The sequence below is a fragment of the Streptomyces sp. NPDC059443 genome (genome assembly GCF_042750105.1).
In the GTDB taxonomy this organism is placed as follows: Bacteria; Actinomycetota; Actinomycetes; order Streptomycetales; family Streptomycetaceae; genus Streptomyces.
Genome location: NZ_JBHYVM010000001.1, coordinates 1 through 57,671 on the forward strand (window position 1 = coordinate 1; position 57,671 = coordinate 57,671).

Below are 57,671 nucleotides of genomic sequence, written 5' to 3' on the forward strand. Positions count from 1 at the left end.
GCGGATACGGGATGTCGAAGCCGGTCACCCGCAGCACCGGCGCCTCCAGGTAGTGGAAGCACCGCTCGGTGACGCGGGCGGCGATCTCCGCGCCCGGCCCGCCGAAGCCGCCGGACTCGTGGACCACGACCGCGCGCCCGGTCCGGCGTACGGAGGCCACGACGGTCTCCTCGTCGAACGGGACCAGCGAGCGCAGGTCCACGACCTCCAGGTCCCAGCCCTCCTCGCGCGCCGCCTCGGCCGCCTCCAGGCAGACCGGCAGCGAAGGCCCGTAGGTGATCAGCGTCGCGCTCGTGCCGGTCCGCCGGACGAGCGCCTTGCCGATGCCCGGCACCGCCGAGGGGGCGTCCGGCGACCACTCGGCCTTCGACCAGTAGAGCCGCTTCGGCTCCAGGAAGATCACCGGGTCGTCGCTGGCTATCGAGGCGCGCAGCAGCCCGTACGCGTCCTCGACCGTCGCCGGGGTCACGACCGTGAGCCCGGGGGTCGCCACGTAGTACGCCTCGGAGGAGTCGCTGTGGTGCTCGACTCCGCCGATCCCGCCGCCGTACGGCACCCGGATGGTGATCGGGAGCGGCATCGCGCCGCGGGTGCGGTTGCGCATCTTGGCGACGTGGGAGATCAGCTGCTCGAAGGCCGGGTAGGCGAACGCGTCGAACTGCATCTCCACCACGGGCCGCAGCCCGTACATGGCCATGCCGACCGCCGCGCCGAGTATCCCGGCCTCGGCGAGCGGGGTGTCCGTGCAGCGGTCCTCGCCGAACTCCTTCGCGAGCCCGTCCGTGATCCGGAAGACGCCGCCGAGCGCCCCGACGTCCTCGCCCATGACGTGGACCGTCGGGTCCTCGGCCATCGCGTCGCGCATCGCCCGGTTCAGGGCCTGCGCCATGGTGGCCGGCTTCGTGGTCGTCGGCTTCGCCGCCACCGTGGTCATGACGGGTCCTCCTCTTCCGGCTCGGCCGCGTCCAGCTCGGCGCGCAGCATGGCGGCCTGTTCGCGCAGCCGGCCGGTCTGCTCCGCGTAGACGTTTTCGAACAGGTCCATCGGGTCCAGCACCGGCTCCGCGTTCATCGCGTCCCGCAGCTCCGCCGCCATCGCCTCGGCCGCGTCCTTGGCGGCCTGGATGCCGGCCTCGTCCAGCAGCCCGCGCGCGGTCAGCTCGCGCTCCAGCAGCTGGACCGGGTCGTGGGCCTTCCAGGCCTCGACCTCGGCGTCGCCCCGGTAGCGGGTGGCGTCGTCGGCGTTGGTGTGGGCCTCTATTCGGTACGTGACGGCCTCGATCATGGTGGGTCCGCCACCCGACCGGGCCCGCCGGACCGCCTCGGACAGCACCTCGTGCATGGCGGCGATGTCGTTGCCGTCGACGAGGCGGCCGGGCATCCCGTACCCCACGGCCTTGTGGGCCAGGGTCGGGGCGGCGCTCTGCTTGGCGAGCGGGACCGATATCGCGAAGCCGTTGTTCTGGACGAGGAAGACGACCGGCGCCTGCCAGACGGCGGCGAAGTTCATGGCCTCGTGGAAATCGCCCTCGCTGGTGCCGCCGTCGCCGACCATGGCGAGGGCGACCACGTCGTCGCCGCGCAGCCGGGCGGCGTGAGCCAGGCCGACCGCGTGCGGCAGCTGGGTGGCGAGCGGGGTCGACAGCGGGGCTATCCGGCGCTCGCGCGGGTCGTACCCGGTGTGCCAGTCGCCCCGCAGGAGGGTCAGCGCCTGCACGGGGTCCAGTCCGCGGGCCACGGCCGCGAGGGTGTCGCGGTAGCTCGGGAAGAGCCAGTCCTGGTCCTCCAGGACGAGGGCCGCGGCGATCTCGCACGCCTCCTGTCCGACGGTGGACGGATACACGGCCAGTCGGCCCTGCCGGGTGAGGGCGGTGGCCTGGGCGTTGTAGCGGCGGCCGCGCACCAGCTCGGCGTAGCACCGGCGCATCAGCTCGGGGTCGAGCCGGTCGGCGGCCGGTGTGCCCAGCACCCGGTACGGCTCGGGGTCCGGGAGCAGCGGGGCGGCATCCGTACGGGGCCTCCAGGCGGGCGGCTGGGTGGAGCGGTGGGACGCACCGGCACCGGGCAGCTCTTGGACCGTCATGGCGGTGTACACCTCCTCGTGGGAAGCGGGCAGAGAAAGCCCCGGGTGTGAGGCCCCTCACCTACCGATTGTTCGGTTGTCTGCGCAATTTGGCTACAGGCGGCTCCAGGCTGTGGACAAAGTGGCGACGACGCCCTGGTATGGGTGCAGGACGTCCAGGAGAGGCAGGCAACGGGCGATGGCGGATGAACAAATGGCCGGAGCGGGTTCGGGGACGGGCGCCGGACCGGTACCCCCGGTAAGCCCCCCTGGGGGGCCGCAGGTCCCACCCCGTCCCCTGGACCCGATCGACCGTTCGATCGTGCGGTTGCTGCAAGCGGACGGCCGCGCCTCGATACGTTCCGTGGCGGAGCAGGTCCACGTCTCCCGGGCCAATGCCTACGCCCGCATCAACCGGCTCATCGACGACGGGGTGATCCGGGGCTTCACCGCCCGCGTCAACCACGAGAGGGCCGGCCAGGGCGCCTCCGCCTACATCACCCTGAAGATCGTCCAGAACTCCTGGCGCACGGTCCGCGAGCAGCTCCGCGAGCTCCCGGGCGCCGCCCACATCGCCCTGGTCAGCGGCGATTTCGACGTCCTGCTGCTGGTCCACACCCCGGACAACCGCACCCTGCGCGAGCTGGTCCTGACCCGCCTCCAGTCCATCCCGGAGGTCCTGTCCACCCGCACCCTGCTGGTCTTCGAGGAATCGGACCTCCTGGACCCGAACGCACCCCCCGGCACCCCGACGATCACCGAGGACTAGGCCGCATGGCAACGCCCCACGAGCCCCCGCCCGGCCTCCACCCGACCGGCCTCGTCCCCATTGCGCCGGCACGGCGTCGTCTCGGCCCGGGGCTCCGCCGGGAAACGGGCCCTGCGCCCGGAAGCTCTACCGTCCGTAGGGGTCAGCGCTGGGTGCGCAGGCCGTCCAGGGCCATGCTGACCACGGCGTCCGCGAGCTGGTCGGGGGTGGTGCCCGGGTGCGGGCGGTACCACTCGACCAGGGAGTTGACCATGCCGAAGAGGAGCCGGGTGGCCAGGCGGATGTCCACGTCGGCCCGCAGGTCGCCTTCGGCGGCGGCGGCCTTGAGCAGGTCCGCGACCTGGTGGTCGAACTCGCGGCGGCGCTCCAGCGCCCAGCGCTCGGTGCGGGTGTTGCCGCGGACGCGCAGCAGCAGCGTCACGTAGGGGAGTTCCGCGACGAGGACCTCGACCGTGCGGCGCGTGACGTATTCGACCCGCTCGACCGCGCGGCCCCGTACCGCCCCGGACTCCCCCAGGACCGCGAAGAGTTCGTCCAGAGCCCGGCTGACGGCGCGGTGGAGGAGCTCCTCCTTGCCCGCGACGTGGTGGTAGATCGAGGACTTCGAGATGCCCGCGGCCTTGGAGAGGTGCTCCATCGAGGTGCCGTCGTAGCCCCGCTCGATGAAGACCTGGACGGCGACCGAGAGGAGCGTCTCGGGTGTGTACGTGTCCCGTTTGGCCGTCGTCATTCCGTCTCCCCCTCGTCGTAGGCGTCCGTCTCGTCCGCGCCCTCGTCCGCGCCCTCGTCGTCGTCCCCCGCCGCGTAGCCCAGCTTGTACAGCGCCAGCGAAGGCGCGTACCGCCCGCCCGGGCAGCGCTCGTCGAGGTGGTGCAGCAGGTCGTAGGCCCAGTCGCGGCCGAGCCGGTCGTGCCATTCGGCGGGGCCCATCGGGTAGTTGACCCCGAGCCGCATCGCCGTGTCGATGTCCTCGGCACCGGCCACCCCGCGCGCCACGGCGTCGGCGGTGAGGTCGATCAGCATGGCGACGGTACGGGCGACGATCATGCCGGGGACGTCGCCGATGACGGAGACCTTCTTGCCCAGCTTCTGGAACAGGCCGATGGCCTCGGAGAGGGTCCGCTCGCTGGTGTCCTCGCTGGCGGAGAGCGCGATCCGGGTGGCGTCGCGGTAGTCGAAGGCGAGGTCGAAGTAGACGACGTCCGCGAACTCGACCGAGGTCTTGCCGTCGGCGAGCACGAGCTGGCCCTCGCCCGGGAGCTGGATGTACGGGCCCCCGTGCTCCGTGGCGGTGACCGCGATCCCGGCCTCCTCGACGAGGTCGGCCAGGGCGGCCGCGGGCCCGAGGTCGCCGACGAAGGTGACCTTCGCGGGCGCCTCCTCGGGGCCGGCGGTGTGCGGGGCCGGGGCGGTGGCCTCCGGGCCGTACGGGTACCAGCCGTGGCCGGACTTGCGGCCGAGGCGGCCCGACTGGACCAGGCGGCGCTGCGCGAGCGAGGGGGTGAACTTGGGGCTGCGGAAGAAGGACTCCCACACGGAGCGGGTGACGGCCTCGTTGACGTCCTGGCCGATCAGGTCGGTCAGCGCGAAGGGGCCCATCTTGAAGCCGCCGCTCTCGCGGAGCACGGCGTCGATGGTGGCCGGGTCGGCGCCCTGCTCCTCGTACACCGCGAAGGCCTCGGCGTAGAAGGGGCGGGCGATCCGGTTGACGATGAAGCCCGGGGTGTCGGCGCAGCGGACCGGGGTCTTGCCCCAGCCGAGAACGGTGCCGTACGCGCGGTCGGCGGCGGCCGGGTCGGTGGCGAATCCGGAGACCACCTCGACCAGCGGGAGCAGCGGGGCCGGGTTGAAGAAGTGCAGGCCGAGGAAGCGGCCGGGGTGCGCGAGGCCGGCGGCGAGCTCGGTGACGGAGAGGGAGGAGGTGTTGGTGGCCAGCAGCGCGTCCGGCGAAACCACCTCTTCGAGCGCCGCGAACAGCGCGCGCTTGACGGCGACGTCCTCGACGACCGCCTCGATGACGAGAGCGGCCTCAAAGAGCCCGGACAGCCCGGCCGCCGAATCGATTCGGCCGATCGCGTCCTCGGCCTCGGCCCGATCCAGCCTGCCCTTGGCGGCCATCCGCTCGACGCGGTCCTGCACGAAACCGACGGCGTCGGCGGCGAGCGAGGCGTTGATGTCGTAGATCAGCACGCGGTGACCTGCGAGAAGGGCGACCTGGGCGATGCCCTGTCCCATGGTGCCGGCGCCGACGACCGCCACTGTGCGGGACCGCTCGATTGCTGTCATGACCAGATCCTCCCGCACGGGCTTTTCCACAGGCCTGCCGGGCCCTCTTGTCCCGACCGATCGTTCGGTTACTCTAACTCCAGTCTGCTCTTCTTCATCCCTTCTTGCCCGACCCGATCGCCTGATCCCGCCCGGCTCAACGAGGAGTTGGTCCCTGATGGCCGCCGAGCTCACCGTCCCCCAGCTGTCCGACAAGCACCGGCCGACCCTGGACCAGGCGCTGGCCACCATCCGCAGCCGCGCCTACTGGTCCCCGCATCCCGAGCACCCCAAGGCGTACGGGGAGACCGCCCCCGCCGACGGCCTCGCCGCCTTCGAGGCGCTGCGCGGCACCCGGATCGACCTCGGGCAGCCCGGCACCGACGGCTGGACGGGCTCCGAGGTGTCCCCGTACGGCCCGGAGCTGGGCGTCGAGTACCCGCACGTGGACCCGGACGTCCTGCTGCCCGCGATGCGCGCCGGCATGGGCGCCTGGCGGGACGCGGGCCCCGAGGCGCGCGCCCTGGTCTGCATCGAGATCCTGTCGCGGATCTCGGCCCGGACGCACGAGTTCGCGCACGCCGTCATGCACACCAGCGGCCAGGCCTTCATGATGGCCTTCCAGGCGGGCGGCCCGCACGCGCAGGACCGCGGCCTGGAGGCCGTGGCCTATGCGTACGAGGAGCAGACCCGGGTCCCCGGCCAGGCCGACTGGTCCAAGCCGCAGGGCAAGAAGGACCCCCTGGAGCTGGGGAAGACCTTCACGGCCGTCCCGCGCGGCATCTCCCTGATGATCGGCTGCAACACCTTCCCCACCTGGAACGGATACCCGGGGCTCTTCGCCTCCCTCGCCACGGGCAACCCGGTCCTGGTCAAGCCGCACCCGCGCGCCGTGCTCCCGCTGGCGCTCACCGTCCAGGTGGCCCGCGAGGTCCTGGCACGGGCCGGTTTCGACCCGAACCTGGTGGCGCTGGCGGTGGAGCGGCCGGGCGAGGGCATCGCCAAGACCCTCGCCCTGCGCCCCGAGATCAAGGTCATCGACTACACGGGGTCCACGGAGTTCGGCGACTGGCTGGAGGCCAACGCCCGCCAGGCGCAGGTCTACACCGAGAAGGCGGGCGTCAACACCGTCGTCCTCGACTCCACCGACGACTACAAGGGCATGCTGTCCAATCTGGCCTTCTCCCTGTCCCTGTACAGCGGGCAGATGTGCACCACCCCGCAGAACCTGCTGATCCCGCGCGAGGGCATCGGCACGGACGCCGGCCACAAGACGTACGACGAGGTCGTCTCCGACCTCGCGGGCGCGGTCGGCGGCCTGCTCGGCGACGACACGCGGGCCAACGCCCTGCTCGGCGCGCTGGTCAACCCGGACGTCAAGGCCCGCCTGGAGGCGGCAGCCGGGCTCGGCGAGGTCGCGCTGGCCTCGCGCGAGGTGGTCAACCCGGAGTTCCCGGACGCGGTGGTCCGCACCCCGGTGATGGTGAAGCTGGACTCGGCCAAGCAGGACCCGCAGGCCCCGTACCTCTCGGAGTGCTTCGGCCCGGTCTCCTTCGCGGTGGCGGTCGACTCCACGGCGGACGCGCTCGACCTGCTGCGGCGCACGGTCCGCGAGAAGGGCGCGATGACGGTCGGGGCGTACACCACGTCCGCGGACACCGAGCGGGCCATCGAAGAGGTCTGCCTGGAAGAATCGGCGCAGCTCTCGCTCAACCTCACGGGCGGGGTCTATGTGAACCAGACCTCGGCCTTCTCGGACTTCCACGGTTCGGGCGGCAACCCGGCGGCGAACGCCGCGCTGTGCGACGGGGCCTTCGTGTCCAACCGCTTCCGCGTGGTGGAGGTCCGCCGCCAGGCCTGAGGGTGACCGACAAGCGGGCCCGGCCGTGGTGGCGGCGGGCCCGCTTGACCCTCGACCTGGTGGAGGTCCCAGAGTCGTCGGTGTGGAGAGCGACATGCGTGGCATCGGCGAGATGGGCCGGTCCAGCGGGCTGGGCGTGAGCGCCCTGCGGTTCTACGACCGCGCGGGCGTCCTGGTGCCCGCCTGGGTGGATCCGGTGACCGGGTACCGCTGGTACGCGCCCGAGCAGTTGGACGAGGCCCGGCTGCTGGCCCGGCTGAGGCGGTCGGGGATGCCCCTGGCGGACATCCGGCTGGTCCTGGCCGCCTGGTCCGGCGGGGACACCGGCCTGGTGCCCCGGCTGCTGGACGGGCACCTGCGCCGGCTCGAACAGGGGCTGGCCGACGCCCGCGAAGAGTTCTCCACGGTACGAGCGCTACTCGGACACAAGGAGACCTCCATGACCACCATGAGCACCGCCACCACCCGGCTGACCGTGCCGGGCGCCGAGATCGCGGCCGCGCTGGACGCCGTGCGCTTCGCCGCCGGAACCGACCCCGAGCTGCCCGTCCTCGGCGGGATCCACTTCGACATCGAGGGCGAGGCCCTCCACGTGGTGGCCACGGACCGCTACCGCATGGCCGTCGCCCGCGCCTCCACCACCGGCCACGGCGGCGACCGGATCCAGGTGACCGTGCCCACCCCGCTCGTGGACGCGATGCGCGCCCTGCTGAGCGAGGGCGCCCCGGCCCTCCTCACCGTCGACGGGGACAAGGTGGAGCTGGAAACCCAGGGCCGCCAGGTCGCCGGCCGGAGCCTCGGCGAGGACTTCCCCGACTACCGCCGCCTCACCCGGCTGCCCGAGGGCCGCCGCCTCACCCTGGACGTACCGGCGCTGCGCGACGCCCTGCGCCGCGCCCTCGCCGAGCAGGACACCGACGTGTGCGTCCTCGTCCTGACGGACGAGGTGACCGTCGGCGACGAGGACCGCGCCGACGACCGCGCTGGCGACCGGGCCGGGGACCGGGTGGGGGTCAACCCCGCGTTCCTGCTCGACGCGCTCGCCGCCGGCGACGAACTGCTGCTGGAGTACGTGGGCCCCAAGGCCCCCCTCGTCCTCCTGCGCCCCGACACCGAGGACGCCTTCTCGCTCCTGATGCCGGTCGCGCTGGACGCCTGAGTCCTACGGGGCCTCGTGCGGGTCCGCATCGGGCCCCGGCCCAGGGCCGCCCCAGTGGAAGAGGGTCATGGCCACGCTGGTGGCCAGGTTGTAGCTGGAGACCTGCGGACGCATCGGCAGGGACACCAGGTGATCGGCGCGGGTGCGGAGCTCGGGCGAGATCCCGTGGCGTTCGGAGCCGAAGGCGAGCAGGGCGTCGTCCGGGAGGGTGAGGGCACGGATGTCCTCGCCCTCCGGGTCGAGCGCGTACAGCGGTCCGGGCGGCAGGGAGTCGATGTCCACCCGATCGACGGTGGTGGCGTAGTGCAGCCCCGCCCCGGCGCGGACCACGTTGGGGTGCCAGGGGTCGAGGTCGCCACGGGTGACGACGCCGGTGGCGCCGAAGCCGGCGGCCAGCCGGACGACCGCGCCCACGTTGCCGAGGTTGCGGGGGTTGTCCAGCACGACCACCGGGGCCGTCCTGGGCATCGCGTCGAGCCGCGCCCGCCCCTCGCCCCGGTCGGGCCGGACCGCCAGGGCCGCCACCCCGGTGGGATGGACCCGGCCCAGCAGCCCCTTGAGCGGAGCCCGGAGCACCAGCCGGGCCACCTCGTCCTCGACGTCCGGAGCCAGCTCGTGCGCGAGGCCCCGTACGGCGTCCGGATCGTCGGCGACGGCGACCAGCACGTCCGCCCCGAAGCGCAGGGCGTGCTTCAGCGCGTGGAACCCGTCGAGGAGCACGAGGTCCTCCCGCGCGGCGGCCTCCCGCCACTGCCGTTCGGTGCCGTCGGAAGTCTCGTGCTGCTCACTCATGCCACCGAGCCTACGGTCCGCTGCCCGGCGTCAGGTTCCGTCCCCGGGTCCACCTCCGACCCCGACCCCGGACCCGGACCCGGAATCGGCAGACCGCGGGCCGGCCAGCGCGCGGCGACCCGTGCGCAGACCCGCGCGCCGAGCCAGACCAAGAACGCCGTCGGCAGGAACACCGCGTCGGCGGCGATCATCGCCATCGAGAAGAACGGCAGGCCCAGCAGCACCGCGATCCCCGCGTGCTCCAGCATCATCAGGACCAGCAGGACGTTCTTGATCCGCCGGTTGAACAGCGTGAACGGGAAGGCCACCTGGACCGCGACCGTGCCGTACGTCAGCAGCATCACCAGCGTGCCGCTGCTCGCCAGGAGGCCGGACACCTCGGGCCACGGGGTGAAGTAGTCCAGGCGCAGCGGGTAGTACAGCGCCGTGCCGTCCTGCCAGCGCGAGCCCTGGATCTTGTACCAGCCCGCCGTGGCGTAGATCAGGCAGACCTCCGCCGTGATCACCAGCATCCCCGCGTTGTGCAGCAGGTTCGCCAGCACGTCCAGGACCGCCCGGCCCTCGCCCTGCGGCTCGTAGCGGTCGACCATCCACCACAGTGCCGCGACCACCCACAGCGCCGCGAAGGCCGACAGCCAGACCGGGCCGAAGCGGCCGGTCACGACCCCGTACGCGAACACCGCGCCGAGCACGGCCCACAGCACCGGCCCCGCCCGCCCGGCCGACGCCGTACCGAGGCGGCGGGCGCGGGCGGCGTCGAGCGACCACACCTGGGCGCAGCGGGTCAGGACGAGGTAGATCGCCATCAGGTGGATGACGTTGTCCCCGCCGTCGCCCATGAAGACGCTGCGGTTCTGCAGCGAGAGCACCCCGATCATGAACACCACGGAGGTCGCCCGCGTCCGCCAGCCCAGCATCAGCAGCGCGCTCGCCAGCACGGACACGGCGTAGACGATCTCGAACCAGAGCGTCGAGTCCGACCACATCAGCACCGTGAAGGCGTGGTTCCAGGCGATCAGCCGCTCCGCCAGCTCCCAGCTCCAGGGCCCGTCCGGTCCGTACAGCTCGTGCCGGTTCGGGAACTCGCGCAGCAGGAAGAACAGCCAGGTGGCGGAGAAGCCGATGCGGACCACGGCGCTCTGGTACGGGCCCAGCGACTGCCCGCTGACCTTGGCCAGCGCCCGGCCGGCGGCGGCGCGGGCGCCCCGGAGGCCGCTCGGACCACCCGGACCGCCCGGACCGCTCGGACCACCCGGACCGCTCGCGGCGCGGACTCCGTCGCTCACACCGTCCACCACGGCAGCTCCCGGTAGGACGTCTCGGTGTCGGTCTTCTCGTCGGACCACTTCGGCGCGGCCACCGCCTTCGTCGCCCCCCGCAGCTGGATCCGTACGATCCGGCCCTCGGCGAGGTGCGCGGCCTTGCCCGTGGAGGTGTCCGCGTCCGTCCTGACCTTCAGCCGCTCCAGGGCGATCCGCCGCAGGTACTGCTCCGCGAGGTCGCCGCGCTCGCCGTTCGACTTGTTGTCGTCGTCGTGGGAGGCCGTGAAGAAGTCCCAGGCGCGCCGGACCTCGTTCTGCTCGGTGTGGCTCGGCAGCAGGCTGTGCCGGATGGCCTCGCCGTCCTCGCTGGACAGCCCGCGCCAGTTGCTGGTCACCAGGTCGCCCTCCGCGGTCCGGACCTCCACGCGCACCTCGACCCCGATGTTCTGCTGGAGGGGGTTGGGCGCGAAGAGCTTCCAGTTCTGCTCGAACTCGGGATAGATCCAGTCGTCGACCATCCGCGCGTGCTGCTTGCTCAGCGTGTTGGACGGGGCCACGTGCAGGAAGACCAGCCCCAGGTGCCAGCAGACGCCGATCGCCACGACCTTCAGGGCCAGGGCCGTGACGACCCGGTACGGGGCGGACAGACCGGCGATTCCGGGCGCCCTGGACGGGGGCGGGACGTCGTCTGCCGGGGGCTCGTGCCCGTTCGAATCCATCCCGCCCCGATCATCCGGCGTCCACAGGGTTGACCACAGAGGTTGACACCCTACGGGCCGTCGTCCCACCATTGAAGAGCATGAACCGAACGATCGGTCGGTCGGTCGGGACGAGGCGGAAAAAGACTCTCTGACAGGGGGCCGTGATGGTGGCAGTGACCCCGGAAGCGGGGCGGGAAGCGGGCATCGGCGTGACGGACGACCTCGGCACGCAGCTCGCGGCGGCATTCGACGCGGCCGTCGCGGCCGACGAGCGCGTGGAGCCGCGCGACTGGATGCCCGACGAATACCGTGCCTCCCTGGTCCGCCAAATGGCCCAGCACGCCCACTCCGAGATCATCGGCATGCAGCCCGAGGCGAACTGGATCACCCGCGCGCCCTCCCTGCGCCGCAAGGCGATCCTGATGGCGAAGGTCCAGGACGAGGCCGGCCACGGCCTGTACCTGTACAGCGCCGCCGAGACCCTCGGCACCAGCCGCGACGAGCTGCTCGACAAGCTCCACGCCGGCAAGCAGAAGTACTCCTCGATCTTCAATTACCCCACGCTGACCTGGGCCGACGTCGGCGCGATCGGCTGGCTCGTGGACGGCGCGGCGATCACCAACCAGGTCCCGATCTGCCGCTGCTCCTACGGGCCGTACGCGCGGGCCATGGTCCGGATCTGCAAGGAGGAGTCCTTCCACCAGCGGCAGGGCTTCGAACTGCTCATGGCCCTCTCCAAGGGCACCGAGGCGCAGCACGCGATGGCGCAGGACGCCGTCGACCGGTGGTGGTGGCCCTCGCTGATGATGTTCGGCCCGCCGGACGGGGAGTCCGCGCACTCGGCGCAGTCGATGGCCTGGCGGATCAAGCGCCACTCCAACGACGAACTGCGCCAGCGCTTCGTGGACATAGCCGTCCCCCAGGCCGAGGCGCTGGGCCTGACCCTGCCCGACCCGGACCTGAAGTGGAACGAGGAGCGCGGGCACCACGACTTCGGCGCGATCGACTGGGCCGAGTTCTGGGACGTGCTCAAGGGCAACGGCCCGTGCAACGAGGAGCGGATCGGTCAGCGCCGCGCGGCGCACAAGGAAGGCGCCTGGGTGCGCGACGCGGCCGCGGCGTACGCACAGAAGCATTCAGCGGCGAACGGATCCACCGCAAGCACCGGAAGCGAGGCTCGGGTATGACGCAGAACTGGCCCCTGTGGGAGGTGTTCGTCCGCTCGCGGCGCGGCCTCTCGCACACGCACGCGGGCAGCCTTCACGCCCCCGACGCGGAGATGGCCCTGCGCAACGCCCGCGATCTCTACACCCGGCGCGGCGAGGGCATCTCGATCTGGGTGGTGCCCTCCACGGAGATCACCGCCTCCTCCCCGGACGAGCGGGACCCGTTCTTCGCCCCGTCCGCCGACAAGCCGTACCGCCACCCCACCTTCTACGAGATCCCCGAGGGGGTGCACCACCTGTGACCAGCACCGATGTGGTCCAAATGGCCACCCTCTGCCTCGGTGACGACGCGCTGATCCTCTCCCACCGCCTCGGCGAGTGGGCGGGCCACGCCCCGGTCCTGGAGGAGGAGGTCGCGCTCGCCAACATCGCCCTCGACCTCCTCGGCCAGGCGCGCGTCCTGCTGTCGATGGCCGGAGACGAGGACGAGCTGGCGTACCTGCGCGAGGAGCGGTCCTTCCGCAACCTCCAGCTGGTGGAGCAGCCCAACGGCGACTTCGCCCACACCATCGCGCGCCAGCTCTACTTCTCGCTCTACCAGCACGAGCTCTACGGGGAACTGGAGCGCGGCGAAGGCCCGTTCGCGCCGCTCGCCGCCAAGGCGGTCAAGGAGACGGCGTACCACGTCGACCACGCCGAGCAGTGGACGCTGCGGCTCGGCGACGGCACCGAGGAGAGCCGGGCCCGGATGCGGGCCGGGCTGGACGGGCTGTGGAAGTACACCGGCGAGATGTTCCAGCCCGTGCCCGGGCTGGAGGGGACCGACGGGACCGACAGGCCCAACGGCATCGACGCCATCGACTGGGCCGCCCTGGAAGGCCGTTGGCTGGCCGCGCTGGGCGACGTACTGGAGCGGGCCGGGCTGGCGCTGCCGGAGGGGCCCCGCAGCGGGGCCTGGGCCGCCGGAGCGGGACGTCAGGGACTGCACACCGAGTCGTTCGGGCGGCTGCTCGCCGAAATGCAGCACCTGCACCGCAGCCACCCGGGGGCGTCGTGGTGACCGGCACCGGCATGGAGCAGACCCGGCTGGAGGTGGAGCTGGCCGAGCTGGCCGGCTCCGTCCCCGACCCCGAGCTGCCCGTGCTCACCCTCGCCGAGCTCGGTGTGATGCGCGGGGTGCGGATGCGCGAGGACGGCCATGTCGAGGTCACCCTCACCCCCACCTACACCGGCTGCCCGGCCATCGAGGCCATGTCCGCGGACATCGAGCGGGTCCTGACCGACCACGGGATACCGGGCGTCACCGTGCGGACCGTGCTGGCCCCCGCCTGGTCCACCGACGACATCAGCGCCGAAGGCCGCCGCAAACTGGCCGAGTTCGGCATCGCCCCGCCGCGGCCGCACGCCGCGGGCGGACCGGTTCCGCTCACCCTGTCGGTCCGCTGCCCCCACTGCGGATCGCCCGACACCGAGCTGCTCAGCCGGTTCTCCTCCACCGCGTGCAAGGCGCTGCGTCGCTGCGTCGCCTGCCGTGAACCGTTCGACCACTTCAAGGAGCTGTAGATGGCCGCGTCCCCGCCGTCGCCCACCCCGGGGTCCGCGAGCCCGGCGCGCCCCGCGCGCCACGGCGCGTTCCACACCTTGACGGTGGCGGCGGTCGACCGGCTCACCGAGGACTCCGTGGCCCTGACCCTGGCCGTGCCGCCCGAGCTGAGCGACGAGTACCGGCACGCCCCCGGCCAGCACCTCACCCTGCGCCGCGGCCCCCTCGACGGCTCCGGCCGGGCGGAGGTCCGCCGTACGTACTCGATCTGCTCCCCCGCCCCGGCGGCCGACGGGCCGGGCCCCTCGGCGCTGCGGGTCGGGGTGCGCCTGGTGGAGGGCGGGGAGTTCTCCTCGTTCGCGCACAAGGAGATCGCCGCCGGAGACGCCCTGGACGTGATGGTCCCGGCCGGCCGGTTCATCCTGGATCCGGCCGCGGCGCCGCCCGCCGCGCACTACGCGGCGATCGTCGGCGGCAGCGGGATCACCCCGGTGCTGTCGATCGCCGCCACCCTGCTCGCGGCCCGGCCCGATGCCCGGTTCTGCCTGGTGCGCAGCGACCGCAGCGCCGCCTCGACGATGTTCCTGGAGGAGGTGGCCGACCTCAAGGACCGCTATCCCGACCGGTTCCAGCTGGTCACCGTGCTCTCTCGGGAGGAGCAGGACGCCGGGCTGCCTTCGGGCCGGCTCGGCGAGGAGCGGCTGACGGCACTGCTGCCCGCGCTGCTCCCGGTCGCCGAGGTGACGGGCTGGTTCCTGTGCGGACCGTACGGGCTGGTGACCGGCGCGGAGCAGGCACTGGCCGCGCTCGGCGTGGAGCGGACCCGGGTCCACGAGGAGATCTTCCACGTCGAGGACACCGCCCCGCCGGCGCCCGTGGCCTCGGCCGCCGCCACCCACGGCCGGGTCACGGCGCGGCTCGACGGCCGCTCGGGCACCTGGCCGGTCCGGGAGGGCGAGTCCCTGCTCGACGCGGTGCTGCGGGCCCGCGCGGATGCCCCGTACGCCTGCAAGGGCGGGGTGTGCGGCACCTGCCGGGCGTTCCTGGTGACCGGCGAGGTGCGGATGGACCGCAATTTCGCGCTGGAGGAGACGGAGACGGAGGCCGGGTTCGTGCTGGCCTGCCAGTCGCACCCGGTGTCGGAGGAAGTGGAGATCGACTTCGACCGCTGAGCGGCCGACCGCGCATGCCTGTCCAATTTCAGGAACGTGTTCTATCTTGGCGCACCGTCAGACAGAGCACGTTCCGGGCACGCGGGAGGACAGGCAGTGGACTTCACCTTCACCGAGGAACAGCAGGCCGCCGTCGAGGCGGCCAAGGCCGTATTCGCGGACGTCGCCCCCGACAGCGTGCCCAGCCCCGCCCTCACCCCGCGGGCCGTCGCCGAGGAGTTCGACCGCCCGCTCTGGGCCAAGCTCGCCGCCTCCGACCTACTGAGCCTGGTCCTCGCCGAGGAGCACGGCGGCGCCGGACTCGACGCCATCGCCCTGTGCCTGGTGCTGCGCGAGGCCGCGAAGGTACTGGCCCGGGTGCCGCTCCTGGAGCACTGCGCCACCGCCATGGCCGTCCAGGCCCACGGCGGCCCCGAACTGGCCGCCGCCCTGCTGCCAGGCGCCGGGGACGGCACGCTCGTCCTCACCGCCGCCGCGCACGGCCGCAGCGGCCACGACCCGGCGGAACTGGCCGTCACCGCGCGCCGCGAAGGCGGCACGTGGACCCTGGAGGGCCTCCAGACGGCCGTCCCGTGGGCGCACAGCGCCGACTGGATCGCCGTACCGGCCCACACCGGGGAGGGCGGGGCCGTCCTCGCCTTCGTCCCCCGGGGTGCCGAAGGCCTGACCCTCGCGGAGCAGTACTCCACCAGCGGGGAGCGGCTCGCCGAGGTCACCCTCGACGGCGTACGGGTGCCGGCCACGCACCTCGTCGAAGCGGCCGGCGCCTGGGACCACCTGCGGCAGCTGCTCGCCACCGGGACCTGCGCGCTCGCGCTAGGCCTCGGCGAGGGCGTCCTCACCATGACCAGCCAGTACACCAGCAAGCGCGAGCAGTTCGGCTTCCCCGTGGCCACCTTCCAGGCGGTCGCCGTCCAGGCCGCCGACCGCTACATCGACCTGCGCGCCATGGAGGTCACCCTCTGGCAGGCCGCCTGGCGGCTCGACGCCTCGACGGGCGGAGCGGGCGGCCCGCTGCCGAGCGCCGGGGACGTGGCGGTGGCCAAGATCTGGGCCTCCGAGGGCGTACGACGCGTCGTGCAGACCGCGCAGCACCTGCACGGCGGCTTCGGCGCCGACACCGACTACCCGCTGCACCGCTACCACGCCTGGGCCAAGCAGCTGGAGCTCCAGCTGGGCCCGGCCGCCGCCCACGAGGAGGCGCTGGGCGACCTGCTGGCCGCCCACCCCCTCGCCTGAGCGGCCCGCCCGACCCGCTCGTCAGACGACGAAGCCCGGGGCGCCCGCGTCGGTGACGACCGGGCGGCCCGCGGCCTCCCAGTCCTGCATGCCGCCGTCCACGTTCACGGCGTCGATGTCCTGGCCCCGCAGGTACTGGGCCACCTGGGCGGAGCGCCCGCCGACCCGGCACATCACGTAGACCGGACGGTCGTCCTCGATCTTCTCGGTCAGCTCACCGATGCGCGCCACGAACTCGCTCATCGGGATGTGCAGCGCACCCTCGGCGTGACCGGCCGCCCATTCGTCGTTCTCGCGAACGTCGAGGACAAGGGCTTCGGAGGGCAGTGCGGAAGCGGCCACCGAAGGAAGCGGTCCGGAGTTCATAACTGTCGCCTTCTCTCGTCACGGATAGGTGAACCAACCTATCCGACGGGCCTTGCGCGGTGTCCCTACTGCCCTGAGGACAGCCCCGCGACCAGCTCGGCCAGCTCCGCCTCGCGCTTCGCGACATCGCCGAGCAGCTGCTCGGCGATCTCCTCCAGCAGCCGGTCCGGGTCCTCGGGAGCCATCCGGAGCATCGACCCGATCGCACCGTCCTCCAGCTCCTTGGCGACCAGCGACAGGAGCTCCTTGCGCCGCGAGAGCCACTCCAGGCGCTCGTACAGCTCCTCGCTCTCGCTCAGCCGCGCCGCGGCCGGCGCCGGGCCGGCCGCCCACTCCTGCGCGAGCTCGCGCAGCAACTGCTCCTCGCCGCGTCCGTAGGCCGCGTTCACCCGCACGATGAACTCCTCGCGCCGCGCGCGCTCGGCCTCGTCCCGGGCCAGGTCCGGATGCGCCTTGCGGACCAGCTCGCGGTAGAGCCGGCGCACCTCCTCCGACGGGCGTACCCGCTCCGGGGGCCGCACCGCGCGGTCGGTGAGCATCGCGGAAGCGTCGTCGGACAGCCCGTCCGAGTCCAGCCAGTCGTGGAACAGCTCGTCCACCCCGGGCATCGGCATCACCAGCGAGCGGGCGTCGCGCGCACGGCGCAGGTCTTCCGCGTCCCCGGTGCTCGCCGCTTTCGCCTCGGCGATCAGCGCGTCCAGCTCGTCGAGCCGCGAGTACATCGGGCCGAGCTTCTGGTGGTGCAGGCGGGAGAAGTTCTCCACCTCCACCCGGAAGGTCTCCACCGCGATCTCGAACTCGATCAGCGCCTGCTCGGCGGCCCGCACGGCACGCTCCAGGCGCGCCTCGGGGCGCGCGTCGGCACCGGGGCCGGGGCCGGGCTGGGGCTCGGACGCTTCGGGGACTGTCTGCTCGCTCACCCGGCCAGCCTAAGGCCCGGCCGCCCGGGTGTTTCACGTGAAACATCGCTCTGACGGGTCAGACGCCCATCTCCGCCGCGATCCGCCCGGACCGCACCGCCGCCACCAGGACCTCGTGGTCGGCCTCGCTCCGGTCGGCGTAGGTCACGGCGAAGGCTGCCATCGCCTCGTCCAGCTCGTCGTTCTTCCCGCAGTACCCGGCCAGCAGCCGCGGATCCGCGCTGTGCGCGTGGGCCCGCGCCAGCAGGGCCCCGGTCATCCGCCCGTAGTCGTCGATCTGGTCGACGGCCAGCGCCGCCGGGTCCACGCTGCCCTTGCGGTTGCGGAACTGGCGGACCTGGAAGGGCCGCCCCTCCACCGTCGTCCAGCCCAGCAGGATGTCCGAGACCACCTGCATCTGCTTCTGGCCGGCCACCACCCGGCGGCCCTCGTGCTCCTCCGGAGGCGAGACGAAGCCGAGACCGGGCAGGTGCGGCAGCAGCGCCGAGGGCCGGGCCTCCTTCACCTGGAGGACCAGCGCATCGCCGCGGTGGTCCAGCAGCAGCACCACGTAGGAGCGGGTTCCGACGCTGCCGGTCCCCACCACGCGGAAGGCCACGTCGTGGATCGCGTACCGGGCCAGCAGCGGCCGACGGTCCCCCTGAAGCGTCTCCAGGTACGGGCCCAGCGCGGCCGCCACGGCCGCCGCCTCCCCGTCCCCGACCCTGCGCAGCACCGGCAGCGCGTCCACGAAGGCCCGGCCACCGTCAGGCGTGACCTCGGTGGACTTCGCGGCGAACCGGGCGGAGGTGTTGTTGCGGGCCTTCTCCGAGACCCGCTCCAGCGTGCCCAGCAGGTCCCGGGCGTCGGTGTGCGAGACCAGTTCCTCGTCCGCGATGGCGTTCCACGCGTCCAGGGACGGCAGCTTGGCCAGCAGCCGCATCGTGCGGCGGTAGGCGCCGACCGAGTCCAGCGCGGCCGCCCGGCAGGTGTCCTCGTCCGCGCCGGCCACCCGGCCGGCCAGCACCAGCGAGGTGGCCAGCCGCTTGAGGTCCCACTCCCACGGGCCGAAGACGGTCTCGTCGAAGTCGTTGAGGTCGATGACGAGCCGGCCGCGCGCGTCCCCGTACAGGCCGAAGTTGGCCGCGTGGGCGTCTCCGCAGATCTGCGCGCCGATCCCGGTGACCGGGCCGCCGGAGAGGTCGTGCGCCATCAGTCCGGCCGACCCGCGCAGGAAGGCGAAGGGGTTGGCGGCCATCCGCCCGACCCGGATCGGCGCCAGTTCGGCGACCCGGCCGACATTGGACTCCTCCACCGCCCGCACCGCGTCGGGGCGGTCGCCCGGAGCCTCGAAGTGCGCGTGCGCCGACCGGGGTACGCGCGTGCGCAGCGCCTTGCCGGCCTCCCTCGGCGAACCGGCGGCCCGTCCCACGGCGAACCGCGGCGCGAAGCCCCCGACCACCGGTATCCGATCCTTCGACTCCGGTTCCACCACGCGCTGTTCCGGTACCGCCGTCATGCCGCCCGCCCCCTGATCACCATTGGTTCGGGCCCGACCGTATCTAGAGCCCGGCGTCCCTGGCCAGCAGGGCCGCCTGGACCCGGTTCTCGCACTCCAGCTTCGCCAGGATCCGGCTCACGTACGTCTTCACCGTCGCCTCGCTCATGTGGAGCCGCCGGCCCGCGTCCGCGTTCGATAGCCCCTCGCCCAGCAGGGCCAGTACCCCGCGCTCGCGCTCGCTCAGCCCGGCCACCTTGCGCCGCGCCTGCTCGGTGCGGCCCGCGGACTGCCCGGACGCCAGTTGGTCCACCACGTGCCGGGTCGCCGCCGGGGACAGGTAGGCGTCCCCGGCCGCCGCCGCGCGGACCGCGCCGATCAGCTCGCCCGGTGCCGAGTCCTTCAGCAGGAACCCGGCGCCGCCCCCGCTCAGCGCGCGCAGCACGTTCTCCTTCTCCCCGAAGGTGGTCAGGATCAGCGCCCGTACCTCCGGCGCCGAACGCCCCAGTTCGGCGAGGGCCGTCAGCCCGTCCATCACGGGCATCTGGATGTCCAGCAGCATCACGTCCGGCGCGTGCGCGCGGGCGAGTTCGACGGCTTCCCGGCCGTTCGCAGCCTCCGCGACCACCTCGATGTCGGCCGCCGACGTCAGGATCATCCGGATCCCGGCCCGGATCAGCGGCTCGTCATCGGCGATCACCACGCGGATCACCCTGGCCGTCACCCCTGTCACCCGTGCTCCTACGACTTGGTCCGGTACGCCTGCTTCTCGACGAGCTTGCCGTCCTTGAAGCAGAAACGGAAAACACTGGTGGTGGTCAGTTCGGTGTCCTCGTCCTCCACCAGGGCCAGACACGTGGACCCTTCCGGGCGGGGCGGTCCCTTCCGGTCCAGCCCCTGGGTCAGGATGCTGTCCCCGCTGGGCAACCGCGAACGCACCGCGCTCTCCGGCTCACCCACCCGGATGCCGTCGTAGTCGGACCGGCTGATCGTCGCATCGCCCACCGAGCCCGCGAAGAGCGCCACCACGGCCCCGAGCACGATCAGCAGCACCACCAGGGCCGCGACCGCGATCCCGCAGCCCAGCGCCGCACCTCCGAACCGGCTGCGTCCGCGCATCAGTTCCCGGTCGACGGCCGCCCAGTCCATCGGCGCCCCGCCGCGGACCAACATGTGCGCCCGCAGCTGCTGGCCGAAGTCGTCGGCCATCTCGCCCGACCCGGCCGCTTCCGTCCCGGTCTCCTGGGCCCCGGCCGGCTCCGTCCCGTACGGGAGCACCCCGGCCACCCGGAAGCCGCCGCCCTCCACCGCCCCCGCGTAGACCATCCCGCCGACCAGCCGGGCCCGTTCGCGCAGCCCCGTCAGTCCCTGCCCGCCGGAGACCACCTCGCCGGGACCCGGGCCGGCCGCCGGGCCGTTGGCGATCTCCACCACCAGCGAGTCGTCCTCGTACCGCAGTTCCACCGTGATCGAAGCGCCCGGAGCGTGCTTGTAGGCATTGGTCAGGGCCTCCTGCGCGATCCGGTACGCCGCGTGGTCGCACGCCGCGACCAGCGGCCTCGGCGCCCCCTCCGTGGTGAGCCGTACGTCGGTCCCCGCGCTCCGGGCCGCCTCCACGATCCCGGCGATGCCCGCCACCCCGCGCGCGGCCGGCTGCGCCTCCTCCACGGGCGCCGGCGCCTCCACCCCGTCGCGCAGGATGCCGACGACCTCGCGCAGCTCGTGCATGGCGGCGACGGAGGCCTGCCGCAGCACTCCCACCGCCTCGCGCTGCCGGTCGGTCAGCACCGGATCGACCTCCAGCGCACCGGTGTGCACCGAGATCAGCGCGAGCTGGTGGCCGAGGCTGTCGTGCATGTCCTGGGCGATGCGCTGGCGTTCGCGCAGCCGGGCCTGGCCGGCGATCATCGCCCGCTCGCGCATCAGCTGGGCGTTGCGCTCCTGGAGGGCGCGCAGCAGCGTACGGCGCTGGGACCAGTAGCGGCTGGCCAGACCGGGCATGACCACCATGGCCAGGAAGATCAGCGTGCCGACGACGATGATCAGGACCGGCCGGCCCTGCGGCCACTCCTTGACCACATTGAGGACCACGGCCGCGACGAAGGCACCGGTGAAGGCGCCGAGCGCCCGTCCGGCCCCGACGATGCGCCGCCCGGCCGACCAGCCGAGCGGGATCGCCACCAGGAAGGCCACGGGCAGGTACACGCCCACCGCCGAGCCGACCACCAGCGTGAACACCGGGAGCCGCCGCCGCAGCAGGGTCAGCACCACCACGGCCGCGATGCCGGCCAGCATCCGCGCCGAGGACCCCTTGTCGAGCTCCTCCACGCCCAGCCCGAGCAGCACCAGTACCCCGGCGATCGCCAGGTCCCCGGCAAGCATCCGCCGGGTCCAGGGCTCGGGTCCCCTGAGCCAGTCCCATCCCGCACGCGTTCTCGCCGTCACATCCACGCGCCCGACCCTAGACACCACCCCCCGCCCCGCACCGCCCTCTTTCGTCGCGCCCCGCCCGACGAAAGTCTCCCGGCGCACCCCGGCCGCGCGCCCGGTCATCTACTGAGACGGGCGCCACACCCACACCCCGCCAACCCGGGCACAACAAAGAACCCCCACTTCGGATTTCTCCGAAGCGGGGGTTCTTCTCAAAGTGGCGCACCGACGAAACTTCCTGATCAGGACGTACACGGGGGCCTGTGGAAATCGTTTCCCGCGCTGATCTAGATCATTTCCCAGTGGCTGCCGTCAGCGGCGGCCCGTCTCGTACGGGGGTGGCCGGGGTCAGCTGGTGGTTCCCAGAGGGGATGCAAGGCCCGGGGCGTTCCAGTGTTGTGCGTTGATGTTGTAGCAGTCCCACAGCTGGAGTCGGTTGCCGTTTTCGGTCCGGGTGTCGGGGAGGTCGATGCAGCGGCCGGACTGCGGGTTGTAGAAGCCGCTGGTGGCGGTGGGCAGCCACTGCTGGGATCCGCTGCTGTTGCAGTCGTAGAGCTGGATCGGGGTGCCGTTCGCGGTCCCGCCGGAGGTGGCATCCACACACTTGCCGACGACGCGGAGCTCGCCGTTCTCACGGATCTCGAACTGCTGAGCCGGAATGCCCTCGTAACAGGTCCAGAGCTGGATGCGGGTTCCGTTTGCGTTGCTCGCGTTGTCGTCGTCCACGCACTTCGCCTCGCTCGCGGCCGTTACCAGCTTGGTGGTGGTGGCGGAGGGGACGGTGGAGTGGTTGTAGAGGGTGACGTTGCTGATCCGGCCGTCGAAGTAGGCGGCCGGCTGGCTCGCGTTCTTGTAGCGGCCCAGGACCAGCGGCCCGGTGGCGTTCCAGACGTTGGCCTTGGGGTGGTGTCCGGTGCCGGCGAGGGTGCCGTTGACGTACAGGGCCATCAGACCGGTGGTGTCGTCGTAGCTCGCGGTGAGCTGGGTCCACACCCCGGTCTGTACGGTGGCGGCCGCGTTCATGGTGCTGGTCTGGTCGTAGGTCCAGGTGTCGTCGTCCTTCTTCGCCATCCCGAACCGCCAGGTGCCGTCATCGTGGTGCCAGAGGCTGAAGCCGCTGGTGTGCAGCCCGTCCTGGCTGAGGAAGGGGGCGGGCTTGTCGGACCTGACCCAGGCGGAGACGGTGAAGCTGCGGGTGGTGTCGACGCCCGGTCCGGCGGCGGTGACCGTGCCGGCCGTGCCGTCGAAGTCGATGACCTTGGTCGGGGTACCGGCGACGGTGTCGTCGGCCCAGGTGGCGCCGGTGGGGCTGACAGTGGCGGCGAGCCGGCCTCGCAGGTCGGCGGCGGTGGTGCCGGTGCCCTCGTTCAGCTTCCAGTGGGAGGTGGAGATACGGGCGTCGCCCATGGTGGTGGGGGTCCGGAAGCCAGTGACCTTGCCGCTGGTGGCGATGCCGTTCCAGGTACGCAGCCGGTGCTGGCCGTCGAGGGCCCATAGGTCGGGGATGCCGTCGGCGCTGGTGTCACCGGAGGAGCCGATCACCGGGAAGGAGGCGGCGGTGACACCAGAACCGATCTTGGTGCGCTTGGTGTGGTCACCGAGAGCCGCGGGGTTCCCGGCCTCGTTGGCGTACTGGTAGAGGTCGCCGGTGGCGTTGTCGCGGGCCCACAGGTCGGGCAGGCCGTCACCGGTGACGTCACCGGGGGCGATGAGGGTGAGGTTGTCCCAGCCGGAGGCACTGAGGACCAGGGCGACCGGGTCGCGCAGGGATCCGACTGAGCCCGCTCCCTGGAACAGCACCAGCTGCGAGAGGCCCGTGCCGTTGTTCTCTACGGTGAGGAGGTCGTTGCGCGGTGCGATGCCTGCTTCTGGCAGAGCGTCGCCGACGGCGAGGATCTGCTTGACCCGGCTCCAGTTCGAAGCGTATTCGGTGCCGCAGGGCTGGCCCGTCGTGGCCACGGTGCAGGTGGCGGCAGACGGGCGGTTGACAGCCAGGGCTTTGGCGGTGCTGTAGTAGAGGCCGCCGTTGGCTGCGAGGCCGCCCTGGGTGAGGGAGTTGCGGTAGAGGGTGAGTTCCCCTTCGCGGTAGGTCCACAGGTCATCGATTCGGATGCCGTTGCCACCGCGGTGAGTGGTCAAGGTCCCGTCTCCCCAGCCCTTGCCACCGGGGCTGTTGGCCTTGTCGGAGGCGAGGATCCCGCCTGCGGCCGGGTCGGTGGCGGTCGGGTAGACGATCAGGTCACCGTTGTCGGACGGGGCGATGAAGTCGACGCGTTCGTCGCCCGTGATGTCGCCGAGTGTGGTCTTGGCGTTCGGGTTGTCGGGGACGTAGAAGGTGTACGTCTGGGGCTGTGAGCGGTTGCCGGCCCGGTCCACGGACTGGACGCGCAGGACGTTGGTGCCCCAGGTGGTGGGGGTCAGCGGGATGGAGGCGCTGCCGTCGGCGGCGGCGTCGATACGGTTGGCGCCTCCCACCGGGATGGCGGAGTTGAAGGCCCACTCGTAGTACAGGACACCGCTGAGAGTGTCCGCCGACTTCACCGTGAACGTGCCGGCCTGGCCGATGTACTTGGCCGAGCCTGGCAGAGTCCCCGACGGCGGGTACTCCGCCGAGGTGACCACCGGCACGGACGGCGGCTGGGTGTCCATGGTGAAGGTACAGCCGGTAACCCAGTTGGAGCTGGTGTCACCGTCTCCGGCTATCACGAGCCAGTAGTACGAGTGGCCGTCGGAGAGGTTGTTGGGGTACGCAGTTGCCAAGTGGTTGCCGGTAGCCGCATTACCCCAACCGCTGTCGTAGGCCAGCGCGCCACCGGCGGTGTCCTTGACGACGAAGCGGGCATCGACCGTCTGACCACTGTCCGGATCACCGATCCACGCGCTGATGCTCATACCGGCGTAGGCGGTGGCGCCGACCCAGCCGCAGCCGTTGCCGTTCGCGTTCTTCGGCTCCGGGCTCATGGCGAGTGACCACGGCGGGGCCGGCGGCCGGTTGTACTCGATGTACAGGAACGGCAGGTTGTTCCTGTCGCGGGTGAACCGCTTGAAGCCGATGCTGCCGCTCTGGGACTCCTCGGCGGAGAACAGGCCGAAGGTGAGGCTGCCGCGCCACTGCTGGTCGGCCAGGTGCTGGCGTACGTCCCACTCGCCGCGCGTGGTGGAGCCGGAGCAGCCCGCGCCGCCCGCGCTGTTGAGCGAGCTGGTGCCGAGCACTCCCCAGTCGCCGGGCTGGTTGTTCCATGTGGTGCCGGAACCCAGGGTGTCGGTGGCGTGCAGGACGACGTCGTGGGTGTTGGAGCAGCCGTGGTCGGCGGCGTAGGACTGGGTGGCGAAGAACGAAGCGCTCTTGATGATCTTGTCGCCGAGATCCTCGGTGCTCACCTGGGCGTAGTAGCGCTCCAGGCCCGTGGGGGAGTTCCAGCGCTGGACGCCGACGCCGGGGTCGTACTTGTTCCCATAGTCGTCGTAGTGGGCCGTGTCACGGAAAGCCGAGGCAGACTGGACCCACGCCCAGTGCTGAGTGCCGCGGCTGGTGGGGACCCAGGCCGGATCGATGTACACGGGATACGCCGTGCCCGGATCGGACAGGAACGCCCGGTTCGGAGTCAGCGCGATGGTGTCCTTGCCGAGGTCGGCCTGAACCCGGGCGGTCTTCGCGAATCCACCAGGGCCGCCGCTGTCCGAGACTGCCCCTTCGGCTTCGCCGCCCGTAGCAGCGGGAGCCGCTTGCAAGGCCATGGCGGCCTGCGAGAACTTGGTGGTGTCGGGGGACTTGGCCAGCGGCGCCCTGACCTCGGCGGTGGAGTCCCACATGGTGGGGGTGGGTGCCTGGAAGACCGTACGGCCGGAGGCGTCGGCGGCCTTCAGGCTGCCGCCGGCATCGGCGGAGACAGTGACGCCCTCGCCCTTCACCCCCATGGTCAGCTTGGCGAGCTTCGGATCCTTTGCGGCCTCGGCGGACTTGACCACCAGGACCTGCGAGATGCCGCCGGCTTCGTTGGCGGTGACCTTGAGGTCGGTGCCCGGGGCCACCTCGCGGTAGACGGCACTGTCACCGTCGAGAGCGGGCGCGGGCAGCGGCTCGGGCCAGCTCAGGGCGAGCCGCTTGCCGTCCTGATCCAGGATCGCGAGCGGAGCAGTGCCTCCGCCGGACAGGATCAGCTTGCTGGACGTGGCCTTCGGCCGGAGCGTGCCGTCTGGCACCTTGACGAGGGTGGCGTCCAGATCCACCCAGGCCCCGTCACGCTTGGTACGTCGCGGCCCGACGCTGCGGGTCAGGCCAAAGGTGCCGTTCGGATTGGCCACCACCGTGTCGGTCTCGGTCGTCGAGGCGGGTACTGGTACGGGCTTGCCCGTACTCTTCGCCTCCGCCAGCGCCGCATCCTCCGCCCGCTCGCGCTCGGTCGCCGGCCGCTCCGGCGGTGTCGGCGCACTCTGCGCCCCCCGCGCACCCGGCGCGTCCACTGCCGATGCGGCCAAGGCGCCCGGTGCGGCCCCGATGGCTGCTGCGGACAGGGCCAGTGCGACCAGCCCCACCAGTGCGACCGGCCGCCCGGCAGGTCTCTGTCTTTTGCGTATGCCCCCCACGGCAAAACTCCCCATTGCTGTCGTGTTTACAACTGGGCGCGAACGCTAACAGCACCCGCAGACATACGGCGGGCAGTATGGAATTCGGAACCGGGAATTCCATGGGGGCTATTCACCTAAGAGGGACCAAACGCCCACCGATATCGAGTCATCATGGATCCGAATTGCCGATTTCCGGCCATTGTTTGGAGCGCGACACCTCCAAGCAGGCTCTAATGTCCGGGTTGATCCCTGTCTGACGATCCATCAACAGGCTAGGATTCCCGGCCAGTTGACTGACTCGCGACCCGGGGGGGCGTGCTGTGCAGGTACCACCTGAACTAACCGGAACGAGGAGGCGGACTGCGGCAAGACGCCGCATTTTCGTCTCCTCCACCATTGCAATGTGCCTGATGGTCGGCGCCGGAACGGCCGAAGCCTCGGGCTGGAAACCCAAGGATTCGCACCGCTGGGCACCTGGCGCACTGCGGAAAACGGAATCGGTGCACGGCAAAAACGCACCGAAGAAAGTGACGGGAATTCCGGATAGCGGTAAGCCAGATGCCTGGACTCCGAAGGATGTGTACTGGCCGTCGGCCACCCAGGCCGAGGTGGACCTGAACGCGACCGCACCGGCGAAGGGTCCGCTCTTCATCGCTCCCAGCCGCTCCGGAACCCCGGCCGCACCCGTTGCCGATCCGAGCCGGGCCGGCGACGCGCCGGTCTGGGTCGCCCCGGCCTCCAGCAAGGGCGCGCCGCGCAGCGGCAAGGCCGCCGTGCGGCTCGCGGACCGCGCGGCTGCCGAGAAGGCGGGCGTGCAGGGGATGCTGGTCTCGGTCCGCCCTGCCGAGGGACTGGCCGAGGGCGGTCCGGTCAAGGTTTCCGTGGACGTCTCGCACATCGCGGGCGCGTTCGGCGCCGACTGGCTCACCCGCGCCCGCCTGGTCACACTGCCTGAGTGCGCGCTGACCACTCCCGAGCGCGCGGAGTGCCGTACGCAGACCCCACTGGCCACCGCCAAGGACGGCGACCGGCCCGGCCTGCTCAGCGCCGAGGTCCCCCTCGCCGCGGGCGGCGGGCTTCGCCTGGCCAGCGCCTCGGCCACCTCGGGCGGGGCTACCGTGCTCGCCGCCTCAGCCGCACCCGCCGGCAGCGCGGGCGATTACAAGGCCACCAGCCTGGCCCCGTCCGACTCGTGGGCCAGCGGCAGCAACTCGGGCGGTTTCTCCTGGTCGTATCCGATAGCCGTGCCCGACGGGCTGGGCGGCACCAAGCCGAGCATTACGCTCTCCTACAGCTCCCAGGCGGTCGACGGCCGGACTGCGGCCACCAACAACCAGGCCTCGTGGATAGGTGAGGGCTGGGACTATTCGCCCGGCTTCGTGGAACGCGGTTTCAAGCCGTGCGCCAAGGACGGCCAGTCCGAGTCCAGCGAGCAGTGCCTGGCTGGTGACAACGCTACATTCTCCCTGGGCGGCAAGTCCTCGACCTTGGTCAAGGACGACAAGACCGGTGTCTGGAAGCTGGAGGGCGATGACGCCTCGAAGGTCGAGCGGCTGACCGGTGCGACCAATGGTGATAACAACGGTGAGTACTGGAAGGTCACCACCACCGACGGCACCCAGTACTACTTCGGTGTCGGTCGCAAGCCAGGCAGCTCGACCGCCCCGGCCACCAACTCCGCCTGGACCACACCCGTCTACGGGAACAATACGGGCGAGGAATGCAACCAGTCGACCTTCGACGCGTCCTGGTGCCAGCAAGCTTGGCGTTGGAACCTCGACTTCGTCGTCGACCCCCGCGGCGGAGTGATCACCCACTGGTACGACACCGCAACCAACAACTACAAGCGCGGTACCTCCGCGGCGAACCCCACGGGCACACTGACCTCGTACATCCGCGGCGGCAACCTCGCCAAGATCACCTACGGTTCGAAGCTGACGGACGCGGACACGGTCAAGCCGACCGCCCAGGTCCTCTTCGCCACCTCCGAGCGCTGCCTGCCCGACGCGGGCTTCGACTGCGCTTCGTCCAAGCTGACCACGGCCAACGCAACGAAGTGGCCGGACGTCCCCTTCGACCAGAACTGCGCCGCCACCGGCACCTGTGAGAACTACTCGGCCACGTTCTGGACGACCAAGCGCCTCACCGACATCACCACACAGGTCCTCAACGGCACCGGCGGATACGACGACGTCGACTCCTACAAGCTGGCGCACGAGTTCCCCAACCCGCAGGACGGCACGGCGCCCGCCCTGTGGCTCGCATCGCTCACGCGCACCGGCCACGACGGTGCAGCGAAGCTGGACACCCCGCCGGTCACCTTCAACGGCAGCCTGATGAACAACCGCGTCGACTCCAGCATCGACAACCGGCCGGCCCTCAACCGGCGCCGCATCGTCTCCATCACCTCGGAGACCGGCAAGGTCACCTCCGTCGGCTACGCCGACGCCGACTGCGCGCCCGGCGCGGGTCTGCCGTCGGCCCAGGACTCGAACACCAAGCGCTGCTATCCGGTGTACTGGAACCCGGACCCGAAGAGCCCGAACGATCCGACCCTGGACTGGTTCCACAAGTACGTCGTCGCCCAGGTCACCGAAACGGATTCCTTCGCCGGCTCGATGCCGCATCAGGTCCGCTACGAGTACGTCGGCGGCACGGCCTGGCATCGCGATGACGAGGAGCTGACCGAGGACAACCGCCGCACCTGGAACCAGTTCCGCGGTTACGAACAGGTCATCACCCGCGCCGGCAAGGCCCCGGACACCGTCTCCAAATCCGCGGCCTTCTACCTCCGTGGCATGGACGGCGACATCAGGGCCGACAAGACCGCACGAATCGCCACCTTCACCGGTCTCGCCGGGAACACGATCCCCGACTCCAACCCGCTGGCCGGCGCCGTCCGCGAAACCCAGACCTTCGCCTCCGACGGCGGCGAACTCGTCTCCGTATCGCAGACCGAGCCGTGGCTCTCCGCTGCCACAGCCACCCACAGCCGGGGCACCAAACTGCCCGCACTCACCGCACAGATGCAGGGCGGCGGCTCCACCAAGGACAAGGTCCTCCTCACCGACAAGACGTGGCGGACCACATCAAAGGCTGCCAAGTACGACACCGAGTACGGAATGCAAGACTGGGTCCTGGATCAGGCAGACGGCCTGCCCGACATCTGCACCACCACCTCCTACACCCGCAACACCGCTACCTGGATGCTCGACCGGATCTCAGAAACCGTCCGGACCCAGGCCGCCTGTGGTGTGGCAGCGACGGAGGTAAACACCCTGGCCCGCAACCGCACGTACTACGACAACCAAGCCTTCGGCACGCTCACCGGCCCCGGCGAGGCCACCAGCACCGAAGAACTCGACCGCTTCGAGTCCGGCCAGCCCAAGTACACCCGCAAGTCCACCACCGGCTACGACCTGTATGGCCGCGTCACCAGCACCACCGACGCCGCAGGAGCGAAGACCACGACGGCGTATGAGCCCGCCTCCCCGGCCCGCGCCACAACCGTCAAGGTCACCAACGCCAAGAACTGGACGACCACCACTACCCTCCACCCACTGCGTGGCCTGCCGGTAAAGACGATCGACCAGAACAACCGCACTACAGAACTGACTTACGACGCACTTGCTCGTATCACAGCCGTCTGGCAGCCCGGTCGCGAGCGCACACAGAGTGCCAACACAGTCTTCGCTTACGACCTCAGTCAAACTGGCACCAGCTCGGTCACCACCCAATCACTACGGTCCAATGGGTCGTACGCGACCTCCATCAGCCTCCTCGATGCCATGGGGCAGCAGGTTCAGGTCCAATCCGTTCCGCAGAACAATGCGGCGGGGGCCAGACTGATCACGGATACTGCCTACGACAGCCGCGGGCGCGTCTTCAAGAGCACCAACGCGTATATCAACAAAGAGTCCAACCCGGTGAAGACCCGCTTCGTCGCAGACGAGAACATGGTGCCGGGGCAGAACCTCACCCTGTATGACGGTCTCGGCCGTCCGATAGCGAAGGTCTTCTCCTCCAAGACGAAGGAGCAGTGGCGCACCACCACCACCTACCTGGGCGCCGACCGCATAGACACCACTCCGGCCCAGGGCGCCAGTGCCACCAGTGAGATCACCGACGGGCGCGGCCACAAAATCGAGCAGCGCAAGTACAACAGCAGCGCACCCACGGGTGCCTACGACGCCACCAGCTACGGATACAACACTGACGGCAAGCTGACTCGGATCACCGACCCTGCCGGCAATGCCTGGACGTACGAGTACGACCTCCACGGGCGCCAGATCAAGGCTGTGGACCCGGACAAGGGCACATCGACGGCTGCATACGACGACGCCGACCACCCCACCTCAACCGTGGATGCTCGCGGCACAGCCGTCTTCACCAGCTACGACATCCTCGGCCGCCCGACCTCCCGCAACCTGAACGCGGTCGACGGCACAAAGCTGGCCACCTACGAGTACGACACCCTGCTCCCCGGCCAGCCCACCGCCACCACCAGTTGGGTCGACGGCAAGGCCTGGCGCCAGGAGACCACCGGCTACGACATCGGCTACCGGCCCACCGGCACCAAGCTGACCGTCCCCGCCGGCGAAGGAGCCCTCACCGGCACCTACGCCACGTCCACGATCTACGACCCCATCACTGGGGCCGAAGACATCAGGGACGTACCCGCGGCAGGCGGGCTGCCCTCCGAGCGGCTCTACACCAGCCGGAACATCAACGGCCTTCCGGTCTCGTACGGTTCGAGGAACGTCGATTACGTCAATTTCACCGACTACGACGAGCTCGGCCAGGTCCAGCGCACCACCTTCGGCGACGACCCGAAGCAGGTCGTCGCCACCAACATCCTGGACCCGGCCACCGGCCGACTCCTGAGCACCGAACTCACCAAGCAGGACCAGGCCGCCCCGGTCGACACCACCGCCTACACCTACACGCCGGCCGGCGACGTCACCTCGGTCACCAGCTCCCAGGGTGCGGCCCGCGACACCCAGTGCTTCACCTACGACTACCAGCGCCGCCTGACCGAGGCCTGGACCGACACCGGCACCACGACGACCCAGCCCGGCCCGACCGTCCCCGGCATCGGCGGCTGCACCAACGCCACCCCGCAGGCGGGCAAGATCGGCGGTACATCCCCGTACTGGCAGTCGTTCACCTACGACGTCACCGGCAACCGCAAGACCCTCACCGACCACGACCCCGCAGGGGACGCGGCCAAGACCAGCACCACCACCAACACCTACCCGGCACCGGGATCCCCGCGCCCCCACACCCCGACATCCACTACGAAGCAGACCGGCACGGGCACACCCGTAGCCAGGAACCTCACCTACGACAACACCGGAAACACCCTCACCCGCCCCGACACCACGGGAGCCACCCAGACCCTGACGTGGACCCCCGAGGGCAAACTCGCCTCGGCCACCACCAGCGCGGGAACCTCCACCTACGTCTACGACGCGGCCGGCAACAGATTGGCCCGCAAGGACCCGGGGAAGACCACCCTGTACGTCGGCTCGGACGAGCTCACCCGCGACACCACCACCGACAAGGTCACCAGCACCCGCTACTACGCGGCACCGGGCGGCACCACGATCGTCCGGACCTCTGACGGCAAGCTCTCCTACGTAGCGGCCGACCACCACAACACCGGCACCACCGCAATCGACGCCACCACCCTCCAAACCCAACGCCGCACCACCAAGCCGTTCGGAGAAGGCCGCGGCACCAAGCCAAGTACCTGGCCCGGCGAACGAGGCTTCGTCGGCGGCACCCAGGACAACACCACCGGCCTCACCCACCTCGGAGCCCGCGAATACGACCCCGGCACGGGTCGCTTCCTGAGCGTCGACCCCGTTCTGGTGCCCGACTCCGCGCAGGCGCTCAACGCCTACGGCTACGCCGACAACAGCCCTCTCAGTACTGCGGACCCCAGCGGCATGTGCGCCGAAATCGATTGCCCCACCCGCCCCTCACCCGACCACGAGAACACCACCCCCGGGCACGTACCGGGGCCGCCCAAGCTCACGCCGGGTGGTGAGGTGCGGCAGCGACGAGACAGAGAGGCCACGCACAACCACTACTGCGACGGTTGCCGTCCACCGTCGACCCTGCCCAAGGGTGTGAAGGTCCCGGATGGCGGGGACGACGTCGTGTACCCGTACACCGTCATGACGTCCCAGAGCACGTGGACCGACTACTCAACCGGCGCAAATGTCCGGGTGGTGACCAAGGACCAGGAATTGACCTTCACCTATACCTTCGCCGCCATGTACTCCGCCATGGAACAGTTCGCGAGCAAGTTCGGCTGGTCCGCTTCAGTGAAAGCGGGCGTCGAGGCGGGTATCCCTCTGGTCGTGGACGGAGAGATCGAAACCACGCTCGGCCTCAACGGTGACTACACATGGACCGACTCCGGTACGAAGACAAACACGGCGTCGGCGGCCGAGGCCAGCACGATGAACCTGAAGAAGGGCGAGCTCTTCGGTTATGTGCCGTCCGGCATTTTGAGGCAGTACAAGACTGTGTACACCCACGCAGATGGTCGCACTACCACGAAGACGTGGGCAACCTTCGACGTCCACACGTGGCAGGGCAACACTTTCGCCAGCGAGCCCCAGAACCAAATCAGGTTGGATGTGATGGTGTGCGGCCAGGTGGGTTCATGCAAGTAACGGACAACTCCGCAAGAGCAGGTGCCTTGGCAGTTCTGTTGGCCCTGCTCTTGGCCGGTTGTGGCACGCATCACGGCACTGCCGCCACTCCTGCAGGGCCGGGCACTTCGGCCCCTGCTTCCACCCCTTCGGCAGGGCCGCCCGATCTGACTCGGCTGGAGTCAACCCTTATGAGCCAGACGCGTCCAGCCTCAACCCCTACGAGTAGTGGGCTGAGCCTGGCGAGGCAGGTGGGGAACTCCGCTTCGTACATCTGGGAGACCAGTGCGGGGAAGGTCTGCTTCGCCCAAGGCACCGTCTCTGGCGACGTGCACGAAATCGCTTGCGAGGACGTTGTTCAGGCAACACCCGACAAGCAAGACTCACATCTGGAAGCCCTCTTCGGGCCCGGCATGGGTTTCTCGGAGTCGTACGTCGTGTTCGCCGCCGAGCCCATGGTCAAGGTGGCGTCTGTGGAGTACGCCGGCAAGAGGGTGCCCTGGGCATTCGTCAGAAGGCTGAACCCTCAGACGACAGGGCGAGATGTCTACTATGTAGCGCTTCCGGACAGCCACAACGGCTGGATCGACGTAACACTGGAACAACCCGACGGCAAGACGATCCCGGACCGCCTACCCGTCACCATGGGGACGCGCTCCTAGCCGCTCAGAAGCAAGGACGCGAAGGGCGGGAGCGCTCATATGACGCTCCCGCCCTTCGCGATCAGTGCCCACAGATCGTCGTCCACGATCCACGGCCGAGTACTCACACCATCCCGAACGGACGAATCGTCACACCGGTCACGGGTGACCAGGACATCTCGCCAAGATCCTTTTACGAGCTCTCAGTGTGCGCTGGCTCGCTAGCGTCTACCAGGAGCTCCTTCATCCCGCAGCCCTGACCACCAACAGCGCAGCACCGTGGCAGGTTGAAAAAAGATCAACGCGAACGCGACTTCGCAGCCGTCGGTGTCGAGGTCGTCTACCTCCCACACACCGTCCACGTCTCCAGCACCAGCCTGCGCCGCATCGTCGACGTCCTCGCCACCACCAACCACCGCTGAAAACCAGTCCAGACCGACCCCCGACTTCATTCCAAGGTGATCTCCCCGTCCGGGAGCCAGCCCTCCCAATAGCCGTCAATGAGGTCGGGCAAGGCCACCGGTTCTACGGGGACCCGTCCTGCACGCAATTGGGCTGTCGTCCACCACCGCGCCGCCGCCCCGAGCCGGGTGGCCGTGCCCCGTGGCCAGGTTCCTTTAGCTGGTGCCACAAGGAATACGTACTCGGTCCACGGGCGCTTCCCGCCGGCCGGGAGGCGTCCGACAACGGGTGCGCTCCGCACACAGGGCAGTCCGACCTCCCGTCGCAGGTAGCGCACCACTGCCCGGCGGACCGGCTTGCCCGGCGGCAGCTCCACCGTAGGGACAGACCAGCAGGCCGTTCCCCCGAGGTGTACGGGAAGCAAGAGGAATCGGTGGGTCGTCGGGTCGATGATGACAGGCCGGGCACGAGTGGCTGGGGCCGTGGTTTCAGGCGTCACAGCTTCCACCCTGCAATGATGTCATTGGAATTGCATACGGAGTGTTCCGAACGAGTGGCACGGGGGCAGGATGCTCCTGTCCGTACATCTAGTGGACTGGATTCAGGCTCCCGGTGCTGAACGGCCGCCGCGTCTGGTTGGCTGGATGCCGGAGCCCGGTTGGGCTGAGCGGCGCCGGTGTGCCGTACGCGGTGTGAACGCATGAGGCGATCCGGTGCCGGTCAGTCCACCCCTGTTGCAGTCATCGAGGGATCTATGGACATGCTGTGGCCCGACCGGCTGGGAGTGGGTGACCGCGTCCGGTTCGGTGGACGTGCCTGCACCGTCACGGAGCTCTACGGTCGCCAGCTCACGCTGACGGACGCCTTCGGCGGAGTCCAGCGGGTGGATGTTGTAGCGCTGCTTTACAGCGATGGCTTCGTGGTGCTCGACCAGGGCCCGACGCCTGCACGGGATCAGGCAAAACTGATCGGCGAGGCTGCCGAGCGGGCTCTGTGGTGGCGGTCTCACATCGTCGAGGTGCTGACGGGGCTTCCATGGGACGCAGCACCGGGGTCGCGACGCCGGGAAGCCTACGATCCGGACCGGCACACGCTGGGCGAGCGGGAGGTGGCCAAGGCCGAGGAACTCGCGCGGGCCGGAGTACGCGGTGCTTCGGTGCGGACCGTACGCCGCAAGCGCCAGCGGTACGAGGTCGAGGGGCTCGCGGGGCTCGTGGACGGGCGGGCCGGACGGAGTGAGGGCGCGGGCGCGCGATGGGATCCGCGAGTCATGGATGCCGTGCGGGAGGAGGCGTTCGACTCCGACCACAGGAGGCGGAGTGTGGAAGCAGTGCGTCGCTTGGTGACGCAGCGGCTTGAGAGCGCCGTGCACACCGGGGAGTTGACGCTGCCGTCCAGATCGTCCTTCCACCGACTGTATGCCGAGATCGTGGCGACCAGTGGTCTGCATGGCCCACAGCGCTGGCCGGGGCGCCTGGTGGTGCTGGATGCCGTACGGCTGCCTCCATTTGCGGGGGCGTACGCGGTGCGAGGCGGCCTACGGTTGGTTCTCTCGGTCGATGTAGACACCTCGGTGTTGCTGGCCGCTGTGGTCGACGAGGAGCTGCGGCCCTTCGATGGGGCGGCTCTGTTGGCGAGGATGTGTGTCCCCGCAGACCAAAGGGCCTCCTGGGGCGCGTGGCCACCCGCAATCCCGCAGGCTGCGGAAAGACCAGGATCTCCGGCGATCCGTCCGGAGGTCCTGGTGGTCGACCGGTCGCCTGTCCTGAGCGTGCGCGGTCTGACAGAAGCGTGTCGCCGCCTCGGGATCAAGGTGCGGTACAGGACGGGCGCTCTTCCCAAGGACAAGGTATCCACCGAGAAGCTGGCGGTTCGTGCTGCGTCGCTGTTCATGGACTATCTGCACTCGCCGGCCGGAGATTCAGCACGTGCTGCCGGGTGGCCGGTGGATCGAGTGCAGGGGCTCCTGGACGACTGGGTCCAGGAGGTCTGGTCCCAGCAGGAGCTCCCCCCATGTGAAAGCTCGCCCGCAGCGCACGACGCTTCTGGAAGCCCAGCTCTGCGATACGCATCGCTTGTGGCACGGAACGGATGGATCGCCCCGCCCCTGGAGCCGCTGGAATTCCTCGATCTACTGCCGATCACTCACCGAGTGGTCAGCCGGTCAGGGGTTCACCTGCACGGCCGCCACTACGGCGGTCGGGTCTTGGACAGCTTTCGCCAGCACGTATCGCCCTCCGGGCGCAGCGCGTCGTGGAGTGTGCGCTGGGATCCCTATGACACACGCCAGATCTGGATCCGCACCCCGCAGGCAGGATGGGTGACCGTACCATCCGCCTCGTTGGCTCCCCCACCCCTCAAGGCATCGCCTGAGCCTGCCCACCGCGAGAACGACGTGCGCTCAGGCCTGATACACGGCCCCGTCTTCCAAGGGAACAATCTGGGGACAGACCTGGCTGAGCACAACCTCAAGAACACAAGCCGCAAGCCTTTCCAGCCCCCTCCACCTGTGACCGCACCCGACCAGACTCGGGTGGCTTACCACGCACAACTCCCTCTGTACACGCCCGATCTGCTGGCCGCCGTTGAACGAGCCGAGGATTTGATCGTGCTCAACGAACATGCAGGAGGGGCACGTCACGGCATCCTGTTGACCGGCGAGGCCGGCACGGGCAAGACCACAGTGCTCCAAGAGCTTGCCCGCCGCTTCACCGCACGGTTCCCGGCAGTGCCGGATGACCGAACCATGCCAGTAGTACAAGTACGACTACCGCCAGGTGTCACCGCCCGGGTCCTGCTCCGCGAACTGGCACGCGCGGTCGCTGCGCCTGTTCCCGCACGCGCCACGACTACCGACCTCATCCGCCGCGTCCACGACTGTCTGACCATCAGGCGCACCCGCCTTATCCTCATCGACGAGTTCCATCCCTTCCGTGCCAAGGCGGGGCAGCCTTCGTCCCTCACCGAAGCGGTGACCCACCTGTGCGACAGCGTCCAGGCCACCTTGGTCTTCGCCGGATTTCCACCTCGGGCCGAGGAATGGAGTGCTCATCGCCGCCTGCTGCCCCTCACGCTTGGCCCAATGGCGCCGGGTGATGCCTGGTTCGAATTGATCGCGCAAACCGAGGGCGCGCTCCGGCTGCGTGCGCATGTACCCGGAACGCTGTCCGAGCTGGCCGACCATCTCCACGAACTCACCGGGGGGAGGGCCCATCACCTGGCCTATCTGGTGCGCAGCGGATCCATTAGAGCCATCCGCGAGGGCGCGGAGCAGCTCACCCGCCCCCTGCTTGACGACCTCGCTTCGCCATGGCGCGCATCCGTCCAGTGACCCGGTATACATGCGTACCCCAGGCAGTCCAGACCAGATACAGCGGGATGTTCTCCACCCATTCGCAGCGGCTGGCCAGTTGCCCCGGCCGACGTCCAGCCTCCACGAGCGGCCATACAGGAGATTTTTCGTTCACACATTCACTGCTCAAACAAATTAATCGGCACATATCGGACGAGCCACCTACATCATTCACCATTCGAGGGCTGCCACGCCAACTCGAAGACATATATGCCCGCGGCCCTCTACCGTTTCCTTATGGCATACCAGGCGACAGAGCAGAGCCAGCCTCACGACATCACCGATGAGATGGATTCCGTTGCCGCGCGGTTCGATGCGGAGATCCAGAAAAGCGATGAGAAGATCGCCGTTATCGAAGAGTCCCTGCACGGGGAGCATGAGAGGCGCACCCAGCTCATCGAAGCCAGGGACGATGCCCTAACGGTCGCTCGGGACGCGGTGTCCGTACGCCATCGCGCGGGTGAGCTGCTCAAGGCAGACACAGACCTCGACGCGGCTTCCACAGCCCGGCTCCGAGTCGTCCCGGACGAGGCCCCACCCAGCCCTCCGCCCTCCGCACACGAAGACGACCGCGGCGGCACCGACCAGACCACAGGTACGCCCGCGCAGGCCGCGCACTTCTCCGACCAGGCGATGGAAGAGCCTCCCAACGAGGTACTCGTACGAGGCGCCCGAATGAAGGAGATCCTGACGGCAGTGGCCACTCGGCCCGACCTCGACTGGGGTACGGCCGACATCGCCGCCGTCCTCGATGTCACGGAGGACGATCCAGCCGGCCGCAGGGCACTGCGCGAGAACCTGCGCAATCTCGCCATGCGCGGCGTGCTGGAACGCGTGACCGTCGAGGGTGATTTCCACACCTACTACCGGCCTCGGATGAACTGGAGGTTCGTCTGACGCACCTGCGCCTCACCACCGAGGATCCCAGCACCGGTCACGCATAAAGACCGCCGCCGCATGAAGAACGATCCAGGTTGGCCCCTGGGTCAGCGGCGACGGTCAGCCCATTGAGGCCGTTTCCGACACTACCCGGCCTCATCCGGGCGTGTTCGGCATTCGGCTAATTCTTCATGCCCACTTTTGGGAGGAGCCGAATGCCCATGCGAATTCACTTTGGCGGATTACCCGGATCACGTCCGGGCCACAGGTCCACGTCGAAGGTCTTCTCCAGGGTCGCAATCGTCAGCAGGTCGCACCACACCTCACCGCCGAGCACCTTCGTGACGGTCAGCCTGGCGACGCCGCTGCGCCGAGAGACCTCCGCGATCGACCATCCGCGGGCGTCGATCGCCCGACGCAGCCGAGAGGCCACTTCCTGGGCGACCCGCGCCCCGTGGTGGTCATCGAGCACGGCGTGCGGCCAGGTTCCCTTGAGCCGGTACTCGGCAGGACTGAGGCTTCGCTTGTCTCCTTGTGACACAGCGAAGAGTGTCGCCCATCTGGACCTCCCGACATGACAGCGGCCGCGATCTCCACTGAATGTTATTGGAATGGCACCCCTGCTGGGGTCCTTTCCTGGTGGAGAGTCACGATGGACGCGATCGAGCAGTACCGGCCCCGACTACCCGCTCCCGTTTGGGAACGGATCGGGCCGGACTGCCGTCGTGCGGTGGCGCGGGCGAAGCCTTCTTCTCCGAAGCAGGCCCGCGACTGGCTCGGCGCACTGGCGCACGCAGCCGCCCATGCGGACGGTTGCGGACGTCCGACCAAAGCCGAACTCCTGGTCACCCGCGAAGCCGTCGAGTGGTACCTGGCCACCGGCTGCCTGCACGTGGAGGAGGCGTCCCGCGGCAACCGCCGCTGCCGCCTGAGCGCACTACGTCAGGCCCTCCTGGGCCCCGACCTGATCACCGGCACACCCGCCGCCTACGCCGGCTCCGGCGCCTCCCGGCCCTACACACGGGCCGAACGGGCCCAGCTCTACGCCTGTGCCCGCACCCAGCCCACCGCGGAGCTCCGCCACGGCTTCCTGACCCTGCTCGCCCTCGGCTTCGGCTGCGCCCTCGACTCACCCGAGGTCATCCCCGCGCGAGTCCACGACGTACGCCAGGCACCAAATGGCGCGGTGGCTGTCGCCGTACGCGGACGGCGTGCCCGGCTCATGCTGTGCCGCCGCTCCTGGGCCCCCGTCCTGGTAGAGGCCGCCGCCGGGTCGGCCATGCCGGGCGCGGCCCGCTACCTCTTCCGCCCGAACAGCCACACACGGGGCGCCAACACGGTCACCCACTTCCTGGCCCGCGCGAAATTCAGCTCTGGCACCCCGCCACTGGTGATGGGCCGGGCCCGCGCCACCTGGCTCGTCGACGCCATCGAGGCCCGGATGCACCTGCCGACCCTGATGGCCGCCGCCGGCCTGACCACCCTGCGCTCCATCGACCGGATCCTGCCCTACGTCCGCAATCTCCCAGCCGACGAAGCAGCCACCGCGCTCAGGGAGTTGTGATGACCAGCCGGCTCGAACGCCATGAACGGATCGCCAAGCTCCGCTCCCGCCGCCACGGTGTCGAGGACGAGGAGGCGCGGTCGGTCCTCGTCGACCTCGACAGCTCCGGACTCGTCGAGGACGTGGAGGCCCTGGTCAAACGATGGACGGGGCGCAAACGCAACATCAGCGTGCGTGGCCTGCTGGCCGGCATGTTCCTGGCTTCCGAACGCAACCGCGGCACTGTCGTCCTGACACACGTCGCCGATCTGCTGGGTTTCTCTCTGAGCGACGCCATGCGTGAAGAGCTCGACATCCACCGCTACTCGGACACCGACCGCGGCTTCGAAGCCATCTACGCCGTCGTCCGCCGGTTCTTCAAAGCCCTCGCCAAAGCGGTGGACCCCTCACCGCTCCCCAAGGGCCGGCGCCTCGACCTCGATGTAGTGGCCGCCCTCCTGGCATCGGCGGACCAGTCCGAACTCACCGACCGCCGCGAACTCATGCTGACCGTAGCCAACAAGATCCTGGGTATGTCCCTGATCGAGGTCCAGCCCCTGCTCGAAGAGAACCCGAACGGCTCGGCCGTGGTCGACGCCACAGTCATCGGCACCTACTCCAAGGGCCTGGGACCTGAAAGCACCGTCACCGCCACCGACCCCGACGGCGGCTGGTACGTCCGGACAGCCAAACACAAGGACCCGCTCGCCCTAGACGATCTCGCCCCCACGCATCCCGACAACACAAAACAGAGGAAGGGCACGAAGCAGCCGAAGGAGAAGACCCGCGTCAAGAAGAAGCTCTACGGCTACGACGCCACCCTCATCGTCTTCCGCGACCCGGACCATCACGGCGCGCCTCTCCCCGACGGCTCCGCCGACCCTGACGTCATCCCCGCGCTCATCCTGGCCATGTCCGTCGAAAAGCCCAGCTGCCGCCCCGGCGAGGCCGCCATCGAAGCCCTCCGCCACGTAGACCCCCGCTACCCCCGAAACTTCCTCGCCGGAGACCGCCTCTTCAACAACCAGACCCCCGACGTCTTCCAGCTCCCCATCCGCGCCATGGGGTACCAGCCGGTCTACGACTACGGGAAGGACCAGCTCGGCAAAAACGGCGACATCGGCGGCGCTCAGCTCGTCGAAGGCAACTGGTACTGCCCCTCCATGCCCGCCGAACTGGTCACCGCCACCTACGACCTCGTCGTCACTGAGACGATCGACCAGCAGACCTGGATCAAGCGCATCCGCGCACGCACCGCCTACCTGCTCATGCCCAAGCAGGCGGTCGACGCCGAAGGCCACCGCCGCATGATGTGCCCGGCCGAGGCCAACCGCACCCAGTGCCCTCTCAAGCCCCACACCCTCGGCCGCGGCATCCACCTCCCCCTCGTGGACCCCCTCCCCCGCCCCGGAGATCCTCCCAAGGTGTGCGAGAAGCGCAGCCTGACCGTGCCACCCGAGGCAGGTGCCAAGCTCTGGCAGCCCCTCCAGTACGGCACCGCCGAATGGCAACGCGTTTACTTCCGCCTCCGCAACGCCATCGAGGGAATGAACGGATTCGCCAAGGACCCCCTCCGCGAACGCATCGAACCCGGCGGCACCCGCCGCATCCGAGGGATCGCCGCCCAGACGATCCTGCTGGCCTTCCAGCTCGCACACGCCAACAAGCGGAAACTTCAGAGCTGGGCCGACGCCATCGCCCTGAACGGCGAACGCCCACGCCGCCGCCCCACCAGGCGCCGCCCGACCAAACCCCTCGGGACCTGGACCCCCACCGGCTACATCGCCACAGCCTGAACGACCCGAAGAGCCAGACGTAGGGGAACAGTCACACGCAGACCAAAATCGGGACCGCCGGCAGCACCACCCCGCCGGCGGTCCCATTCCCACGTCCCGGCGCTGCCCTCTGCCCCAAGACCGGCGCCGCCTGCCCCGGACAAAGCAAAACGGCCGCCATCGTGATCACGATGACGACCGTTTCGTCGTTGCTCAGAACACCGTTTCATCGGTGTCCCAAAGTGGGCGAGGGGGGATTTGAACCCCCACGTCCCGAAGGACACTGGCACCTGAAGCCAGCGCGTCTGCCGTTCCGCCACTCGCCCGAGTAGCTACCAGCGGTTCTGCCCTTGCGGGCCGTTCCCCTGGCGACATCGGAACATTAGCACGTCGGACGGGGTGGATTCACATCGCTTTTCGTGCTCTGCCGTCGCCCGCCGAACACGGCCCCTCCCGCTCCCGGCTCCGGGTGCGGGACACTGTCCCTGGGACGCCCCTACGATCGCTTGTGAGGACCAACACTCCTCCCCTCGCGGCCGATGGGGAACCACCCGAATCCGCTGTGCGTGGATACGATCAGTAAGCAGTACAGGGCGACAACGACGGAGGAGGTGCCCCATGGGAGTCCTGAAGCGGTTCGAGCAGCGACTCGAAGGTCTGGTGAACGGCACCTTCGCCAAGGTGTTCAAGTCCGAGGTCCAGCCGGTGGAGATCGCCGGCGCCCTCCAGCGGGAGTGCGACAACAACGCCACCATCTGGAACCGGGAACGGACCGTCGTCCCCAACGACTTCATCGTGGAGCTCAGCGCCGGCGACTACGAGCGCCTGAGCCCCTACTCGGGCCAGCTCGGCGACGAGCTCGCGGGACTCGTCCGCGACTACGCCAAGCAGCAGCGCTACAGCTTCATGGGCCCGATCAAGGTGCACCTGGAGAAGGCGGACGACCTGGACACCGGGCTCTACCGGGTCCGCAGCCGCACGCTCGCCTCCAGCACCTCCCAGGCCCCCGGCCAGCAGCCCCCGGCCCAGCCCGGTGGCTACGGCTACCCGCCGGTCTCCGCGCCGCCCATGCCCGCCGGGCCGCCCCCGGGCGGCCCCGGCGCGCGCAGGCCGGGCCCCGGCGGACCGGCCGGCCAGGCCGGGGCGGCCCCCGTACCGCCCGTTTCCCCCAGCGGCGCCGTCCGGCGCCACTGGATCGAGATCAACGGCACCCGCCACCAGATCTCGCGCCCTACGCTCGTACTCGGCCGAAGCACCGAGGCCGACGTGCGGATCGACGACCCCGGCGTATCGCGCCGGCACTGTGAGATCCGGACCGGAACGCCCTCGACGATCCAGGATCTAGGGTCCACCAACGGCATCGTGGTGGACGGGCAGCACACCACCCGCGCTACGCTCCGCGACGGTTCGCGGATCGTCGTGGGCAGTACCACCATCATTTATCGGCAAGCCGAAGGGTGAAGCGGGGGCAATGTCAGAGCTGACCCTGACGGTCATGCGGTTGGGTTTCCTGGCCGTTTTGTGGCTGTTCGTCATCGTGGCCGTCCAGGTCATCCGCAGCGACCTCTTCGGAACGAGAGTGACGCAGCGCGGCTCCCGCCGCGGCGCGGGCGCCACCGGCGCCCCGCAGCAGCAGGGCCGCCAGGCCGCCGCGGCTCCACCGCAGCAGCGCCAACGCCGCGGAGCGCCCACCAAGCTCGTCGTGTCCGAGGGCACCCTCACGGGTACCACGGTGGCCCTCGCCGGCCAGACGATCACCCTGGGCCGCGCCCACGACTCCACGATCGTGCTGGACGACGACTACGCCTCCAGCAGGCATGCCAGGATCTACCCAGACCGTGACGGCCAGTGGATCGTCGAGGATCTCGGGTCCACCAACGGCACGTATCTCGACCGGACCCGGCTGACCACCCCGACGCCCATTCCGCCGGGCGCCCCGATCCGCATCGGCAAGACCGTCATCGAGCTGCGGAAGTAGTACGAGAATGAGCGAGCGGAGCGAGCGAGCCGCAGCGGTCCGTCCCACCGGGGACACGGACCCGAGCGCGCTCCCGACCGGAGGGTGGGCAGTGTGGCTCGAGACCGGTTGTACCCCGAGGCGTCGACAGGGCAGGTGCGCATGAGTCTGTCCCTGCGGTTCGCCGCCGGATCGCACAAGGGCATGATCCGCGAGGGGAACGAGGACTCCGGCTACGCCGGTCCGCGCCTCCTCGCGATCGCCGACGGCATGGGCGGCCAGGCCGCCGGTGAAGTCGCCAGCTCCGAGGTGATCTCCACGCTCGTGCAGCTCGACGACGACGTCCCGGGCTCCGACATCCTCACCGCGCTCAGCACCGCCGTGCAGCGGGCCAACGACCAGCTGCGCGCCATGGTCGAAGAGGACCCCCAGCTCGAAGGCATGGGCACCACGCTCACCGCCCTCCTGTGGACGGGCCAGCGCCTCGGCCTGGTCCACGTCGGGGACTCCCGCGCCTACCTGCTGCGCGACGGCGTCCTCACGCAGATCACCCAGGACCACACCTGGGTCCAGCGCCTCGTCGACGAGGGCCGGATCACCGAAGAGGAAGCCACCACCCACCCGCAGCGCTCCCTGCTGATGCGGGCGCTCGGCAGCGGCGACATCGTCGAACCCGATCTCTCCATCCGCGAGGTCCGGGTCGGCGACCGCTACCTCATCTGTTCCGACGGGCTCTCCGGCGTCGTCTCCCACCAGACCCTGGAAGAGACCCTCGCCGACTACCACGGCCCCCGCGAGACCGTGGCCTCGCTCATCCAGCTCGCGCTGCGCGGCGGCGGCCCCGACAACATCACCTGCATCGTGGCCGACGTCCTCGACACCGACAGCGGCGACACCCTGGCCGCGCAGGTCAACGACACCCCGGTCGTCGTCGGCGCGGTCGCCGAGAACCAGCACAACCAGCTCTTCGACGGCGGCAACGCCATGCAGACCCCCGCCGGCCGCGCCTCCGGGCTCGGCCGCCAGGCCCCCCCGCCCGCCGGCGCCTTCGGCCCCCCCGGCAGCGGCGACGCCCCCGGCTACGGCGGTTACGGTGCCCAGGGACAGGGCGCCGGAGCCGGCGGAGCGTACGGCAGCTTCGGCGAAGCCGAGCCGTACGACGGCGACGCGGGCTACGAGGACACGTACGACCACCCCCGCAGGCGTCGCGGCAAGGGCCGCAAGTGGACCACGCGCACGCTGACGCTGCTCGTCGTCCTCGGCGTCCTCGGCGGCGGCCTGTACGCGGGCTACCGCTGGACGCAGACCCAGTACTACATCGGCGTCAAGGGCGAACACGTGGCGCTCTTCCGCGGGATCAGCCAGAAGCTCGGGCCCCTGGAACTCTCCACGGTGGAGACCGACCGCCCCGAGATCGAACTGAAGTACCTGCCGACCTTCAAGCGCAAGCTCGTCGAGTCCACCATCAGCGAGACCAGCCTCGACGGTGCCCGGACGAAGATCGACGAGCTCGGCACCCAGGCCTCCGCGTGCAAGAAGGACGAGGCGCGCCGCGCCGCCGAAGCGCAGAACAACCAAACACCCGGCCCCGTCCTGACTGCCGATGAGCAGCAGGTCGTGAGCCAGTGCGAGAAGCAGTAGACATACGCGGGCACAGGGGGCCCGCCACACCATGAGCGTTGTCACCAACACGGCCACCATCGGCGCCATCGAGCTGCCGAGCCGGCGGAATACCGAGCTCCTGCTGCTCGCCTTCGCCGTGGCCATCCCGATCTTCGCGTACGCCAACGCGGGCCTGGCGATCCACGGGAAGCTGCCCCCGGGCATGCTCACCTACGGGCTCGGCCTCGGCGTTCTCGCGGGCATCGCCCACTTCGTCGTACGCCGCTACGCCAAGTACGCCGACCCGCTGCTGCTGCCGATCGCCACGCTCCTCAACGGGCTCGGCCTGGTGCTGATCTGGCGCCTCGACCAGTCGACGCGGCTGCAGAACACGGCCAAGCGCATCTACGGGGTCTTCACCGAGTCCGCGCCCCGGCAGATGATGTACACCGCGCTCGCCATCGCCCTGTTCGCGGCCGTGCTGCTGGTGCTCAAGGACCACCGCGTGCTCCAGCGGTTCACCTACATCTCGATGGCCGCCTCGCTCGTCCTGCTGATCCTGCCGGTCATCCCCGGCCTGGGCGCGGATGTGTTCGGCGCCAAGATCTGGATCAGCGTCGGCGGGTTCTCCATCCAGCCCGGTGAGTTCGCGAAGATCGTCATCGCCATCTTTTTCGCCGGCTACCTCATGGTCAAGCGCGACGCCCTGGCGCTGGCCAGCCGCCGCTTCATGGGTCTCTACCTGCCGCGCGGCCGCGACCTCGGCCCGATCCTGATGATCTGGGGCATGAGCCTGCTCGTCCTCGTCTTCGAGAACGACCTCGGCACCTCGCTGCTCTTCTTCGGCATGTTCGTGATCATGCTGTACGTGGCCACCGAGCGCACCAGCTGGATCGTCATCGGCCTGCTCATGAGCGTGGGCGGCGCGGCCGTGGTCGGCGCCACCGCGAGCCACGTGAAGGTCCGCGTCACCGCCTGGCTCGACCCCTTCGCCTGCTACCAGAAGTCCGGCGCCTGCGAACAGGTCGGCCAGTCGATCATGAGCTTCGGCTCCGGCGGGGTCCTCGGCACCGGCTGGGGACAGGGCAACTCCGACCTCATCGGATTCGCCGCCAACTCCGACTTCATCTTCTCCACCGTCGGCGAAGAGCTCGGGCTCGCCGGGGTCATGGCCTTCCTCCTGCTCTACGGCCTGATCATCGAGCGGGGCGTGCGCACCGCCCTCGCCGCCCGCGACCCCTTCGGCAAGCTCTTCGCCATCGGGCTCTCCGGCGCCTTCGCGCTCCAGGTCTTCGTCGTCGCCGGCGGAGTCATGGGCCTCATCCCCCTCACCGGCATGACGATGCCGTTCCTCGCGTCCGGCGGTTCGTCCGTCCTCGCGAACTGGATCCTCATCGCCATCCTCATCCGGATCAGCGACACCGCACGCCGCCCCGCCCCGGCTCCGGCACCGTCCCCCGACTCCGAGATGACCCAGGTGGTCCGCCCGTCATGAACAAGCCCCTGCGCCGCATCTCGATCTTCTGCGGGCTGCTCATCCTGGCACTGCTCGTGCGGACCAACTGGCTCCAGTACGTCCAGGCCGCGGACCTGAGCACCCGCAAGGAGAACCGCCGGGTCCAGATCGCCCAGTACGCCACCGAGCGCGGCAACATCATCGTCGAGGGCAACCCGGTCACCGGCTCCGCGGTCACCGACGGCAGCGACTACAAGTACAAGCGCACCTACCTGGACGGCCCGCTCTGGGCGCCCGTCACCGGGTACGCCTCGCAGGCCTTCGGCTCCACGCAGCTGGAATCCCTTGAGGACGGCATCCTCACCGGCAACGACGACCGGCTGTTCTTCGACCGCACCATCGGGATGTTCACCGGCGAGAAGAAGGCCGGCGGCAACGTCGTCACGACCCTCAACGCCGCCGCGCAGAAGGCCGCGTTCGAGAAGCTCGGCGACAAGAAGGGCGCCGTCGCGGCGATCGACCCGCGCACCGGCGCGATCCTCGCCCTCGTCAGCACCCCCTCGTACGACCCCTCGTCCTTCGCCGGCAACTCCAAGGCGGACGAGAAGGCCTGGGTCGCGCTGAAGGACAGCGAGGACAAGAACGTCGTCAACCGCGCCCTGCGCGAGACCTATCCGCCCGGCTCCACCTTCAAGGTGGTCACCGCCACCGCGGCGCTGGAGAACAACGTCGTCACGGACATCAACGCGCCGACCGACACCCCCGAGCCGTACATCCTCCCGGGCACCAAGACCCCGATGGTCAACCACGCCAGCGGGTGCGAGAAGGCCAGCCTCATGAAGGCCCTCGAAGTGTCCTGCAACTCCGTCTTCGCCAACATGGGCGACAAGGTGGGGCGGGACAACATGGTGAAGACCGCGGAGAAGTTCGGTTTCAACAACGACAAGATCGACACCCCGGTCCGCGCCTACCCCAGCGTCTACGACAAGGCCATGGACAAGTCCGGCAACGCCCAGAGCTCCATCGGCCAGTTCAACACCGCCGCCACCCCGCTCGAAATGGCCATGGTCACCGCCGCGATCGCCAACGACGGCAAGCTGATGAAGCCGTACATGGTCGACCAGCTCACCGCGCCCAACCTGGACGTCATCGAGAAGCACGAGCCCCAGGAAATGAGCCGGCCCCTCTCCGCCGCCAACGCGCAGAAGGTCCAGCAGATGATGGTCAACGTCGTCGCGAACGGCACGGGCGGCAACGCCAAGATCAATGGCACCACGGTCGGCGGCAAGACCGGCACCGCCCAGAACGGCGTGGGCAACAAGAAGCGCCCGTACGCCTGGTTCATCTCCTACGCCGAGAACCCCGACGGCAGCTCGCCCGTCGCCGTCGCCGTCGTCATCGAGGACAGCGACGCGAGCCGCGAGGACATCACCGGTGGCGGCCTCGCCGCCCCCGTCGCCAAGGCCGTCATGGAAGCCGTCCTGAAGAGCAACAAGGGGTGACGGACGGGACGAAGCACCACGTGGGAGCCGCAAGGGGCATACAGGTGTGATCCGGATCACCGAACTCGTCCGGATCCGAGCGTACGGTACCGGTCCGGTATCAGCCTGTGGTCACGAACCGATCACCGACGATCGGCCGGTAGCCTTTGCGCGAACAGCACACCGCCGGACCACACACGGGTGCGGTCAGGACTGACGGAGAGGGCTGCAACGTTATGGAAGAGCCGCGTCGCCTCGGCGGCCGGTACGAGCTGAGCCACGTGCTCGGCCGTGGTGGCATGGCCGAGGTCTACCTCGCCCACGACACCCGGCTCGGCCGTACCGTCGCCGTCAAGACCCTGCGCGCCGACCTCGCCCGCGACCCGTCCTTCCAGGCCCGGTTCCGTCGCGAGGCCCAGTCGGCCGCATCGCTCAACCACCCGGCGATCGTCGCCGTGTACGACACCGGCGAGGACTACGTCGACAACATCTCCATCCCGTACATCGTGATGGAGTACGTCGACGGCTCGACCCTGCGCGAGCTGCTGCACTCCGGCCGCAAGCTGCTGCCCGAGCGCACCCTGGAAATGACCATCGGCATCCTCCAGGCGCTTGAGTACTCCCACCGCGCCCAGATCGTGCACCGCGACATCAAGCCCGCCAACGTCATGCTGACCCGCACCGGCCAGGTCAAGGTCATGGACTTCGGCATCGCCCGCGCCATGGGCGACTCCGGCATGACCATGACACAGACCGCGGCCGTCATCGGCACCGCCCAGTACCTCTCCCCGGAGCAGGCCAGGGGCGAGCAGGTCGACGCGCGCTCCGACCTCTACTCGGCCGGCTGCCTGCTGTACGAGCTCCTCAGCGTCCGGCCGCCGTTCATCGGCGACTCCCCGGTCGCCGTCGCCTACCAGCACGTACGGGAAGAACCCCAGCCCCCGTCGAACTTCGACCCCGAGATCACGCCCGAGATGGACGCGATCGTGTTGAAGGCGCTGGTCAAGGACCCCGACTACCGCTACCAGTCCGCCGACGAGATGCGCGCCGACATCGAGGCCTGCCTCGACGGCCAGCCCGTCGCCGCCACCGCCGCCATGGGCGCGGCCGGCTACGGCTACCCCGACCAGGGGCACGGCTACGGACACCAGGGCTACGACCAGCCCACCACCGCCCTGCGGACCGCCGACTCGGGCCAGACCTCCATGCTCCCGCCGATGCCCCCGGGCGACGGCCCGTACGGGTACGGGGACCAGGGCCACGGCGGCTACGACCAGGGCGGCCACGGCCGGCGTCCTCAGAAGAAGAGCAAGGCCTCCACGATCCTGCTGGTGACCGCCGGCATCCTCGTACTGGTCGGCGCGATCCTCATCGGCAAATCCCTCTTCAGCGGCGGCGCCGACAACCGGCCCGTGGTGCCCAAGCTCATCGGTGAAACCTTCGAGCAGGCGCAGAAGAGCGGCGACAACGTGGGCCTCACCGTCCAGAAGGACGGCGAGATGCCCTGCGACGCACAGCCCAAGGGCAACGTGTGCGAGCAGAGCCCCGCGGAGGGCCTCAAGGTCGACAAGAAGTCCGCGGTCAAGGTGAAGATCTCCTCGGGCGCGCCCAAGGTCGCCGTGCCGGACGTCATCAACATGACGTACGACAACGCGGAGAAGGCCCTCACCGACAAGGGCTTCCAGGTCACGAAGAAGCTGAGCGAGTCCGAGCGGTCCCCCGGCACGGTCCTCGAACAGGACCTGAAGAGCGGCACCGAGGTCGAGAAGGGTTCGACCGTCACGCTGACGGTGGCCAAGGAGATCTCCAAGGCGACCGTCCCGGACCTGACGGGCAAGAACAAGGCCGACGCCGCCAAGGCCCTCACCGCGGTCAAACTGAAGCTCGGCAGCGTCACTGAGGCCGACGCACCCGCGGGGACCCCGGCGGGTGCGGTGTTCCAGCAGGACCATCCCGCGGGCGAAGCGGCCGACATCGGCACGACGGTCAACGTGACCATCGCCAAGGCCGTCCAGCAGGTCCAGGTCCCCGGCAACCTGATCGGCAAGACCCTCCAGCAGGCCCAGCAGATCCTGGCCTCCAAGGGCCTGGTCCTCGGCTCGGTCACCGGTCCGACGGACGACAAGGCGAAGATCCTGAGCACGGACCCGCCGATCGGCTCCCCGGTCGCGCCGGGCCAGGTCATCAACGTGACCACGGTGGCCGGCGGCGGCGGGAACAACGGCGGCAACGGCGGAGGCTTCTTCGGAGGCATCGGCGGGCACTGACCGCGAGTACGGCAAAAGGGTCCGGCCCCTCTCGAAGGAGAGGGGCCGGACCCTTTTGCTAGCGCAGCTCCGCCGGGGGCGTCCGCTCGCCGTCGACCTTCTCGGTGCGGACCAGCTCGCCCCACACGATGTACCGGTACTTCGAGGTGTACACGGGCGTGCAGGTGGTCAGCGTGATGTACCGGCCCGGCGCGGTCTTGCCCGACTCCTTGGGGACCGCGCTGATCGCGTCCACGTTGTACTTCGTCGTCTGGGTCAGCTCGGCGAAGACCTTGTAGACGTACCAGGTGTCCCGGGTCTCGAAGACGACCGCGTCGCCGTTCTTCAGCTTGTCGATGTTGTGGAACTTGGCCCCGTGCCCGTCGCGGTGCGCCGCCAGCGCGAAGTTCCCCGCCGGGTCCGAGGGCAGCGCCGATTTGACCGGCTCCGTGTAGTACCCGGCGACCCCGTCGTTCAGGACGTCCGAGCCGGTGCCCTGCTTGACCAGCACCTCGCCGTTCTTCATCGCCGGCACGTGCAGGAAGCCGATGCCGTCCTGGGTGTCCAGCGCCCCCGGCGCGGCGGGGGTCGCGGGAGCCGTCGCCGGCTTGTTCCACCGCTCGCGGATCGCGTCGCCGCGCGCGGAGGCGTCCCGGTCCGCGAGGACGTTCGTCCACCACAGCGAGTACGCCACGAACAGGCCGAGCACCAGGCCCACCGTGATCAGGAACTCGCCCAGCAGACTCAGGAACCCCGCGAGGACGCTGCGGTTTCGGGGCGGTGCGGCAGGTGACACTGCGGATTCCTCTACGGGCTGGTCAGTTCGGGCGGAGCGCCCTGACTGCGGGGGCGTTCACCGGTCATCCTGCCCCATACGATCATCCGATAGGTGCTGGTGAACTCCGGGGTGCAAGTCGTCAGCGTGATGTACCGGCCCGGGGAGGTGAACCCCGATCCCACGGGCACCGGCTGGATCACCGAGACGTTGGCCGGCGAGGTCTGCGCCAGCTGCGAGGTCATCTCGTAGGTGTAGTACGCGTCCCTCGTCTCGACCACGACCTTGTCCCCCGGCACCAGCCGGTTGATGAAGCGGAACGGCTCGCCGTGCGTGTTGCGGTGACCCGCCAGCGCGAAGTTCCCCTGGGGGTCGGCCGGCATCCCCGTCTTCAGCGTCTTCTCGCCGCCGTCGTAGTGGCCGACCAGCCCCTTGTCGAGCACCTTCGCCTTGTTCGTCCCCTCGGCGATGGGAACCTTCACGTCCAGCTTCGGGACGTACAGGATCGCGAAGCCCTGACCCGGCTCGAACGCCGCCACGGGCGGGGCGGCCTCCCCGGCCTTCCCGGCCGGGTTCCGGTCCCAGTTCTGCGTCAGCGAACCGGCGGCGTCCTTGGCCGTCCGGTCCGCCAGGAGGTTCGTGTACCAGAGCTGGTAGCCGACGAAGAGCAGCATCACCACGCCCAGCGTGATGAACAGTTCCCCGGCGAGGCGGCTGAGCACCACCACCGGGCCGCCCGAGGCCGGCCGTCTGCGCCGCCGCCCCCGGCCCCGCGCGCGCGTGCGCCTCGCGGCCTCCTGGGCGGCCCTGCGCCGCGCGGCCCGGCCCTCGGTGGGCGCGGACGGCGCGACCGTGGTCACGCGAGGGCCTTGCCCACCACCGGGGCCAGTCCCACCGAGCGTTCCACCGCGCCCGCGTCACCGCAGCGCACCAGCCAGTTCGCGAGCATCCGGTGGCCCCACTCGGTCAGCACCGACTCCGGGTGGAACTGCACGCCCTCGACGTCGTGCTCCCGGTGGCGCAGGCCCATGATGATCCCGTCCTCGGTCCGCGCCGTGACCTCCAGGGCGTCCGGGAGGGTCTGCGGCTCGGCGGCCAGGGAGTGGTAGCGGGTCGCGGTGAACGGCGAGGGCAGCCCCTCGAAGACGCCGAGGCCCTCGTGGAACACCGGCGAGGTCTTGCCGTGCAGCAGCTCCGGGGCCCGGCCCACGACGCCTCCGTAGGCGACGGCCATCGACTGCATGCCGAGGCAGACGCCGAAGACCGGTACGCCGGTGTCCGCGCAGTGGCGGACCATGTCCACGCAGACGCCCGCCTCCTCCGGGGTGCCCGGTCCGGGGGACAGCAGGACGCCGTCGAAGCCGTCCTGGGCGTGGGCGAGCTCGACCTCGTCGTTGCGCAGGACCTCGCACTCGGCACCGAGCTGGTAGAGGTACTGGACCAGGTTGAAGACAAAGCTGTCGTAATTGTCGACAACCAGAATGCGCGCGCTCACGGAGTGGCTCCCGATCCCTCGTCCACCGTCACATCGTTGAACGGGAGCAGCGGCTCCGCCCACGGGAAGACGTACTGGAACAGCACGAACACCACCGCGAGCACGAGCACGAGGCAGATCACCACGCGTACCCACGCGCTCCCCGGCAGATGCCGCCAGATCCAGCCGTACATGCCGTCTGTGTCCTTTTCGTCCACGCCCGTTCAACGCACCGCGGGGGCGGTACGTCCACAGCCTAAAGCCACCCGGCCGGGGCGGAGGGTCACCTCGGCAATCCCTCCGGCCTGCCCTGGGCGACGGTCCGCGTCTGGGTCAGCTCGGCCCAGACCACGAGACGGTGGCTGTGGCCCCATTCCGGGTCGCAGGTCGTCAGGGTCAGGTACCGGCCCGGGCCACCGAAGGGCGACCTGGCCGGCACCGGGTCGATCACGCCGACCTCCGTCGGCAGCGTGCGCAGCGGCTCGGCGCGGACCGTGTACGTGTACCAGCCGGTCGCGTCCTTGAGGACGACGAGGTCCCCGGGGCGCAGCTCGGGAACGTCCTTGAAGGGGTCTCCGTAGGTGCGGCGGTGGCCGGCCACCGCGAAGTTCCCGGTGCCTCCGAGCCGGGCCGTGCCCGCGTAGTGGCCCAGGCCCTTCTTCAGCAGGTCCGTGCCCGTGCCCTCCAGGACCGGCTTGTTCCAGTCCGGGCCGAAGCGCGGGACGTACATCTCGGCGAAGGGCTGGTCGGGCGGGTAGGGGACGGGTGCGGTGGGCTCCGCGGGCACCGGGGCCGAGGACTGCGGGGCGGGCGCGGGGGCGGCCGCGGGAGCCGCGGCCCAGCGGTCGCGCATCCGGGTCATCTCGCCGTCCATGGCCTGGTCGGCCTTGACCCCGGTCCACAGCAGTACGTAGGCCACGAAGAGCACGATGAGCGAGCCGGCCGTCAGGCACACCTCGCTGAACGTCCGTACCAGCAGGCGTGGCACATCGACGTCACGGTCACGGCGTGGCGGGCTCCAGCGGCTTCGCATAGTGGAGGTCCACTGTGCCGGAGTAGCCGGGCAGTGTCAGCGCCTTGTGCTCGTCCACTTTCCAGCCGAGCCCGTACGCGTTCACGTAGAGCTGGTAGTTCTGCAGCGCCGGGGAGGCCGCGAGGGCCTTCTTCAGCGCGGCCGGGTCGCCGACGGCCGTCACCTTGTACGGGGGCGAGTAGACCCGGCCCTGGAGGATCAACGTGTTGCCCACGCAGCGCACGGCGCTGGTGGAGATGAGCCGCTGGTCCATGACCTGGATGCCCTGGGCGCCGCCCTGCCAGAGGGCGTTCACGACGGCCTGGAGGTCCTGCTGGTGGATCACCAGGTCGTTGGGCTGCGGCTCGGGCACGTTGGGGATGCGGGCCGTGGCGTTGGGCGGAGCGTCGTTCAGGGTGACGGTCACGGCCTTGCCGGTGAGGTCCTCGGTGCCCGAGGCGGCGCGCAGGGCGGCCAGCTTGGCGTCCTGGGCCTTGGTGCTGCCGTCGTCGCGCTCGGCGAGGGCGTCGACCTGGCCGCGCACCGTCGCGGTGTTCCGCTCCAGCTCCAGATTGTTCTGGCTGCGCTCGTGGATCAGGTCCGACAGCTTGAGGAGCGAGGCGTCCGTCCGGATGTTCGTACCCTTGGAGGTGTTGAAGCTGGTGACGAAGATCAAGCCGGCCAGGGCGAAAACGGCGGCCGTCAGCAGCCGGACCGGTCTGGCACGGCGACGGGGACCCGCGGAGGAGTCGTCGGAATTGCTCAACGTACCCTTCTCCTTCAACGCCACAGGTCCACTACGCTAACGGACGCCCGGGGCAGGCAAGGTCCCCAGCGCATCGACAGGAGAGCCCCTCGTGCCGAAGTCACGTATCCGCAAGAAGGACGACTACACCCCGCCGCCCACGCGGACGCCACAGGCGATCAAGCTGACGAACCGCAACTGGGTCGCCCCGGTCATGCTGGCGTTCTTCATCATCGGCCTGGTGTGGATTGTCGTCTTCTATCTGTCCGACACCCAGCTGCCGATCGAAGCCCTGGGCAATTGGAACATTGTGGTCGGTTTCGGCTTCATCGCCGCGGGATTCGGCGTCTCCACTCAGTGGAAGTAGCCCCCCGATAGTTCACGGGCAGTACCGGCTCCGCAAGCTCTCCCCATGAGTTATCCACAGCGTCATCCACACCTGAGGAAAAGACAGAAGATCTGTGGATAACTCTGTGGAGAGTTGACGCCGGTGTGATCAGGTGAGTGCGGAAAGTTCGGCCGTCCGGACCGCGATCACCGCCGCGGCCAGCAGGAACACCGCCACACAGGTGCCCCACTGGACGAGTTTGCGATTCCGGGCGCCGAGACCGGCTCCGGGCCACAACAGGCCCAGCGCGAGCAGCGCACCGGTCACCAGGCCGCCGATATGGGCCTGCCAGGACACGTTCAGCCCGCCGCCGAACGGTACGAAGGTGAGCACCAGCATGAACACCATCACGGTGATCAGCGGGCGCATCTCGTACCGCATCCGGCGGGCCAGCACGGCGGTGGCGCCGAGCAGGCCGAAGACCGCACCCGAGGCCCCCAGGGTGGCCACGTTCGGCGGGGTCAGCAGATAGACGAGGGCGCTACCGCCCAGCGCCGACAGCAGGTACACGGTGAGGTAGCGGGCCCGGCCCAGCGCCTGCTCCAGCGGGGCCCCGATGAACCACAGGCCGATCATGTTGCTCGTGATGTGCCACCACTCGACGTGCAGGAACGCCGAGGTCATGAGGCGTTGGTACTCGCCGGTGGAGATGCCTTCGAGCGGCCCGCCCTCCAGTTCCCGGTAGCGGCCGAGGAGCTCCAGCTGGACCGCCAGCCCGGGGAAGACCTGGGCCGCGAGGAACACGGCGATGTTGATCCCGATCAGGATCTTGGTGATCAGGTGGGGATCGGCGGCCACCACCCCGCCCGCGATGGTGCGCGGGGCGTTGGCGGCGGGCCCGTGGCCCGTACCGGAGCCCTCACGGACGCATACGGGGCACTGGAAGCCGACCGAGGCGTTGATCATGCACTCGGGGCAGATCGGCCGCTCACAGCGCGTGCAGCGGATCCCGGTCTCGCGGTCCGGGTGGCGGTAGCAGCCCGGCAGACGGTCGGTGTCCATCGGTCGTCTCGGTCCCCTAGTTCGTCGGCGGGGCGGCGGATCCGCCACGCCCGTCCGGTACGTATCGAGGACGGACGGGCGGTGCCGAAAGGTTCCCGTACGGCGGCCGGTCCCGCCGGGGGCGAGGCTTCGGGCGAGGCCGTGGGCGAGGGGTCAGCGCTTCTCGATGACGACGGACTGGATGATCACGTCCTCGACGGGCCGCTCGGTGCGCGGGTTGGTCGCGCCGGCGGCGATCGCGTCCACGACCTTCTGGCTGGCCTTGTCGGTGACCTCGCCGAAGATGGTGTGCTTGCGCGTCAACCAGGCGGTGGGGGCGACGGTGATGAAGAACTGCGAGCCGTTGGTCCCCGGGCCGGCGTTGGCCATGGCGAGCAGGTAGGGCTTGGTGAAGGCCAGGTCGGGGTGGAACTCGTCGGCGAACTGGTAGCCGGGGCCGCCGGTGCCGTTTCCGAGCGGGTCGCCGCCCTGGATCATGAAGCCGCTGATGATCCGGTGGAAGACGGTGCCGTCGTAGAGCGGGTCCGTGGTCTTCTGCCCGTCCGTGGGACGCGTCCATTCGCGGGCGCCCGTGGCGAGCTCCACGAAGTTGCGCACGGTCTTCGGCGCGAAATTCTCCAGCAGCTCGATCTCGATGTCGCCGTGGTTGGTCTTCAGGGTGGCGTAGAGCTTCTCGGCCACGGATCTGCCTTCCATAGTCATCACTGTCGGTTCCAGATCCTCGCACGGAGGGCCACGCCGGGCAGAAATCGTCCACCCATATGCCCTGTCACGCATGCCGGTCGGCGATATGGGAGGCATGATCCGACAAAGGGTGGAAAGGTGAACTGTGTCCGCCACCGAGTAGGAGGATCCCGTGACCCGCAAGGAAAGCGTGCGCCTGGCAGCGACAAGTGCCAGGGAGACGGTGCGGCACGCAGCGGAAGTGGTGGCGCCGTACGCGGAAACCGCCAAGCACACCGCGGTGCATTACGCCCACGAAGCTAATGAACGGCTCGCGCCGAAGGTTTCGTATGCGGCGGGCGAGGCCGCCAAACAGGCCCGTACGACGTACGACAGCCACATTCACCCCCGGATCCGGTCGGCGCGCGCCCACGTGCCGCCGAATGTGGACCGGGCGGCGGTCAATGCCGTGAAGCAGACCCGTCTGGCGGCCCGGCAGGCGGCGGATTACACGCAGCCGCGCCTGGAGAGCGCCCTGGCGGCGGCCCAGCCGGTGGCCGAGGAGGCCGCGTCGCGGTCCACGGCGGCCCTGGCGGCGCTGCGCGGCCAGGTGTCGGCGAAGGAGGTGCACAAGCTCGTACGCCGCCACGAGCGGCGGGCGCGCTGCGGCCGGCTGTTCAAGGGCGTCGCGGTGTTCGGCGTACTGGCGGGCGGCGCCTTCGCCGCGTGGAAGTGGTGGGACCAGCAGTCGAACCCGGACTGGCTCGTCGAACCGCCTGCGGCCACCGAGCTGTCGGCGCGGGACGGGGAGTCCCAGGCGAGTTTCGACGACGTACTGGCGGCCAAGGAGGGCGAGGCCGACGCCCTCGACGCCCAGGACGCCGACGACGCCGAGACCGAGGCGGAGGCGGTCGAGGCCCGCATCGACGCGCAGGACGCGAAGCGCAAGCACCGCTGACGCACGCACCGCTGACGCACGAAGGAGGGCCCGGATCCTTTTCAGGATCCGGGCCCTCCTTCGCGCTCCGCCCCCGCTAGTGGGGGAGGTCGAGGACCATACCCGGGTGGATCATGTCGGGGTTGGACCCGATGACGCCCTTGTTCATGGCGTAGAGCTCGCGCCAGCGGCCCTCGTTGCCCAGCTCGCGACGGGCGATCGCCGAGAGCGAGTCACCGGAGCGGACCGTGTACGTGCGCATCGGCTTGGGCGGCATGGGCGCCGCCGGCACCGCCTTGTGCGCGGCCGAGGACGGGGTGGGCGTGTGCGACAGGTGCGGCGCGGCGGGCGGCGCCGCGGGCGGCGCCGGCGCGGGCTTCGGCGCCGCGGCCGCCATGCGCTCGGCGGCCGCCTTCGTGGCCGCCGCCGAGTCGGTGTACCTGATGCCCGCGTCGCCGGGCATCGCGGACGGCGCCGCCGGAGCGTTCGCGGCCTGCTGCTGCACCTGCTCCGCGGCCTTCTCGGCCTCGTGTTCCTTCTTCTTGTCGGACCTCAGGAAGTCGAAGAGTCCCATTGTGTGTACGCCTCCGGCATGGTGTTGCCCCCCTGGGCAGAGTGCCTTTCCCCACTCTCTGCCAGAAGGCGCCCGACGGCCCTGTGACTGGGCCATCCGGGGGACACCGCGGCTACTGCCGGGCGCGCCGCGCCGGGCGCGGGCTCTCCGACGGGGTCTCCAGATCGCCCTGGGCCAGCAGCTTCAGTCCGCGCAGCAGAGCCGTGCGGTCCGCGTCCGCGAGGGAGGCGATGGCATCGGCGTGCACCCGGTCGACGATGCGGCTGCTCTGCTCGGCGACGGCCGCGCCCTTCTCGGTGACGAAGATGACGCGGGCCCGGCGGTCCTTGACGGACGGCCGCCGCTCCGCC

46 protein-coding genes, 1 tRNA gene and 2 pseudogenes (1 of these 49 running past the window's edge) are annotated in these 57,671 nt (G+C 69.9%); 24 read left to right on the top strand and 25 right to left on the bottom strand.

Translation table 11 applies throughout. The features are described 5' to 3' along the window. A partial coding sequence (locus tag ACFXDJ_RS00005) for an alpha-ketoacid dehydrogenase subunit beta (RefSeq protein ID WP_384847385.1) occupies window positions 1-934 on the bottom strand: 934 nt, incomplete at its 3' end. Beyond that, the gene (gene pdhA, locus ACFXDJ_RS00010; protein WP_384650471.1) at window positions 931-2,082 is read right to left on the bottom strand and encodes a pyruvate dehydrogenase (acetyl-transferring) E1 component subunit alpha; all 1,152 of its coding nucleotides are present in this window, start codon (window positions 2,080-2,082) and stop codon (window positions 931-933) included. The genes pdhA and ACFXDJ_RS00005, both read right to left, overlap by 4 nt. Window positions 2,083-2,260: 178 nt before the next feature. Here pdhA and ACFXDJ_RS00015 point away from each other — a divergent pair, with 178 nt between their 5' ends. Beyond that, window positions 2,261-2,830, top strand: a complete 570-nt coding sequence (locus ACFXDJ_RS00015) for an Lrp/AsnC family transcriptional regulator (protein ID WP_384650473.1) — start codon at window positions 2,261-2,263, stop codon at window positions 2,828-2,830. Between the two features lie 142 nt (window positions 2,831-2,972). On the opposite strand, the gene ACFXDJ_RS00020 is transcribed toward ACFXDJ_RS00015, so the two are convergent. Together ACFXDJ_RS00020 and ACFXDJ_RS00025 are read right to left on the bottom strand one after the other, a co-directional pair. Continuing rightward, window positions 2,973-3,560, bottom strand: a complete 588-nt coding sequence (locus ACFXDJ_RS00020; RefSeq protein ID WP_384650475.1) for a TetR/AcrR family transcriptional regulator — start codon at window positions 3,558-3,560, stop codon at window positions 2,973-2,975. Continuing rightward, entirely contained in the window at window positions 3,557-5,116 is a 1,560-nt protein-coding gene (locus ACFXDJ_RS00025; protein WP_384650478.1) for a 3-hydroxyacyl-CoA dehydrogenase, read from the bottom strand. The genes ACFXDJ_RS00020 and ACFXDJ_RS00025 overlap by 4 nt, the downstream gene beginning before the upstream one ends. A gap of 157 nt (window positions 5,117-5,273) precedes the next feature. Here ACFXDJ_RS00025 and paaN point away from each other — a divergent pair, with 157 nt between their 5' ends. Both paaN and ACFXDJ_RS00035 read left to right on the top strand, forming a co-directional pair. Beyond that, the gene (gene paaN, locus ACFXDJ_RS00030; RefSeq protein WP_384650480.1) at window positions 5,274-6,956 is read left to right on the top strand and encodes a phenylacetic acid degradation protein PaaN; all 1,683 of its coding nucleotides are present in this window, start codon (window positions 5,274-5,276) and stop codon (window positions 6,954-6,956) included. A 94-nt stretch (window positions 6,957-7,050) separates the two neighbouring features. Beyond that, window positions 7,051-8,115, top strand: coding sequence for a MerR family transcriptional regulator (locus ACFXDJ_RS00035; RefSeq protein WP_384650482.1), 1,065 nt, complete (start codon window positions 7,051-7,053; stop codon window positions 8,113-8,115). A 3-nt stretch (window positions 8,116-8,118) separates the two neighbouring features. Here ACFXDJ_RS00035 and ACFXDJ_RS00040 read toward each other — a convergent pair whose 3' ends face one another. Genes ACFXDJ_RS00040 through ACFXDJ_RS00050 form a run of 3 tightly spaced genes read right to left on the bottom strand, consistent with a single transcriptional unit; the run spans window position 8,119 to window position 10,888 of the window. Then, window positions 8,119-8,907 carry a TrmH family RNA methyltransferase gene (locus tag ACFXDJ_RS00040; RefSeq protein ID WP_384650484.1) on the bottom strand — a complete coding sequence of 263 codons (789 nt, stop codon included), beginning with the start codon at window positions 8,905-8,907 and terminating at the stop codon, window positions 8,119-8,121. Further along, the gene (locus ACFXDJ_RS00045) at window positions 8,904-10,193 is read right to left on the bottom strand and encodes an HTTM domain-containing protein (protein ID WP_384650486.1); all 1,290 of its coding nucleotides are present in this window, start codon (window positions 10,191-10,193) and stop codon (window positions 8,904-8,906) included. Before ACFXDJ_RS00045 ends, ACFXDJ_RS00040 begins: the two co-directional genes overlap by 4 nt. Further along, window positions 10,190-10,888 carry a DUF5819 family protein gene (locus ACFXDJ_RS00050; protein ID WP_384650488.1) on the bottom strand — a complete coding sequence of 233 codons (699 nt, stop codon included), beginning with the start codon at window positions 10,886-10,888 and terminating at the stop codon, window positions 10,190-10,192. The genes ACFXDJ_RS00045 and ACFXDJ_RS00050 overlap by 4 nt, the downstream gene beginning before the upstream one ends. Before the next feature lie 146 nt (window positions 10,889-11,034). Between ACFXDJ_RS00050 and paaA the strand changes: the two genes are divergently transcribed. The 6 genes from paaA to ACFXDJ_RS00080 all read left to right on the top strand — a co-directional run bounded on the left by paaA (window position 11,035) and on the right by ACFXDJ_RS00080 (window position 15,990). Further along, window positions 11,035-12,057 (top strand): 1,2-phenylacetyl-CoA epoxidase subunit PaaA, encoded by a 1,023-nt coding sequence (paaA, locus tag ACFXDJ_RS00055; protein ID WP_384650490.1) that lies wholly within the window; start codon window positions 11,035-11,037, stop codon window positions 12,055-12,057. After that, window positions 12,054-12,338, top strand: coding sequence for a 1,2-phenylacetyl-CoA epoxidase subunit PaaB (gene paaB, locus ACFXDJ_RS00060; protein ID WP_030292728.1), 285 nt, complete (start codon window positions 12,054-12,056; stop codon window positions 12,336-12,338). Before paaA ends, paaB begins: the two co-directional genes overlap by 4 nt. A gap of 20 nt (window positions 12,339-12,358) precedes the next feature. After that, on the top strand, window positions 12,359-13,096 hold the full coding sequence (paaC, locus tag ACFXDJ_RS00065) for a 1,2-phenylacetyl-CoA epoxidase subunit PaaC (protein WP_384650531.1): 738 nt from the start codon (window positions 12,359-12,361) through the stop codon (window positions 13,094-13,096). 11 nt (window positions 13,097-13,107) lie between these two features. After that, window positions 13,108-13,599 (top strand): 1,2-phenylacetyl-CoA epoxidase subunit PaaD, encoded by a 492-nt coding sequence (paaD, locus tag ACFXDJ_RS00070; protein ID WP_384650533.1) that lies wholly within the window; start codon window positions 13,108-13,110, stop codon window positions 13,597-13,599. Next, window positions 13,600-14,751: a 2Fe-2S iron-sulfur cluster-binding protein gene (locus tag ACFXDJ_RS00075; RefSeq protein WP_384650492.1), complete on the top strand. Its 1,152-nt coding sequence runs from the start codon at window positions 13,600-13,602 to the stop codon at window positions 14,749-14,751. Window positions 14,752-14,847: 96 nt separating this feature from the next. Then, entirely contained in the window at window positions 14,848-15,990 is a 1,143-nt protein-coding gene (locus ACFXDJ_RS00080) for an acyl-CoA dehydrogenase family protein (protein WP_384650494.1), read from the top strand. 21 nt (window positions 15,991-16,011) lie between these two features. Here ACFXDJ_RS00080 and ACFXDJ_RS00085 read toward each other — a convergent pair whose 3' ends face one another. From ACFXDJ_RS00085 to ACFXDJ_RS00110, 6 genes are all read right to left on the bottom strand, one after another. Further along, window positions 16,012-16,356, bottom strand: a complete 345-nt coding sequence (locus ACFXDJ_RS00085) for a rhodanese-like domain-containing protein (protein ID WP_384650496.1) — start codon at window positions 16,354-16,356, stop codon at window positions 16,012-16,014. A gap of 65 nt (window positions 16,357-16,421) precedes the next feature. Next, window positions 16,422-17,276: a hypothetical protein gene (locus tag ACFXDJ_RS00090; RefSeq protein ID WP_384650498.1), complete on the bottom strand. Its 855-nt coding sequence runs from the start codon at window positions 17,274-17,276 to the stop codon at window positions 16,422-16,424. 58 nt (window positions 17,277-17,334) lie between these two features. After that, window positions 17,335-18,774: a DUF2252 domain-containing protein gene (locus tag ACFXDJ_RS00095; protein WP_384650500.1), complete on the bottom strand. Its 1,440-nt coding sequence runs from the start codon at window positions 18,772-18,774 to the stop codon at window positions 17,335-17,337. A 43-nt stretch (window positions 18,775-18,817) separates the two neighbouring features. Next, on the bottom strand, window positions 18,818-19,477 hold the full coding sequence (locus ACFXDJ_RS00100) for a response regulator (protein WP_384650535.1): 660 nt from the start codon (window positions 19,475-19,477) through the stop codon (window positions 18,818-18,820). Window positions 19,478-19,494: 17 nt separating this feature from the next. Continuing rightward, window positions 19,495-21,135 carry a sensor histidine kinase gene (locus ACFXDJ_RS00105; protein ID WP_384650502.1) on the bottom strand — a complete coding sequence of 547 codons (1,641 nt, stop codon included), beginning with the start codon at window positions 21,133-21,135 and terminating at the stop codon, window positions 19,495-19,497. 396 nt (window positions 21,136-21,531) lie between these two features. Further along, window positions 21,532-25,719, bottom strand: a complete 4,188-nt coding sequence (locus ACFXDJ_RS00110; protein ID WP_384650504.1) for a ricin-type beta-trefoil lectin domain protein — start codon at window positions 25,717-25,719, stop codon at window positions 21,532-21,534. Window positions 25,720-26,330: 611 nt separating this feature from the next. On the opposite strand from ACFXDJ_RS00110, the gene ACFXDJ_RS00115 reads away from it, so the two are divergent. The 5 genes and pseudogenes from ACFXDJ_RS00115 to ACFXDJ_RS00135 all read left to right on the top strand — a co-directional run bounded on the left by ACFXDJ_RS00115 (window position 26,331) and on the right by ACFXDJ_RS00135 (window position 37,709). Beyond that, complete coding sequence (locus ACFXDJ_RS00115) at window positions 26,331-32,438, top strand: RHS repeat-associated core domain-containing protein (RefSeq protein ID WP_384650506.1); 6,108 nt, start codon at window positions 26,331-26,333, stop codon at window positions 32,436-32,438. A gap of 308 nt (window positions 32,439-32,746) precedes the next feature. Next, window positions 32,747-33,079: a hypothetical protein gene (locus tag ACFXDJ_RS00120; RefSeq protein WP_384650508.1), complete on the top strand. Its 333-nt coding sequence runs from the start codon at window positions 32,747-32,749 to the stop codon at window positions 33,077-33,079. Window positions 33,080-33,336: 257 nt separating this feature from the next. After that, window positions 33,337-33,480 (top strand): annotated as a pseudogene (locus ACFXDJ_RS00125) (cytidyltransferase); the annotation flags it as partial. A 734-nt stretch (window positions 33,481-34,214) separates the two neighbouring features. Continuing rightward, the gene (locus ACFXDJ_RS00130) at window positions 34,215-36,791 is read left to right on the top strand and encodes an AAA family ATPase (RefSeq protein ID WP_384650510.1); all 2,577 of its coding nucleotides are present in this window, start codon (window positions 34,215-34,217) and stop codon (window positions 36,789-36,791) included. Window positions 36,792-37,049: 258 nt separating this feature from the next. After that, window positions 37,050-37,709, top strand: a complete 660-nt coding sequence (locus ACFXDJ_RS00135; RefSeq protein ID WP_384650512.1) for a hypothetical protein — start codon at window positions 37,050-37,052, stop codon at window positions 37,707-37,709. 211 nt (window positions 37,710-37,920) lie between these two features. Here the strand turns inward: ACFXDJ_RS00135 and ACFXDJ_RS00140 are convergent, their stop codons facing one another. Continuing rightward, window positions 37,921-38,232 carry a multiprotein-bridging factor 1 family protein gene (locus tag ACFXDJ_RS00140; protein WP_384650514.1) on the bottom strand — a complete coding sequence of 104 codons (312 nt, stop codon included), beginning with the start codon at window positions 38,230-38,232 and terminating at the stop codon, window positions 37,921-37,923. A 111-nt stretch (window positions 38,233-38,343) separates the two neighbouring features. Between ACFXDJ_RS00140 and ACFXDJ_RS00145 the strand changes: the two genes are divergently transcribed. Next, the gene (locus tag ACFXDJ_RS00145) at window positions 38,344-39,255 is read left to right on the top strand and encodes a hypothetical protein (RefSeq protein WP_384650516.1); all 912 of its coding nucleotides are present in this window, start codon (window positions 38,344-38,346) and stop codon (window positions 39,253-39,255) included. Beyond that, window positions 39,255-41,030 carry a hypothetical protein gene (locus tag ACFXDJ_RS00150; protein WP_384650518.1) on the top strand — a complete coding sequence of 592 codons (1,776 nt, stop codon included), beginning with the start codon at window positions 39,255-39,257 and terminating at the stop codon, window positions 41,028-41,030. The genes ACFXDJ_RS00145 and ACFXDJ_RS00150 overlap by 1 nt, the downstream gene beginning before the upstream one ends. Before the next feature lie 222 nt (window positions 41,031-41,252). Here ACFXDJ_RS00150 and ACFXDJ_RS00155 read toward each other — a convergent pair. Further along, window positions 41,253-41,335: transfer RNA gene (locus tag ACFXDJ_RS00155), tRNA-Leu, on the bottom strand. Between the two features lie 292 nt (window positions 41,336-41,627). Between ACFXDJ_RS00155 and ACFXDJ_RS00160 the strand changes: the two genes are divergently transcribed. The 6 genes from ACFXDJ_RS00160 (at window position 41,628) to pknB (ending at window position 49,772) form a co-directional block, all read left to right on the top strand. Further along, on the top strand, window positions 41,628-42,470 hold the full coding sequence (locus ACFXDJ_RS00160; protein WP_384650520.1) for an FhaA domain-containing protein: 843 nt from the start codon (window positions 41,628-41,630) through the stop codon (window positions 42,468-42,470). Window positions 42,471-42,480: 10 nt separating this feature from the next. Beyond that, on the top strand, window positions 42,481-42,987 hold the full coding sequence (locus ACFXDJ_RS00165; RefSeq protein ID WP_330297468.1) for an FHA domain-containing protein: 507 nt from the start codon (window positions 42,481-42,483) through the stop codon (window positions 42,985-42,987). A gap of 141 nt (window positions 42,988-43,128) precedes the next feature. Continuing rightward, entirely contained in the window at window positions 43,129-44,607 is a 1,479-nt protein-coding gene (locus ACFXDJ_RS00170; RefSeq protein WP_384650523.1) for a PP2C family protein-serine/threonine phosphatase, read from the top strand. A gap of 31 nt (window positions 44,608-44,638) precedes the next feature. Next, the gene (locus ACFXDJ_RS00175; RefSeq protein WP_384650525.1) at window positions 44,639-46,063 is read left to right on the top strand and encodes an FtsW/RodA/SpoVE family cell cycle protein; all 1,425 of its coding nucleotides are present in this window, start codon (window positions 44,639-44,641) and stop codon (window positions 46,061-46,063) included. Then, complete coding sequence (locus ACFXDJ_RS00180) at window positions 46,060-47,526, top strand: penicillin-binding transpeptidase domain-containing protein (protein WP_384650527.1); 1,467 nt, start codon at window positions 46,060-46,062, stop codon at window positions 47,524-47,526. Before ACFXDJ_RS00175 ends, ACFXDJ_RS00180 begins: the two co-directional genes overlap by 4 nt. A 215-nt stretch (window positions 47,527-47,741) precedes the next feature. After that, window positions 47,742-49,772, top strand: coding sequence for a Stk1 family PASTA domain-containing Ser/Thr kinase (pknB, locus tag ACFXDJ_RS00185; RefSeq protein WP_384650529.1), 2,031 nt, complete (start codon window positions 47,742-47,744; stop codon window positions 49,770-49,772). A gap of 58 nt (window positions 49,773-49,830) precedes the next feature. Here pknB and ACFXDJ_RS00190 read toward each other — a convergent pair whose 3' ends face one another. The 6 genes and pseudogenes from ACFXDJ_RS00190 to ACFXDJ_RS00215 all read right to left on the bottom strand — a co-directional run bounded on the left by ACFXDJ_RS00190 (window position 49,831) and on the right by ACFXDJ_RS00215 (window position 53,778). After that, window positions 49,831-50,547 (bottom strand): class E sortase, encoded by a 717-nt coding sequence (locus ACFXDJ_RS00190; RefSeq protein WP_384663063.1) that lies wholly within the window; start codon window positions 50,545-50,547, stop codon window positions 49,831-49,833. An 11-nt stretch (window positions 50,548-50,558) separates the two neighbouring features. After that, window positions 50,559-51,407: pseudogene (locus ACFXDJ_RS00195) on the bottom strand (class E sortase); the annotation flags it as partial. After that, the gene (locus ACFXDJ_RS00200) at window positions 51,383-52,021 is read right to left on the bottom strand and encodes an aminodeoxychorismate/anthranilate synthase component II (RefSeq protein WP_384663065.1); all 639 of its coding nucleotides are present in this window, start codon (window positions 52,019-52,021) and stop codon (window positions 51,383-51,385) included. The pseudogene ACFXDJ_RS00195 and the gene ACFXDJ_RS00200, both read right to left, overlap by 25 nt. Beyond that, a complete protein-coding gene (locus ACFXDJ_RS00205; protein WP_384663067.1) occupies window positions 52,018-52,194 on the bottom strand; it encodes a hypothetical protein in 177 nt (58 codons plus the stop codon). Before ACFXDJ_RS00205 ends, ACFXDJ_RS00200 begins: the two co-directional genes overlap by 4 nt. Before the next feature lie 89 nt (window positions 52,195-52,283). Beyond that, window positions 52,284-52,988 carry a class E sortase gene (locus ACFXDJ_RS00210; RefSeq protein ID WP_384663068.1) on the bottom strand — a complete coding sequence of 235 codons (705 nt, stop codon included), beginning with the start codon at window positions 52,986-52,988 and terminating at the stop codon, window positions 52,284-52,286. A gap of 13 nt (window positions 52,989-53,001) precedes the next feature. Next, window positions 53,002-53,778, bottom strand: coding sequence for a DUF881 domain-containing protein (locus ACFXDJ_RS00215; protein WP_384663070.1), 777 nt, complete (start codon window positions 53,776-53,778; stop codon window positions 53,002-53,004). A gap of 91 nt (window positions 53,779-53,869) precedes the next feature. On the opposite strand from ACFXDJ_RS00215, the gene crgA reads away from it, so the two are divergent. After that, window positions 53,870-54,124, top strand: coding sequence for a cell division protein CrgA (gene crgA, locus ACFXDJ_RS00220; RefSeq protein WP_330297459.1), 255 nt, complete (start codon window positions 53,870-53,872; stop codon window positions 54,122-54,124). Between the two features lie 129 nt (window positions 54,125-54,253). On the opposite strand, the gene ACFXDJ_RS00225 is transcribed toward crgA, so the two are convergent. Then, window positions 54,254-55,147 carry a rhomboid family intramembrane serine protease gene (locus tag ACFXDJ_RS00225; protein WP_384663072.1) on the bottom strand — a complete coding sequence of 298 codons (894 nt, stop codon included), beginning with the start codon at window positions 55,145-55,147 and terminating at the stop codon, window positions 54,254-54,256. A 153-nt stretch (window positions 55,148-55,300) separates the two neighbouring features. Then, a complete protein-coding gene (locus tag ACFXDJ_RS00230; RefSeq protein WP_384663076.1) occupies window positions 55,301-55,828 on the bottom strand; it encodes a peptidylprolyl isomerase in 528 nt (175 codons plus the stop codon). Between the two features lie 175 nt (window positions 55,829-56,003). Here ACFXDJ_RS00230 and ACFXDJ_RS00235 point away from each other — a divergent pair, with 175 nt between their 5' ends. Next, window positions 56,004-56,768, top strand: a complete 765-nt coding sequence (locus ACFXDJ_RS00235) for a DUF5324 family protein (protein WP_384847388.1) — start codon at window positions 56,004-56,006, stop codon at window positions 56,766-56,768. A 76-nt stretch (window positions 56,769-56,844) separates the two neighbouring features. On the opposite strand, the gene ACFXDJ_RS00240 is transcribed toward ACFXDJ_RS00235, so the two are convergent. Together ACFXDJ_RS00240 and ACFXDJ_RS00245 are read right to left on the bottom strand one after the other, a co-directional pair. After that, entirely contained in the window at window positions 56,845-57,321 is a 477-nt protein-coding gene (locus ACFXDJ_RS00240; protein ID WP_384664017.1) for a LysM peptidoglycan-binding domain-containing protein, read from the bottom strand. A gap of 112 nt (window positions 57,322-57,433) precedes the next feature. Next, on the bottom strand, window positions 57,434-57,671 hold the 3' end of the coding sequence (locus ACFXDJ_RS00245) for a MarR family winged helix-turn-helix transcriptional regulator (protein WP_384664016.1). 242 nt of this gene lie beyond the right edge of the window; the window shows 238 of its 480 coding nt (coding positions 243-480); its start codon lies off the right edge, out of view; it ends in the stop codon at window positions 57,434-57,436.

What these genes read in the sequence shown, in the direction of transcription:
- ACFXDJ_RS00105 (WP_384650502.1), bottom strand. Translation starts at nt 21,135, where the DNA reads ATGCTTGCCGGGGACCTGGCGATCGCCGGGGTACTGGTGCTGCTCGGG.
- ACFXDJ_RS00165 (WP_330297468.1), top strand. Translation starts at nt 42,481, where the DNA reads ATGTCAGAGCTGACCCTGACGGTCATGCGGTTGGGTTTCCTGGCCGTT.
- ACFXDJ_RS00095 (WP_384650500.1), bottom strand. Translation starts at nt 18,774, where the DNA reads ATGACGGCGGTACCGGAACAGCGCGTGGTGGAACCGGAGTCGAAGGAT.
- ACFXDJ_RS00015 (WP_384650473.1), top strand. Translation starts at nt 2,261, where the DNA reads ATGGCGGATGAACAAATGGCCGGAGCGGGTTCGGGGACGGGCGCCGGA.
- paaC (WP_384650531.1), top strand. Translation starts at nt 12,359, where the DNA reads ATGGCCACCCTCTGCCTCGGTGACGACGCGCTGATCCTCTCCCACCGC.
- ACFXDJ_RS00050 (WP_384650488.1), bottom strand. Translation starts at nt 10,888, where the DNA reads ATGGATTCGAACGGGCACGAGCCCCCGGCAGACGACGTCCCGCCCCCG.
- ACFXDJ_RS00170 (WP_384650523.1), top strand. Translation starts at nt 43,129, where the DNA reads ATGAGTCTGTCCCTGCGGTTCGCCGCCGGATCGCACAAGGGCATGATC.
- ACFXDJ_RS00085 (WP_384650496.1), bottom strand. Translation starts at nt 16,356, where the DNA reads ATGAACTCCGGACCGCTTCCTTCGGTGGCCGCTTCCGCACTGCCCTCC.
- pknB (WP_384650529.1), top strand. Translation starts at nt 47,742, where the DNA reads ATGGAAGAGCCGCGTCGCCTCGGCGGCCGGTACGAGCTGAGCCACGTG.
- ACFXDJ_RS00135 (WP_384650512.1), top strand. Translation starts at nt 37,050, where the DNA reads ATGGCATACCAGGCGACAGAGCAGAGCCAGCCTCACGACATCACCGAT.
- paaN (WP_384650480.1), top strand. Translation starts at nt 5,274, where the DNA reads ATGGCCGCCGAGCTCACCGTCCCCCAGCTGTCCGACAAGCACCGGCCG.
- ACFXDJ_RS00035 (WP_384650482.1), top strand. Translation starts at nt 7,051, where the DNA reads ATGCGTGGCATCGGCGAGATGGGCCGGTCCAGCGGGCTGGGCGTGAGC.
- paaD (WP_384650533.1), top strand. Translation starts at nt 13,108, where the DNA reads ATGGAGCAGACCCGGCTGGAGGTGGAGCTGGCCGAGCTGGCCGGCTCC.
- ACFXDJ_RS00150 (WP_384650518.1), top strand. Translation starts at nt 39,255, where the DNA reads ATGACCAGCCGGCTCGAACGCCATGAACGGATCGCCAAGCTCCGCTCC.
- ACFXDJ_RS00240 (WP_384664017.1), bottom strand. Translation starts at nt 57,321, where the DNA reads ATGGGACTCTTCGACTTCCTGAGGTCCGACAAGAAGAAGGAACACGAG.
- pdhA (WP_384650471.1), bottom strand. Translation starts at nt 2,082, where the DNA reads ATGACGGTCCAAGAGCTGCCCGGTGCCGGTGCGTCCCACCGCTCCACC.
- ACFXDJ_RS00180 (WP_384650527.1), top strand. Translation starts at nt 46,060, where the DNA reads ATGAACAAGCCCCTGCGCCGCATCTCGATCTTCTGCGGGCTGCTCATC.
- paaB (WP_030292728.1), top strand. Translation starts at nt 12,054, where the DNA reads ATGACGCAGAACTGGCCCCTGTGGGAGGTGTTCGTCCGCTCGCGGCGC.
- ACFXDJ_RS00025 (WP_384650478.1), bottom strand. Translation starts at nt 5,116, where the DNA reads ATGACAGCAATCGAGCGGTCCCGCACAGTGGCGGTCGTCGGCGCCGGC.
- ACFXDJ_RS00130 (WP_384650510.1), top strand. Translation starts at nt 34,215, where the DNA reads ATGGACATGCTGTGGCCCGACCGGCTGGGAGTGGGTGACCGCGTCCGG.
- ACFXDJ_RS00040 (WP_384650484.1), bottom strand. Translation starts at nt 8,907, where the DNA reads ATGAGTGAGCAGCACGAGACTTCCGACGGCACCGAACGGCAGTGGCGG.
- ACFXDJ_RS00160 (WP_384650520.1), top strand. Translation starts at nt 41,628, where the DNA reads ATGGGAGTCCTGAAGCGGTTCGAGCAGCGACTCGAAGGTCTGGTGAAC.
- ACFXDJ_RS00020 (WP_384650475.1), bottom strand. Translation starts at nt 3,560, where the DNA reads ATGACGACGGCCAAACGGGACACGTACACACCCGAGACGCTCCTCTCG.
- ACFXDJ_RS00205 (WP_384663067.1), bottom strand. Translation starts at nt 52,194, where the DNA reads ATGTACGGCTGGATCTGGCGGCATCTGCCGGGGAGCGCGTGGGTACGC.
- ACFXDJ_RS00075 (WP_384650492.1), top strand. Translation starts at nt 13,600, where the DNA reads ATGGCCGCGTCCCCGCCGTCGCCCACCCCGGGGTCCGCGAGCCCGGCG.
- ACFXDJ_RS00175 (WP_384650525.1), top strand. Translation starts at nt 44,639, where the DNA reads ATGAGCGTTGTCACCAACACGGCCACCATCGGCGCCATCGAGCTGCCG.
- paaA (WP_384650490.1), top strand. Translation starts at nt 11,035, where the DNA reads ATGGTGGCAGTGACCCCGGAAGCGGGGCGGGAAGCGGGCATCGGCGTG.
- ACFXDJ_RS00225 (WP_384663072.1), bottom strand. Translation starts at nt 55,147, where the DNA reads ATGGACACCGACCGTCTGCCGGGCTGCTACCGCCACCCGGACCGCGAG.
- ACFXDJ_RS00145 (WP_384650516.1), top strand. Translation starts at nt 38,344, where the DNA reads ATGGACGCGATCGAGCAGTACCGGCCCCGACTACCCGCTCCCGTTTGG.